This is a genomic window from Pseudomonas sp. B7(2017), assembly GCF_002112745.1.
GTDB lineage: Bacteria > Pseudomonadota > Gammaproteobacteria > Pseudomonadales > Pseudomonadaceae > Aquipseudomonas > Aquipseudomonas ekonensis.
In genome coordinates this window covers 1-57671 of record NZ_NEIP01000024.1, presented here as the reverse complement: position 1 = coordinate 57671, position 57671 = coordinate 1, and the positions used below count along the sequence as shown (strand labels likewise).

Genomic DNA, 57671 nt, shown 5'->3' with positions numbered 1-57671 from the left:
CTGATGGCCGCGCCCGAGGTGTTGCCCAGCGCGCCGCTGCTCAGGGTCGAGACACTGCCGGCGAGGATGTTCAGCGCACCGGTGAAGGTGTTGCTGCCCATCAGCGTCAGGTCGTCGAGGCCGCTCTTGATGAGGTCGCCGGCGCCGCTGACCACGCCGCTGAGCACCAGGCTGTTGTTGCCGGCCACGGTCAGCCCGGCGTTGAGGGTGATGTCGTTGCCCAGCACCAGGGCCGAGCTGTTGTCCAGCGTCGCCGCCCCGCCGACGGTGAGCGCTCCGCTGCCCAGCGCCGCCGGGGTGCCGAGGGTCAGCGTGCCGGCATTGAGGGTGGTGCCGCCCTGGTAGGTGTTGATGCCGTTGAGCGTCAGGTTGGCCGTGCCGTTCTTCACCAGCGAGCCCGTGCCGCTGATCACGCCGCCCAGGGCCAGGTTCTGCGAACCGGCCACGGTCAGGGCGGCGTTGAGGGTGACGGCGTTGTTCAGGTTGACCAGCGCCGAACTGTTGTCCAGGGTCGCGGCCCCGGCGACAGTCAACGCGCCGCTGCCCAGCGCCGAGCTGTTGCCGACGGTGAGCGTGCCGGCGTTCAGCGTGGTGCCGCCCGCGTAGGCGTTGGTGCCGTTGAGGGTCAGGTTGGCCGTGCCGTTCTTCACCAGGCTGCCGACGCCGTTCACCGCACCGCCCAGGGTCAGATCCGCGGTGCCGCCGATGTTCAGGGCGCCGGCCACGTTCACGGCGTTACCCAGACTGACGGCGGTGTTGGTGTCCAGCGTGGTGTTGGCCGCCGCGTTCAGCGTGCCGCTGCCCAGCGCGGTGCTGTTGCCGACGATCAGTTTGCCGGCGTTGAGCGCGGTGTTGCCGAAGTAGGTGTTGGCGCCGTTGAGGGTCAGGTCGGCGGCGCCGTTCTTGATCAGCCCGCCGACGCCGGACACCGTGCCGGTGAGGGTCAGCGCATTGCTGCCGGCGACGGTCAGGTTGCCGCCCAGGTTGACGTTGTTGGCCAGGCTCGTGGCCGTGCTGGCGTCCAGCGTGGTGCCGGCCGCCGCGTTCAGGTTGCCGACGCCCAGCGCCGTGGCGGAGCCGACGATCAGCGTGCCGGCGTTGAGCGAGGTGGAGCCGGTGTAGGTGTTGTTGCCGGTCAGGGTCAGGCTGGAAGTGCCGGTCTTGATCAGCCCGCCGGCACCGTCGATGACGCCGCCCAGGGTGAGCGCGTTGCTGCCTCCGGCCGAGAGGTTGGCGTTGAGGGTGATGGCGTTGCCCAGAGTGACCGCACCGCTGCTGTTGAGGGTGCTCGCCCCGCCCACGGTCAGGGCGCCGCTGCCCAGCGCCGCCCCGTTGCCGACGGTCAGGCTGCCGGCGTTGAGGGTGGTGCCGCCGCCGTAGGTGTTGCTGCCGTTGAGGGTCAGGTTGGCCGTGCCGTTCTTGATCAGCCGGTTGGCGCCGCTGACCACGCCGTCCAGGGTCAGCCCGTTGCTGCCGCCGATGCTCAGGTCGGCGTTGAGCACCACGTTGTTGGCCAGTGCCACGCTGGTGCTGCTGTCCAGGGTCGCGGCGCCGGTGACCGTCAGATCGCCGCTGCCCAGCGCGCCGGCGTTGCCGACGGTCAGGGTGCCGGCGCTCAGGGTGGTGCCGGCCAGGAAGGTGTTGGCGCCGTTGAGGATCAGGTTGGCGGCGCCGTTCTTGGTCAGCCCGCCGCTGCCGCCGACCACCCCGCCGAGGGTCAGGTTGGCGCTGCCGCCGACGTTCAGGTTGCCGCCCAGGGTGACCGCGTTGCCCAGCGACACCGTCGTGTTGGCATCGAGCGTGGTGCCCGCCGCCGTGCTCAGGCCGCCGCTGCCCAGCGCCGTGTTGGCGCCGACGATCAGCGTGCCGGCGTTGAGCGAGGTGCCGCCGGCGAACCCGTTGCTGCCGCCCAGGGTCAGGGCGGCGGTGCCGTTCTTGACCAGCCCGCCGGCACCGTTGACCACGCCGTTGAGGGCCAGGGCCTGGGTGCCGCCGATGACCAGATTCGCCGCCAGGTTGACAGCGTTGGCCAGGCTCACGGCGGTGGTTGCGTCCAGTGTGGTGCCGGCCGCCGTGTTCAGTGCGCCGGTGCCCAGGGCGGTGTTGCTGCCCACGAACAGCGTGCCGGCGTTGAGGGCGGTCGCGCCGCTCTGGGTGTTGTTGCCGGTCAGGGTCAGGCTGGCCGCGCCGCTCTTGGTGAGGCCGCCCGTGCCGGAGAGCACGCCGCCCAGCGTCAGGTTGTTGCTGCCCAGCACGGTGAGGCCGCCGGTCAGGCCGACGTTGTTGTTCAGGGTGACGTTGGCGGTGCTGTCCAGGCTGGTGCCGGCGGCCGCGTTCAGGGTGCCGCTGCCCAAGGCGTTGTTGTTGCCGACCCGCAACGTGCCGGCGCTCAGGGTGGTGGTGCCGCTGTAGCCGGTGTTGACGCCGCTGAGGGTGAGGCTGCCGCTGCCGGTCTTGGTCAGGCCGCTGGCGCCGGTGAGCGCGCCGCTCAGGGTCAGCGCCCCGGCGCCGCTGGCGGTCAGGGTGCTGTTGAGGGTGATGGCGTTGGCCAGGTTGACGGTGCCGGGCGCTGTCAGGGTCGCTGCGCCGCCGATGGTGACGGTGCCGCTGCTGAACGCCTGATCGTTGCCCACCTGCACGCTGCCGGCGTTGATCGTGGTGTTGCCGGTGAAGGTGTTCGCCGCCCCCAGGCTCAATTGGCCGGCGCCGGACTTGGTCAGGCCGCCGGCGCCGGACAGCACGCTGGTCAGGCTCAGGTCGTTGGCGCCCTGCACCGTCAGGCCGCCGGCGCCCAGGGTGATCAGGTTGCCCAGGCTCAGGCCGGCGCTGCTGGCCTGGAGGATCCCGCCGTTCGAGGTCAATACGCCGCTGCCGAACGCCGCGTTGTTGTTGAACTGCACCACCCCGCCGTTGAGGGTCGAACTGCCGCTGACCACCGGCCCCTGCAAGGTCCAGGTGCCGCTGTTGACGGTGAGGTTGTTGAAGTTGACGTAGGTGGCGCTGGACACCGTGCCGCTGCCGCTGGTGCCGCCGCCTACGCCGAGGGTGTTCTGCAGCACCAAGGCGTTGGTGCCGCCGGCGCCGCCGTCGATCTGCCCGGTCGGGGCGAACGTCAGGTTGACCCCGATCAGCCCGCCGAGGCCGACGGTGACCTGCACGCCGTCGCCGACGTTGACGCTGGAACCGGTCACCGCGGTGAAGGTGTTGGTGCTGTTCGCCCCCATCGACACGCTGCCGGTGATGCTGCCGGTGTTGGTGAACGTGTTGCCGGCGGCGGACGTCTCGAACGCCACCCGGCCCTGCACGCTGCCGTTGTTGGTCATGCTCACCGTCGAGCCGCCGTACACGCCCACCACCGGGGTGTCGGCCAGGCTGATGCCGCCCACCGACAGGCCGGTGGAGGTGATGGTGCCGTTGTTGGTGATGCTGGTGGTGCCGGCGGCGGCGTTGTTCACGCCGATGCCCAGGCCGTCGATGCTGGTCAGGTTCAGGCCCAGCAACATGCCGGTGCCGCGGATGATGCCGCTGGCGTTGTTGAGGACGTTGACCGTGCTCGCCGCGCCGGTGCCGATGAACGCGCCGCCGCTGAGCACCGACACCAGCCCCAGCAGCGCCGGGTCCAGGGTGCCGGAGTTGTTCAGGGTGATGTTGACCCCGGTCAGGTCCAGCACCCGGCCGCCGAGGGTGGCGTTCATTTGCGCGCCGGCGTTGACGTTGACCGTCAGGCCGTTGGCCGCGCTGGCGTAGTTGTTGAGGAACAGCGGCAGGCTCGGCACGCCGGTGCAGGTCACGGTGGAGCCGGCCACCGAACAGGTGGCGAGCGCCGGTTGGCTGACGCCGCCGAACAGCAATCCGGCGACGCTCAGGTGCACGGCAAGGGACAGTGGGGAAAAACGCGAAACGAGGGCGATAGCGGACCTTGCGTGCACGGGCTACTCCTTGTCGTGGCCAAAATCTTCCTTGAGGGGCGTGCTGGCGCATCGCTTATTCCGCACGCGAATCAAGACTGCGACGGTCATCACAAAACCGTGACATTCCCGACACACGCTAGTTGATGCCCCGCGATGGGGCATTCTTCAAATGGTGTTAATACTTTGGCGCTAGATGCTTTTGAAATATGGATCCAGATCCACGGCCTGCGCGGGGTTCGGGCCTTTTTTGGGGAGCCTGCCTGGTGGCGATGGCGGTATGTCAGGCAACAGAGATGTCGGCCGTCCCGGCCTCATCGCTGGCAAGCCGGCTCCCACAGGTTTTTTGTGGTGGGCACAGACCCTGCCAGCACCCCGGAGACCTGTGGGAGCCAGCCTGCTGGCGATGGCAGCGTGTCAGGCAACAGAGATGTCGGCCGTCCCGGCCCTATCGCTGGCAAGCCAGCTCCCACAAGGTTTGTGGTGAACGTAGATCCTGCAAACACCCAGGATACCTGTGGGAGCTGGCTTGCCAGCGATGGCGGTGGATCAGGCACCGGCGATGCCGGGTTGGGATGCCAGATCTGCGGGCTCTTTGAAAACTGGTACGGCTTGTGCAAACGTTTGCGGGACGTTTATCCCGGCCATTTCGACCCAGAACCGTACAAGCCCGGAATTCCGGGCCTGGATCCGCAAAAAAGGACTTTGAATGCACGTTCCCTCCTGCCGCCCTGCCCGCGGCGCGCGCACGTTTGCCGTTTCCCTGCTACTGGCCGGCGTTACCGGACTTCTCAGCGACAGCCTTCTGGCGCAGCCTGCGCAGGGCGAAGAGTCGGCCCAGGGCGAAACCCTCAGCCCCGAAGCCAGCCCGCCGAAAAAAGGCGCCTACCTGTCGGACTGGTACAACCAGAACCTGACCCTGATCGGCAGCAAGGACATCAGCTTCGGCCCTCGTCCGGCCGACGACATCTACCTGGAATACGAGTACTTCGGCCGCAAGGGCCCGTTCGAGCTGTACGGCTACATCGACATCCCGAAGATCTTCAACATCGGCAACAGCCACGACAAAGGCGTGTGGGACCACGGCTCGCCGGTGTTCATGGAGCACGAACCGCGCATCTCCATCGACTATCTGGCCGGCCGCAGCCTGGCCATCGGCCCGTTCAAGGAGTGGTACGTGGCCTTCGACTGGATCTACGACCACGGCAGCAACAGCGCCAACCGCGCCAACACGCTCTACAGCGGCCTGGGCACCGACATCGACACCCATTCGCGGGTCAACCTGTCGGCCAACCTGTACGGCCGCTACCAGTGGGAGAACTACGGCGCCAGCAACGAGTACTCGTGGGACGGCTACCGTGCGCAGCTCAAGTACATCGTGCCCATCGACCGCTTCAGCAACGGCGCGTCGCTGACCTACATCGGCTTCACCAACTTCGACTTCGGCTCGGACCTGCACAAGGACAACCCCGCCCGCACCGCCAACGCCACAGTGGCGACCAACGTGCTGCTGTACTCGTTCACACACCTGCGCTTCACCCTGGTGGGCCGTTACTTCCACAACGGCGGCAACTGGGAGGACGGCAGCGAGCTGAACTTCGGCGACGGCGACTTCCGTGCACGCTCAAACGGCTGGGGCTACTACGCCGGCATCGGTTACCAGTTCTGATCACAGGAGGTTTTCATGAAGGCAATGACGCGTGTTTCCCTGGCCGCTGCGGCCCTGCTCTCTTCCACCGCCTGGGCGGCGACTGCGCCTGCCCAGCCCGAGCCGCTGCGGCCCAAGGTGGTGCTGATCACCATGTTCGCTCCCGAGGCGCAGCACTGGATCGACCGCCTGCACCTGACCCAGCAAGTCCGCGTGCCGGGGCTGTCGGCCGAGTACCCGACGGTGCGCTGCAATGCCCGGCAGGTGTGCCTGATGGTCACCGGCATGGGCCAGACCAACGCCGCCGCCTCGACCCTGGCCTTGGCGCTGTCGCCGCAGTTCGACCTGCGCAAGAGCTACTTCCTGATCGCCGGGATCGCCGGCATCAGCCCCAAGCACGGCACCCTCGGCACCGCCGCGTGGGCGCACTACCTGGTGGAGTTCGGCACCCAGTGGGAGCTGGACGCCCGTGACGCGCCCAAGGACTGGCCGACCGGCTACCTGGGCATCAACACCCGCGGCCCGAACGAAAAGCCGCCGCTGGACTACAAGACCGAAGTGTTCGAGCTCAACCCGAGGCTCCAGGCCAAGGCCTTTGCCCTGAGCCGCCACGTCGCGCTCAGCGAAAGCAAAGAGTCGGCGGCCTGGCGCCTGAAGTACCCGCAGGCCCCGGCCAACCAGCCGCCGACGGTGACGCAATGCGACACGCTGGCGGGCAACACATGGTTCTCCGGCACTCGCCTGAGCGAGCGGGCCGAGGTCTGGACGCGGTTGCTGACCGACGGCAAGGGCGAATACTGCACCACCCAGCAGGAGGACAACTCCACCTACGAGGCCCTGGTGCGCGCCAGCCGCGAAGGCCGGGTGGACGTGCAGCGCCTGGCGGTGGTGCGGGCCGGCTCGGACTTCGACCGCCCCGCCCCGGGCGGCAGCGAAGTGGACAACCTGCTCAAGTACGCCGATCAGGGCGGTTTCGCGCCGGCCCTGGAAAACCTCTACCGCACGGGCAATCCGTTGGTGCAGGACATCCTCGAACACTGGCCGGTGTGGGAAAAGGGCGTGCCGGACGCTTGATCGCCGGGCAAGAAAAAACCCGCACCTTTGGCAAGGTGCGGGTTCGTTCGTTTCAGCGTCGGATCAACGCTCCAGCAGGATCCGCAGCATGCGGCGCAGCGGCTCGGCCGCGCCCCACAGCAGTTGGTCGCCGACGGTGAACGCGCCGACGAACTGCGAACCCATGTTCAGCTTGCGCAGACGGCCGACCGGGATGTTCAGGGTGCCGGTGACCTTGGTCGGGCTCAGCTCCTGCATGCTGATGTCGCGGTTGTTCGGCACCAGCTTGACCCAAGGGTTGTGCTGGCTGATCAGCCCTTCGATGTCGGCGATCGGCACGTCCTTGTTCAGCTTGATGGTCAGCGCCTGGCTGTGGCAGCGCATGGCGCCGATGCGCACGCAGATGCCGTCGACCGGGATCGGGCTCTTGAAGCGGCCCAGGATCTTGTTGGTCTCGGCCTGGGCCTTCCACTCTTCGCGGCTCTGGCCGTTCGGCAGTTCCTTGTCGATCCAAGGGATCAGGCTGCCGGCCAGCGGCACGCCGAAGTTCTCGGTCGGGTAGGCTTCGCTGCGCATGGTTTCGGCCACGCGGCGGTCGATGTCCAGAATCGCGCTGGCCGGGTCGGCCAGTTGGTCGGCCACGGCGGCGTGGGTCGCGCCCATCTGCTTGATCAGCTCACGCATGTTCTGCGCGCCGGCGCCGGACGCCGCCTGATAGGTCATGGCGCTCATCCACTCCACCAGGCCGGCCTCGAACAGGCCGCCCAGGCCCATCAGCATCAGGCTGACGGTGCAGTTGCCGCCGATGTAGTTCTTGGTGCCCGCGTCGAGCTGCTGGTCGATGACCTTGCGGTTGACCGGGTCGAGGATGATCACCGCGTCGTCGTTCATCCGCAGGCTGGACGCCGCGTCGATCCAGTAGCCCTGCCAGCCGGCTTCGCGCAGCTTGGGGAAGACTTCGTTGGTGTAGTCGCCGCCCTGGCAGGTCAGGATCACGTCGAGGGTCTTGAGCTCTTCAATGCTGTAAGCGTCCTTGAGCGGAGCAATGTCCTTGCCCACGGACGGGCCTTGGCCACCGACATTGGAAGTGGTGAAAAACACCGGCTCGATAAGATCGAAATCCTGCTCTTCCAGCATCCGCTGCATGAGCACGGAACCGACCATGCCGCGCCAACCGATCAGACCTACACGTTTCATCGCAACTACACCTTCTTGAAAAGTGGGCCGCTGCTTCGCATTGAATTTCGCAGCGGGCCCGAGAGATTACAGATTCCGCAGCGCGGCGACTACTGCGTCACCCATTTCCTGCGTACCGACTTTAGTGCAACCGGTCGAAAAGATGTCGCCGGTGCGCAGGCCCTGGTCCAGGACCACGCTGACGGCCTTCTCGATCGCATCGGCCGCGTCCTGCAGATTGAAGCTGTAACGCAGCATCATCGACACCGACAGGATGGTCGCCAGCGGGTTGGCGATGCCCTTGCCCGCGATGTCCGGCGCCGAACCGTGGCAAGGCTCGTACATGCCCTTGTTGTTGGCGTCCAGCGAGGCCGACGGCAGCATGCCGATGGAGCCGGTGAGCATCGACGCTTCGTCGGACAGGATGTCGCCGAACATGTTGTCGGTGACGATCACGTCGAACTGCTTCGGTGCGCGCACCAGCTGCATGGCGGCGTTGTCGACGTACATGTGGCTCAGCTCGACGTCCGGGTAGTCCTTGGCCACCTGCTCGACCACTTCGCGCCACAGCTGGCTGGAGGCCAGGACGTTGGCCTTGTCCACCGAGCACAGTTTCTTGCCGCGCACGCGGGCCATGTCGAAGCCGACGCGGGCGATGCGGCGGATCTCGCTTTCGCTGTACGGCAGGGTGTCGTAGGACTGACGCTCGCCGTTCTCCAGTTCACGGGTGCCACGCGGAGCGCCGAAGTAGATGCCGCCGGTCAGCTCGCGGACGATCAGGATGTCCAGGCCGGCGACGATCTCAGGCTTCAGGCTCGACGCGTCGGCCAGTTGCGGGTAGAGGATCGCCGGGCGCAGGTTGCCGAACAGGCCCAGTTGCGCACGGATCTTCAGCAGGCCGCGCTCAGGGCGGATGTCACGCTCGATGGTGTCCCACTTCGGGCCGCCCACGGCGCCCAGCAGCACCGCGTCGGCGGCACGGGCGCGCTCCAGGGTCTCGTCGGCCAGCGGCACGCCGTGCTTGTCGATGGCGGCGCCGCCGATCACGTCGTGGCTCAGCTCGAAGCCCAGGCCGTACTTGTCGTTGGCCAGTTCCAGCACCTTGACCGCCTCGGCCATGATTTCCGGACCGATGCCGTCACCCGGGAGAATCAGAATCTGCTTGCTCATGCTTTCCTCATGTCTTCAGTCGGTGCGCCGCTGACCGGCGCGCCCGGAAAAATGTATTCAGCGTTCGGCCATCAGCACCAGTACATCTGTACTGAACGAACCGTCGGCCTCAATCTCAAAATATTCGCGCACTTCGTCGCCCATCGAGCGCTGCAGCTCGCGGATCGCGGCGCGCATCACCTCAGGGGTGCGCATGCGCTCGACCCAGCTGTTGTATTCCAGACGCAGGCGCTGACGCGCGGTGCTACGGGTGTGCAGACCGGCCTCGCTGACCTGGCGCAGCCACTCGCCGGCCGAATAGTCGCGCACATGGCTGGTGTCGCGCAGCACTTCGACGCTTTGCAGGTACGTGTCGAACAGCGGACTGCCGGGCGACAGCACATCGATGAACGCCGCCACGCCACCGGGCTTGAGCACTCGCCGGACTTCGCGCAGGGCCAGCCCGAGGTCGCTCCAATGGTGCGCCGAATAGCGGCTGAACACGAAATCGAATTCGCCGTCGGCGAACGGCAGGCGCTCGGCGGCGCCGTTCACCGTGACGATGTTGCCCAGGCCCCGGTCGACGGCGGCGGCCGCGACCACGTCGAGCATCTGCTGCGACAGGTCGTAGGCCACCACTTCTTTGGCCAGGGCGGCGACATGAAAGCTCACATGGCCCGCGCCGCAGCCCAGATCCAGCACCCGCGCCCCGCCCTGCCCGACCAGTTCGGCCTGCAGCAGCGCGAACTCGGCGCCTTGGGCGTGAACGGCGCTGCTCAGGTAAGCGGCGGCCTGTTCACCGAACTGCTTCTGTACGACCTGGGTGTGCTGGGCGGTGGTGCTCATGGTGGACTTCCTTTTTGGGTGAGCCTTGTGTTGTCTTCTGGGCCCCATCGCGAGCAGGCTCGCTCCTACAGGGGAACGCGGTTCAATGTAGGAGCGAGCCTGCTCGCGATGGCGTCATCCGCCCTGTTCGAAATCAGGCGTCGCGGAACAACCACGGCTGGCTCTTGCGATGCGCCGCTTCGAACGAGGCGATGGCGTCGCCGTCCTGCAGGGTCAGGCCGATGTCGTCCAGACCGTTGAGCAGGCAATGCTTGCGGAACGCGTCGATCTCGAAGCGGTGCACCTTGCCGTCCGGACGGGTCACGGTCTGCGCCTGCAGGTCGATCTTCAGCTGGTAGCCCGGTTCGGCCTCGACTTGCTTGAACAGCTCATCGACCTCTTCCTCGCTCAGGATGATCGGCAGCAAGCCGTTCTTGAAGCTGTTGTTGAAGAAGATGTCGGCGTAGCTCGGCGCGATGATGCTGCGGAAACCGTACTCGTCCAGCGCCCATGGCGCGTGCTCGCGGCTGGAGCCGCAGCCGAAGTTCTCCCGGGCCAACAGCACGCTGGCGCCCTGGTAGCGCTCGGCGTTGAGCACGAAGTCCTTGTTCAGCGGCCGCTTGGAGTTGTCCTGGTACGGCTGGCCCACGTCGAGGTAGCGCCATTCGTCGAACAGGTTCGGGCCGAAGCCGGTGCGCTTGATCGACTTGAGGAATTGCTTGGGGATGATCTGGTCGGTGTCGACGTTGGCACGGTCCAGCGGCGCGACGAGTCCCTGGTGTTGAGTGAAAGCCTTCATGGTTACTGTGCTCCCTGGATCAATTCACGAACGTCGATGAAACGACCGTTCACCGCCGCCGCAGCGGCCATGGCCGGGCTGACGAGGTGGGTGCGGCCACCGGCGCCCTGACGGCCTTCGAAGTTGCGGTTGGAGGTCGAAGCGCAGTGCTCGCCGGACTCCAGCCGGTCCGGGTTCATCGCCAGGCACATCGAGCAGCCCGGCTCGCGCCATTCGAAACCGGCCTCCAGGAAGATCTTGTCCAGGCCTTCGGCTTCGGCCTGGGCCTTCACCAGGCCCGAGCCCGGCACCACGATGGCCTGCTTGATGGTCGAGGCCACCTTGCGGCCCTTGGCGATCTCGGCCGCCGCGCGCAGGTCTTCGATCCGCGAGTTGGTGCAGGAACCGATGAACACGCGGTCGAGCTGGATGTCGGTGATCGCCTGGTTGGCGGTCAAGCCCATGTATTTCAAGGCGCGGACGATGGAGTCGCGCTTGACAGGATCCGCTTCCTTGGCCGGGTCCGGCACGTTCTGGTCAACGGCCAGCACCATTTCCGGCGATGTGCCCCAGCTGACCTGCGGCTTGATCTGCGCGGCGTCGAGCTCGACCACGGTGTCGAAACGGGCGTCGGCGTCGGACACCAGGTCCTTCCACGCCTCGACCGCCTGCTCCCATTGCGCGCCCTTGGGCGCGAACGGGCGGCCCTTGACGTATTCGACGGTCTTTTCGTCCGCCGCCACCAGGCCCACGCGGGCGCCGGCCTCGATGGACATGTTGCAGATGGTCATGCGGCCTTCGATGGACAGGTCGCGGATGGCGCTGCCGGCGAACTCGATGGCGTGGCCGTTGCCGCCGGCGGTGCCGATCTTGCCGATCACGGCCAGGACGATGTCCTTGGCGGTCACGCCGAACGGCAATCGGCCGTCGACGCGCACCAGCATGTTCTTCATTTTCTTGGCGACCAGGCACTGGGTGGCGAGCACGTGCTCGACCTCGGAGGTGCCGATGCCGTGGGCCAGCGCGCCGAACGCGCCGTGGGTGGAGGTGTGGGAGTCGCCGCAGACCACGGTCATGCCCGGCAAGGTCGCGCCCTGCTCGGGGCTGATCACATGCACGATGCCCTGACGCACGTCATTCATCTTGAATTCGACGATGCCATATTCGTCGCAGTTGTCGTCGAGGGTCTGGACCTGCAGGCGCGAGACCTGGTCGGCGATGGCGGCGATGCCGCCCTTGCGCTCCGGCGTGGTCGGTACGTTGTGGTCCGGGGTCGCGATGTTGGCATCGATGCGCCACGGCTTGCGCCCGGCCAGACGCAGGCCTTCGAAGGCTTGCGGCGAGGTCACTTCATGGATGATGTGACGGTCGATGTAGATCAGCGCCGAACCATCGTCGCGCTGCTTGACCAAATGCGAATCCCAGAGCTTGTCGTAGAGCGTTTTGCCGGCCATCAGACGGTTTCCTCATCAGCTTGTTTCTATGCCCTGGGCTTATCGATAACCCTTTGGCTTGTGAGGCCGATCCTATGGCGTTAGATTGAATAACTCAAATTCATATTTTTTATGCTTTGAATAACCAACTGGAATACGAAAATGGACCTGGCCAACCTCAACGCCTTTATCGCGATCGCCGAGACCGGCAGCTTCTCCGGCGCCGGGGAACGCCTGCACCTGACGCAACCGGCGGTCAGCAAACGCATCGCCGGCCTTGAACAGCAATTGAAGGTGCGCCTGTTCGACCGGCTGGGCCGCGAAGTCGGCCTGACCGAGGCCGGCCGGGCCCTGCTGCCGCGGGCCTACCAGATCCTCAATGTGCTGGACGACACCCGCCGGGCCCTGACCAACCTGACCGGCGAGGTCGGCGGCCGCCTGACCCTGGCCACCAGTCACCACATCGGCCTGCACCGCCTGCCGCCGCTGCTGCGCGAATTCACCCGCCGCTACCCGCAGGTCGCGTTGGACATTCAGTTCCTGGATTCAGAAGTGGCCTACGAGGAAATCCTCCACGGCCGGGCGGAACTGGCGGTCATCACCCTGGCGCCGGAGCCCCACGCGCTGGTCAAGGCCACGCCGGTGTGGGACGACCCCCTGGATTTCGTGGTCGCCCCGGAGCATTCGTTGCTCGGCAACGGCGCCGTCAATCTGGCGGACATCGCCGGCCACCCGGCGGTGTTCCCCGGCGGCAACACCTTCACCCACCACATCGTGCAGAAGCTGTTCGAGGCCCAGGGCCTGACGCCGAACATCGCCATGAGCACCAACTACCTGGAAACCATCAAGATGATGGTCTCCATCGGCCTGGCCTGGAGCGTGCTGCCGCGCACCATGCTCGACGATCAGGTGGCGCGCATACCTTTGCCGGGCATACAGCTCAGTCGCCAGCTAGGCTATATCCTGCACACCGAACGGACGCTGTCGAACGCCGCGCGGGCCTTCATGGCCCTGCTGGATGCACAAATCGATCTGCCAGGGACTCACGGCTAACTTGTGCTACTCCTATAGAGCCGCCTTTCCCTGTGCCTAACGCCCAAATCAGCTCAAGGCCCGTCAACAATGCCGAAATCTGTCGACCGTATTCCGCCGATGCCACGCATTCAGGCCATTGACCCGCGGCGTTCCGAGCAGAGCTGGGAAAGCGCGCCGCAGCTGCTGGCGGCGCTCAACGGCGCGCGGCTGGGCGCCTGGTACTGGGACATCGAGCGCGGCAAGATCAGCTGGTCGCGCGGCACCCAGGCGCTGTTCGGCTTCGATCCGCGGCAACCGCTGCCCGAAGACCTGGAATACCTCGACCTGCTGCCGCCGGAGGACCGGGCCAAGACCGTCCGCGCCTTCCACGCCGTGATCGCCGGCGCGCCGCTGGAACAGGCCATGCACCACCGCATCCGCTGGCCCGACGGCAGCCTGCACTGGCTGGAGATCAACGGCAGCCTGCTGCCGGACAAGCACGGCCGGCCCCGAATGATCGGGGTGATCCGCGAAATCACCCACCAGCGCCAGCGGGAACAGGCCCTCACCAGTTCCGAGAAACGTTTCGCCACACTGTTTCACCTGTGCCCCAACATGGTGCTGCTGACCCGCCAGGAAGACGGCCTGATCAGCGAGGCCAACCAGTATTTCGAAAGCCTGTTCGGCTGGCCGGTGCAGGACGCCATCGGCCGCACCACCCTGGAACTGGGCCTGTGGGTGCACCCGGAGCAGCGGGCGGAGCTGGTCAAGGCCACCAAGGCCAAGGGCGAGCTGGTCAGCCGCGAGGTGCAGTTCCGCGCCAGCAACGGCCAGATCCACGACGGCATCCTCAGCGCGCAGAAGGTCGAGCTCGAAGGCCAGCCGTACCTGCTCAGCACCTTCCTCGACACCACCGAACGCAAAGCCGCCGAGCACGCCCTCAAGGACAGCCAGGAACGCCTGGACCTGGCCCTGGACTCCGCGCAGCTGGGCACCTGGGACTGGGACATCCCCACCGGCATGCTCTACGGCTCCGCCCGGGCGGCGCAACTGCACGGCCTGGAGCCCAAGCCTTTCCACGAATCGTTCGAGGAATTCTTCGAAGGCGTGCCCGGCGAAGAGCGCGACAGCATGCGCGACGCCTACCGCAGCCTGCGCGAAGGCCCGGCCGGCAATTACCAGCTGACCTACCGCGTGCAGTTGCCCGACGGCAGCTCCCGCTACCTGGAAAGCCGCGCCCGCCTCTACCGCGACGAGAACGGCGTGCCCCTGCGCATGGCCGGCACCCTGCTGGACATCACCGACCAGGTCGAACGGGAACAGCGCCTGGTGGCGTCCGAGGAGAAATTCGCCACGCTGTTCCAGGTCAGCCCCGACCCGATCTGCGTGACCCGCCAGGAAACCGGGGAATTCATCGAGATCAACTCCAGCTTCAGCCAGACCTTCGGCTGGAGCGCCGCCGACGTGATCGGCCGCACCGCCGAGGACATCGGCCTGTGGGACGCCTCGGCGAAAAGCCTGCAACGCATCGAGCGGGTGATCCGCGAGCAGGGCCTGAGCAACGTGGCGATCATCGTCCAGCACAAGGACGGCCAGTCCCTGACCTGCGTGATCTCCAGCCGCCAGATCAGCGTCGGCAACCAGCCCTGCATCGTCACCACCCTGCGCGACATCACCCAGCAGCAGCGCTCTGAAGCGGCGCTCAAGGCCAGCGAAGAGAAATTCGCCAAGGCGTTCCACTCCAGCCCCGACGCCATCACCATCAGCGAGCGCGACACCGGGCGCTACCTGGAGGTCAACGACGGCTTCTGCCGCCTCACCGGCTACCGCGCCGACGAAGTGATCGGCAAGACCATGTACCAGGTGGGCATCTGGGCCGAAGAGAAACAGCGCTCGGCCCTGTTGGCCGAACTGCAGATCAAGGGCCGCGTGCACCACCAGGAAATGCTCGGGCGCAACAAGCGCGGCGAACTGCTGACGGTGGAGGTCTCGGTGGAGCCGATCACCCTCAACGAAACCGCCTGCCTGCTGCTGACCGCCCGGGACGTCAGCCTGCTCAAGAACGCCGAGGCGCAGATCCGCCACCTGGCCTACCACGACCCGCTGACCAACCTGCCCAACCGCGCGCTGCTGATGGATCGCCTGAGCCAGCAGATCGCCCTGCTCAAGCGCCACAACCTGCGCGGCGCGCTGCTGTTCCTGGACCTTGACCACTTCAAGCACATCAACGATTCCCTCGGGCACCCGGTCGGCGACACGGTGCTCAAGATCATCACAGCACGCCTGGAGGCCAGCGTGCGCATGGAAGACACTGTCGCGCGCCTGGGCGGCGACGAGTTCGTGGTGCTGCTCAGCGGCCTGGAAGGCACGCGCAACGAAGTCAGCAGCCAGGTGCGGGAGCTGTCCGACACCATCCGCGAGCTGCTGTCGGAGCCCATGTTCCTCGACGGCCAGCGCCTGCAAGTGACGCCGAGCATCGGCGTGGCGCTGATCCCCGACCACGGCTCGACCCCGACCGACCTGCTCAAGCGTGCCGACATCGCGCTGTACCGGGCCAAGGACTCCGGCCGCAACACCACGCAGATGTACCACAACACCATGCAGAAGGCGGCCAGCGAGCGCCAGCGCATGGAAACCGACCTGCGCCTGGCGCTGTCGCGCAACGAATTCACCATGCACTACCAGCCGCAGATCGACGCCAAGGACAACCGCATCATCGGCGCCGAGGCCCTGGTGCGCTGGAACCACCCGGAGCTCGGCGCGCAGTCCCCCGCCGAATTCATCAAGGTGCTGGAGGACAGCGGGCTGATCCTTGAGGTCGGCACCTGGATCCTCGACGAGGCCTGCGACGCCTTCAAGCAACTGATCGCCGAAAACCTGATCGACCCGCTCAATTTCACCCTGTGCGTGAACATCAGCCCGCGCCAGTTCCGCCAGAACGACTTCGTCGAACGCATCGAACAGAGCATGACCGGCCACGGCCTGCCCTGCTCGCTGCTGAAGCTGGAGATCACCGAAGGCATCGTGATCCAAAACCTGGAAGACACCATCAGCAAGATGCGCCGCCTCAAGAAGCTCGGCGTGACCTTCGCCATGGACGACTTCGGCACCGGCTATTCGTCCCTGACCTACCTCAAGCGCCTGCCGGTGGACACGCTGAAGATCGACCAGTCGTTCATCCGCGACGCCACCAGCGACCCCAACGACGCCGAGATCATCCGCGCCATCGTCGCCATGGCCCGCAGCCTGGCGCTGGAGATCATCGCCGAGGGCGTCGAGACCCCGGAACAGCTGGAGTTCCTGCAAGGCTTGGGTTGCCACCTGTATCAGGGTTACCTGTACAGCCGGCCGTTGCCGCTGGAGGCGCTGAAGACGTTGCTCAAGTGAGGTTGGGGGGCGTTTTGTAACCGCCTGCGTCTGCGCCGGGCCGGCATTTGCCAGTGCCTGCCGCAACCTGTAGGGTCGCGGTCTTTCACCCGGCTCCAACGAGATCGATCATGCAGGATGCAACCCTCCCCCGCCCGGCCATGCTGGGCATTGACCTTGGCACCACCAACAGCCTCATCGCCGTCTGGCAGGACGGCCAGGCCCGGCTGATCCCCAATGCCCTGGGCGATGTGCTGACCCCGTCGGTGGTCAGCCTCGACGAGGACGACAGCGTCCTGGTGGGCAAGGCCGCCCGCGCCCGCCTGACCACCCATCCGCAGCGCACGGCGGCGGCCTTCAAGCGCTTCATGGGCAGCGAAAAGCGCCTCGAATTGGGCGACCGCTCGTTCAGCCCCGAGGAGCTCTCGGCCCTGGTGATCGGCGCGCTCAAGCAGGACGCCGAAGCCTGGCTCGGCCATCCCGTTGACGAAGCGGTGATTTCGGTGCCGGCGTACTTCAGCGACGAACAACGCAAACGCACGCTGTTCGCCGCCGAACTGGCCGGCCTGAAAGTGTCGCGGTTGATCAACGAACCCACCGCCGCCGCCATGGCCTACGGCCTGCATGAGCAGGCGTTCGAGCGCACGCTGATCTTCGACCTGGGCGGCGGCACGTTCGACGTGACGGTGCTGGAATACGCGCTGCCGCTGATCGAAGTCCACGCCTCCACCGGCGACAACTTCCTGGGCGGCGAAGACTTCACCGAAGCGTTGCGGCAGGCCTGCCTCAAGGACTGGCAGCTCACGCCGGCGCAGATCGACGCCCAGGCCATGGCCAGCCTCGGCGACGCCCTGGAACAGCTCAAGCGCAAACTCGCCGACGGCCCGCAGTCACTGAGCTGGCGCCACGGCGACACACCGTACGAATGGACGCTGGACGAAGCCGGCGCGCTGAAAATCTGGGAGCCGCTGCTGGCCCGCTTGCGCGCCCCCATCGAACAGGCCCTGCGCGACGCCCGCCTCAAGCCCCGCGACCTCGACAGCCTGGTGCTGGTGGGCGGCGCGACGCGCATGCCGGCGGTGCAGCAGATGGTGGCGACGCTGTTCGGCCGCCTGCCCCACCGCCACCTGGACCCGGACACCATCGTCGCCCTGGGCGCCGCCACGCAGGCGGCCTGCAAGGCCCGCGACGGCGCCATCGAAGAGCTGATCCTGACCGACGTCTGCCCTTACACCCTGGGCATCTCCACCCGCCGCAGCGACGAAATCACCGGCGCCTTCGCGCCGATCATCGAGCGCAACACGGTGATCCCGACGTCCCGGGTGCAGAGGTTCCACACCACCCATGCGTATCAGAGCGCGATCCGCATCGAGGTGTACCAAGGGGAACGGCCATGGGTGCGCGACAACATTTTCATCGACACCTTCGATGTGGAACTGGCACCCAGCGAACAGAGCCAGGAACTGGATGTGCGCTTCAGCTACGACATCAACGGCCTGCTGGAAGTGGACGTGACCCTGCTCGCCACCGGCGAGCGCCACAGCCACAGCATCGACCGCAGCCCCACCGGGCTCGACGAACAGGCCAGGCAGGCCAGCCATGAACGGTTGACCGCCCTCAAGACTCACCCCCGCGACACGCTGCCCAACCGGACGCTGCTGGCCCGCCTGGAGCGGGCCTGGGCGCAAAGCCTGGGGGACGAGCGCCAACGGATCGCCGATTGGCTGGACGCCTTCACCACCGTGCTCGCCGGCCAGCGACCGTCAGAGATCGCCAGCCAGCGCAACCGGCTCAACCAAGCGCTGGATCAGTTGTGCCTCTGACCGCCCAGCTGCCGTAACGCGGCTTGCAGACCGCCGGCCAGTGCGTCGTCACCCGCGCTGTCCGGCGCAACGCCGTAACGGTTGGGCAACTTGTCGCCGGGGAAGGCAAACAGGATCAGCGGCAGGAACGGAAAGAACGGCGACAGGCACGCGAGCACCAGCAATGTCGGAATGCCACGCCCGATGTCGTGCAGGCGCCGGAGCACGGCGCCGACCAGAAAGGCCAGGCCCAGCAGCGACACGGCGATCCCGGTCAGCGCCACACCGCTGAACAGCGCGGCCAACGGCGTGACCAGCAGCGTACCGATCACCTGCCCGATGAACGCCCCACGCCCCAACCGGGTACCCAACCGCCAGAAGGCGCCGGCGGGCACCGGACGGCTGTCGCCCTTGGCCAGCAGCAGGCATTCGCACCGGGACAGCAACGCACTGAAGGCAAACCGCAGGCCGAGCCCGAGCGCCGGGTTGTCCTTGGCCTGTTGCAGGCGCAGCAGGGTTTTCTGGCGCGGCACGCCCGCGCCGCCGTATCGCACCAATCCCTTGAGCGCATCGAGCGCCAGATAGAACGCGTCGCTGGCGACCCCTTCGTCTTCCAGCGCCTGACGTGGCGGACGCGGCGGCTCGCCCTTGATCAGGCCGTGGCGGAATTCGTCGAACCAGTCCTGGGGGTTCACCACTTCGGTGATCCTGTCGAGCAGGAACCGGCGCTGCTGCGCATCGAACAACGGGTCGTGGTACAGCACGGCGGTGAGCAGCATGCGCCCGAGCAAGTCATCGTCGAAAGCATGGATGTCACTGCGCAGGCATTCGAGCAAACGGTCGTTGCCCAGCAACCGGGGGCTGCCCAGCGCCTGCCGGACACCCAGCAACCGCCGGGCGAGCGCGGCGTGCACCGGATCCGACGGCTGCAGCCAGCCGAACAGCGCGCTCAGGTCGACGTGCTCGCGCTTCAGGCGGCTCAGCAACGGCTGCACCCGGCTGACCGGGTGGGCGGGGTCGAACGCCAGGCGGTCCAGGCACGGCGCATCGACCATGCCCAGCCAACGCTCCGGCTGCTCCAGCAGCGCCAACAGGAACGCCGTTTGGGCGTGCCACTGCCACACGGCCTCGCCCTGCCCCGACGCCGGCAACAGGACATCGCTCTCGCTCAGTTCCAGCAACAGGCTCAAGGTCGACAGATCGCTGTCGGCCTTCGGGTCATTGAACTTGAACGCCTGGGCGATGCGCTCCAGGCCGACGCGGCTGTACGGACGCCAACGCCGCAGCCACACCCGGCAGATCTTGTGCGCTTCGCCTTTTTCGAGCGCGGCCGGCAGCGGGCCGGGCGCCCCGTTCCCATCGACGAAGCGTTCCATCGCCAACGGCACGGGCGCCCGGGTCAGCCAGCGCACGTGCTGTTCGGCCTGATGCTGCAACCCGTTCAGCACCAGCCCTTCAAGGGCATCGATGGGTTCCGGTTCATCCAGCACCTGGCGCAGCAACGCAACGTCACCCCGGTGCAGCGCCCAGGCGTGCCGGTACAGGCGTTGCAGCCGGGCGTCGTCTTGATGGCCGAGCAACAGCGCCAGCAGCGGCCACTCATCGCCGCCCGTGCGCCAGTCGACGAAGCACTGGGCCAACCCTTGCAGCGGCAGCCGACCCGCGCCCATCCAGCGCGCCAGGGTTTCGGGGCGTTGGGACGGGCTGCCGTATTCCTGGCTGACGTGACCGAGGTCGGCCGACCATGCGCTGAAATCCCCCAGCCGGTCAAAGCCCTGGATCAACAGCGGCAAGACATCCGGCTGGCGCTTGGCGCACAGCGCCAGCAACTGGCTCTCCGCCTTGGGATGACGATGTTCCCGCCACAGCCGCACCCAATGGGGCAGCGCCTGATCGTCCTGCCCCAGCAGGGTGTGCTGGCAGGCGAGCAGATACAGCCCGTCCACGTCATCCGGCGCTGCGCGCCAGTGTTCGAGGCACATCTGCAGCAAATCCGCGCCGCCGATGCCCGCCTGGGTGAACTGCACCAGCAGGCGCCGGATGAACCCAGGGTCGTTGGGCAGCGGCAGGCAGGTGTGCTGACGGGCGAAATACTCGAACTCATGGAGCGGACGCTGGTTGAAAATGAAGTCGAGGGTGCGCGCGTACCAGAGGCTTTCGATCTGCGCGGGCGCCGACCAGGTGTCCATGACTGTGGTATCGAACGGCGCGGGATCGTCGAGCCGCACCAGGTAATCCTCGACGTCCCGGGCATGATCGAAGCCCAGCTCCAGCAAATGCCGATCCCAGGCCATGCGCCGGGCCAACAGCCCTGCGCCGGAGGCGGAGAACGGACCGTTTTCCCTCAGCTTGCGGAACAGGCCCCAACGCAGGTCGTCCAGTTCGCCCAGCGGCAACCGGTCCAGGCTTTGGACAAAGGCTTGCCAGGCATCGGCGTTGAAGCGTCGCGCCGGATCCTTGAGCAACCCGTCGAAGTCGATGAACACCTGCCGTACGAGTGACGAATCCGGCGTCGTGTCCGGTGTCGTGTCCTCGACATCTTCCGGCTCATCATCGCGGGCCAGCCGGATCGCGCTTTCGTAGGCCTGGCGCAGGGCCTGGAAACCCTCCGGATCGGTTTCCGGATGATGGGCCGGCAGGCGTGCCCGGTACGCATTGCGAATCAGCGTTTCATCGGTGGTGGGATCGATGCCCAAACGTATCCAGCAACTCATGACCAGTCGAATGCCTCAAGCGATGCCGGGCGTGGCGGCAAGTCCAGATCCAGGTGCCAGGGCAAATCCGCGAGGAAGACCGGCATGTTTTGCCCCAGGCCCTTGGCGATCAATGCGGTATTGGCGTTCTGCCCCTGCCGGTCCAGCTCGTGGGCCAGTTCATCGTCAGGGTTGTCGAGGCAGCCCCAGAACGAGCGCCCGACCATGAAACCGTTGAAATAGGCCAACCAGCTGCCGTAGTGAAACTGCGCCCGCACCGCCAGCCGACTGTGCAGCCAGAGGCTCTCGGCCTCGTCGATCCAGAGGTTGCGCACGCCGCAGCGCAGCAGGAAGCCCATGCGCCCGTAATCCCAGGACAGGATCCCGCCCGGCCCGCAACTGCCGAACGTGCGGCTGGCGAACTCGTGAAGAATACGTTCACGGGGCTCAAGGGTGTCGAGCAGCGCCTGCCATTCGCTCGGCAGGCAACGTTGCCAGGCACGGTAGGCCGGGGCGAGATGCCGCGCATGGCCGCCGTCGGTCATGCCGTCGAGCATGTCCAGCAATTGTGCGCGGTCGTTGATCCTCCAACTGCGTTGCAGATCGATGTATTGATCGTCGCAGAACGCGGGATCCGCGTACCCGGCACCGGGGTTGAGCGCCGCCATCGGCGCTGAAAGGGCGAACAGCCAGCGCTGTTGAATCTCGTCCATGAAAAGAGGCTCCAGACCGACCGTAAGGAATGGGGTCGGCAAAACTGCGCGGATTGTAGAGAAACCGCCGGGAGGCGGCAAAGCATGCGCAGATCTTTCGTGCGCATGCAAAAAGGCCCCGACAGTGTCGGGGCCTTCATCGCACGGCTTATCGTCCGTCTGGACGAATGTGTGTCAGCACATGAATCAGTGCTGCAGGGCCGGCTTCTGCGCGCCGTTGATCGGGATGCGCTTGGCTTTCGCCTCTTCCGGGATCACGCGCAGCAGGTCGATGCTCAGCAGACCGTTGCTCAGGCCGGCGGCCTTGATCTCGATGTGGTCGGCCAACCGGAACGACAGCTTGAACGCACGCTGGGCGATGCCCTGGTGCAGGAAGGTGACGCCTTCGTTGGCGTCACGCTTGCCGCCGCTGATGGTCAGCACGCCCTTCTCGACCTGCAGATCCAGGTCTTCTTCCTGGAAGCCGGCGGCGGCCACGACGATGCGGTATTGGTCGTCACCGTGCTTTTCGACGTTGTAGGGCGGGTAGGTGCTGCCGGGCTCGTTGCGCAGGGCGGTTTCGAACAGGTCGTTGAAACGGTCGAAACCCACCGAGGAACGGAACAGCGGGGCAAGGGAAAATGCAGTACTCATGGTTCAAATCTCCTGAAAACAATCAGCAAGTTTTTTGACTCCGCGACCCGAATTCGGCATCGCGTAACCCTTAGATAGGGACCGCCGTTTGCATTTCAAGAGAACTTGCGAAGATTTTTTCAGGCCGCCTCGGCCACCGGCACACCCAGCAGGCGCGAGACCTGGTCCACGTCGGTCTCGCGGCGCAGGACGGAAAACAGCTCCACCGCCTCGGGGTAATTGCGCGTGAGCATGGCCAGCCACTGCTTGAGCCGGCCCGGCGACTGGCGGGGCGTCATCTGCGCCTTGGCCTGCAGCCAGAAGTCCCGGATCAGCGGCATCAGCTCGGCCCAGGTCATCTCGACCACTTCTTCACCGGCCCGGGCGGCGGCGATCTGCTTGGCCAGGTCCGGGCGCGAGACCAGGCCGCGGCCGAGCATGATGTCTTCCACGCCGCTGATTTCGCGGCAACGGCGCCAGTCCTCGACGCTCCAGATGTCGCCGTTGGCGAACACCGGCACCTTGACCACGTCCTGCACGCGGGGGATCCACTCCCAGTGGGCCGGCGGCTTGTAGCCGTCGGTCTTGGTGCGGGCGTGGACGACGATGTGTTCGGCGCCGCCTTCGGCCAGCGCCGTGGCGCACACCAGCGAACCGTCCGGGCTGTCGAAGCCCAGGCGCATCTTGGCGGTGACCGGAATGTGCGCCGGCACCGCGCGGCGGACATGCTCGACGATCTGGTTGAGCAGTTCCGGCTCCTTGAGCAGCACCGCCCCGCCCCGGGACTTGTTGACGGTCTTGGCCGGGCAGCCGAAGTTGAGGTCGATCACCTCCGAGCCCAGCTCACAGGCCAGCGCGGCGTTTTCCGCCAGGCACACCGGGTCGGAACCCAGCAGTTGGACGCGCAGCGGCACACCGGCCGCGGTGCGCGCGCCGTTGAGCAGTTCAGGGCCGAACTTGTGGAAATAGGCCGGTGTGAGCAGTTGGTCGTTGACCCGGATGAACTCGGTCACGCACCAGTCGATACCGCCGACACGGGTCAACACATCGCGCAGGATGTCGTCGACCAACCCTTCCATCGGCGCCAGGGCAATTTGCATGGAAAAACACACTCAAGGAAAAACGTGCGGCAGTTTACTGGATTATCGAAGGGTTCTGCAGGTGCGGGAGCACGCTCGCTCCCGCAAAGCATCAGCTTTGCAGGCTTTCCGACGCCTGGATCGCCGGGCCGTAGCCTTCGATGAACTCCGCCGGCATGCGCTTGGGCCGACCGGTGGACAGTTCGATGCAGGCGAACGTGGTGCGGGCCCGCAGCAGCGTGGTGTTGTCGCTGGGGCGGATCAACTGGAACTGCCGGGTCATCCTCAGGCGCTGGTCCCAATCGACGATCCAGGTCGCCAATTGCAGTTCGTCGCCTTCGTAGGCGGCGGCCAGGTAGTCGATCTCATGCCGCACCACCGCCATCGCCCGATCCAGGCGCCGGTACTCGACCAGATCCAGCCCCAGCCGCTGCGAGTGGCGCCAGGCGCAACGTTCGAGCCAGGTCACGTACACCGCGTTGTTTGCGTGCCCCAGCCCGTCGATGTCCTCGGCGCCCACTTGCAGATCAATCGTAAACGGCGTTGCCCGATCCCAGCCCATGCCCCTCTCCCGGTCAGATGTGTTCGACCGGGGCAGTGTAACGGATGCCTAGGCCGATTGCCGCGCCTGAAGGCTGCGCCCGGCCAGCAGTGATAGCACCCCATCAATCACCCGGGGGTCGGCCAGCACGCGCTGATGGCCGCCGTCCGTGAGGCGCAACAGGCGGCTGTCGAACCAGGCTTCGTGGATCAGCTGCGATTCCTTGACCGGGACAAACGTGTCGTCCTCGGCATGGACGATCAGGCCCGGCATGTCCAGTTGATAGTGGGCGACATCGAGGGTGGCGGCGCGCATGCCGACGTCCCGCTCGACCTGACGGATGAACGCCGAGCGGGCCCTGGGCGGCATGCCGACGTAACGGGCGAAGCCGCGCAGCACCCCCAGGATCCGCGCCGGGGCGGCGATGCTCACCAGCGTCTCGGTGCGCAAGCCCAGCTGCACCGCGAGCATGGCGCTGGCGCCGCCCATCGAGTGGCCGATGACGGCCTGCAGCGGCGGCAGTTCGGCGGCGGCTTCGAGCATGGCCCGGGCGAACAGCACGACGTTGGCTTCACGTCCCGGCGAACGGCCGTGGGCCGGGCCGTCCAGCGCGACCACCGTGTAGCCGGCATCGACCAGCGCGTTGATCAATGACGCGAACTGAGTCGGCCGCCCTTCCCAACCGTGCATCAGCAGCACGGTCGGGCCTTGGCCCCAGCGCAAGGCCGACAGGCCGAAGCGCAGCGTGATCCGTTCGGACTTCGCCAGCAGCGGCAATTCCCAGTCCCGCGGCGGATGTTCCCGTGGCGTCATGAACGCCAGACGCATTTTGTTCGCCACCAGTTTCGGTGCGAACCAGCCCAAGGTGCCGTTAACGCCGCGAACCCACTTCAACGCGTTCATCGCTCTCTCCTCAGGCCTGTCGCCTTCAGGTCAACGCACCGCCGACTTGGCGGCGCGCAGCAATCGATCGGATAAGTCCCCCGGCCCCAAGGCCCTCGCCAGCGCGAGGCCGCCGACCATCAGGGCCATGTCGGCCAAGGCCTTGTCGGTGTCTTCAGGGCTTGAGGCCAACTGAGCCACCATCAACTCCATGTGTTCGTTCAGTGCGATCCGGAAAGCCTCCGGCAACCGTCCCAACTCGCCGATGGAGGCCGGGATCGGGCACGCTGCCTCGCTGGAATCGCGGTGCTTGCGCGACAGATAGAAGGCGGCGACCAGGGCGCGGCGTTCTTCGCCGGTCAACTCGGCGTCCATGTCGTCGATCAGGTCACGGCGCCGCCCCAGCAGTTGCTTGAACGCTTCGAGCATCATGGCGTCCTTGCTTTCGAAGTGGGCGTAGAAGCCACCGACGGTCAGGCCGGCCGCGCCCATCACTTCACCCACGCTCGGTTCCGCCGGGCCGCGCTGGATCAGTGCGGCGCTGGCAGCCTTGAGGATGCGTTCGCGGGTTTGAGCTTTCTTGTCGTTCATCGTCGCCTCCGAATATTACGATTAGAATATTATTCTCATAATAATATTCTGCAAGTCACAGATATGACCGCTGGTCTGAAGCACAGTGTAAGGAAAAAGGAGAAATGGCCAAACGCCAGACAAACAAAAGGGCCATTCAATGATTGAATGACCCTTAAAAATCCCGCAAGGCGGGTAATCGTGGCGTCCCCTAGGGGACTCGAACCCCTGTTACCGCCGTGAAAGGGCGGTGTCCTAGGCCACTAGACGAAGGGGACGCAAACCCTTCTACAACTGATCAGTGCTGAGTGCTGATCGCTTCAAGGCCGGAGTGGCCAGACCTTGAAGTGTAAATTGGTGGAGCTAGACGGGATCGAACCGTCGACCTCTTGCATGCCATGCAAGCGCTCTCCCAGCTGAGCTATAGCCCCAGATTTTTCGCCTCGCGGCGGAGCGGCATCTTGCGACATCGCTTCTGTGAAACTGGCGTCCCCTAGGGGACTCGAACCCCTGTTACCGCCGTGAAAGGGCGGTGTCCTAGGCCACTAGACGAAGGGGACGCAAACCCTTCTGTACATCTGATCAACGCTGAGTGTTGATCGCTTCAAGGCCCAATTGGCCAGACCTTGAAGTGTAAATTTGGTGGAGCTAGACGGGATCGAACCGTCGACCTCTTGCATGCCATGCAAGCGCTCTCCCAGCTGAGCTATAGCCCCTCAATGTCGCTTCGTTGTTGCTTCGTCGTTGAGGACGGGGCGAATCTTAAGGGCGTATCGGAAGCCTGTCAAACTTATTTTTCAAAAATTTTAAAATTTTTTGTCGGCATAACAATCACTTACCGCCCTCCCCCCGAAAATACGGGGGGAAACCGCCGCAGGGCAGGATCAAAAGATCGCAACCCCCGGCGGCTCCACCGAACGCCAACCGCGATTAAGCGATGGCGCCCAGCAGTTTTTCCCACTCTTTGTTTTCTTTCTTCGAGACACCGCCCAGCAAATCAATGGCTTGGCGCAACCGGAAGCGGGTCAGGTCCGGCCCGAGGATTTCCATCGCATCGAGCACCGACACCGAACTGGCCTGGCCGGTGATCGCCGCGAACATCAGCGGCATCGCGTCACGCAGCTTCAGCTCAAGGGATTCGACCACCGCCTGGATCGTCGCGGTGATGGTGTCCTTCTCCCACTGACGCAGGCTTTCCAGCTTCCACAGGATCAGTTGCATCAGTTGCCGGACCTGGTCGCCCGACAGCTTCTTGGATTCGAACAGCTTGGCATCCGGACTCACGCCGCCGGCAAAGAAGAACCCGGCCAGCGGTGCGACCTGGCTGAAGGTTTCGACGCGGCCCTGGACGTGCGGCGCGATCTTCATCATGTAGTCGGCATTGAATGCCCATTTCTGAATGCGCGCGGCGAACTCTTCCACCGGCAGGTCGCGCAGCCATTGGCCGTTGAGCCACGACAGCTTCTCGATGTCGAAGATCGGCCCGCCCAGCGATACGCGCGACAGGTCGAAGTTGTCGACCATCTCCTGCAGCGAGAACTTCTCGCGCTCGTCCGGCATCGACCAGCCCATGCGGCCCAAGTAGTTGAGCATCGCCTCAGGCATGAAGCCCATGCGCTCGTAGAAGGTCACCGAGGTCGGGTTCTTGCGCTTGGACAGCTTGCTCTTGTCCGGGTTGCGCAGCAGCGGCATGTAGCACAGGGTCGGCTTTTCCCAACCGAAGTATTCGTACAGCAGGATCAGTTTCGGCGCCGACGGCAGCCACTCTTCGCCGCGCAGCACGTGGGTGATGCCCATCAGGTGATCGTCGACCACGTTGGCCAGGAAGTACGTCGGCAGGCCGTCGGTCTTCATCAGCACTTGCATGTCCATGCGGTCCCACGGGATCTCGACATCGCCGCGCAGCATGTCCGGCACCACGCAGACGCCTTCGGTCGGCACCTTCATGCGGATCACGTGAGGCTCGCCGGCGGCCAGGCGACGCGCGACCTCTTCCTTGGACAGCAGCAGCGCACGGCCGTCGTAGCGCGGGGTTTCGCCGCGGGCCATCTGCTCGGCGCGCATCTGGTCCAGCTCCTCGGCGGTGCAGAAGCACGGGAACGCGTGGCCCATGTCGACCAGTTGCTGGCAGTACTGCTTATAGATGTCGCCGCGCTCGCTCTGCCGGTACGGGCCGTGCGGGCCGCCGACGTCCGGGCCTTCGCTCCAGTCGATGCCGAGCCAGCGCAGGGCGTCGAAGATCTGCTGTTCGGACTCGCGGGTCGAACGCAACTGGTCGGTGTCTTCGATCCGCAGGATGAACTCACCGCCGTGCTGCTTGGCGAAGCAGTAGTTGAACAGTGCGATGTAGGCAGTGCCGACGTGGGGATCCCCGGTAGGCGATGGCGCGATGCGAGTGCGGACGGTGGTCATGGCATGTCTCGAAAAGAATGAAAAGCAAAGAACAATCAAGCGGCGAATGGTAACAGGCGACACCCGCCCCGCTCCAGCAGGCAGGGCATTTAAGCCAAGGTTGCGCCTATAACGCCTTTTGCCCCGCCTGAATGACCGCCTATCAGCCGATGGCATTTACCGCTTGTCGGCTATCTGCCAGATTCGACCCCTGATAATTTTCCTTACAATTCCTCGACTACAGTTTGCCCCATGCCTGCCCAACTCAAGCGTCGCCTGTCCCTGTTCCTGCTGCTGGTCCTGCTGATCGCCGGCGGACTGTTCGCCCACTGGTTCTTCAAGGGGCGCTTCTACGAGAGCACCGACAACGCCTACGTGCAGGGCGAAATCACGCGCATCTCCAGCCAGTTGAGCGCGCGTGTCGACGAAGTCCTGGTGCAGGACAACCAGCACGTCGAAAAGGGCCAACTGCTGGTGCGCCTCGAAGGCGACGATTTCCGTCTGGCGGTGGACCGCGCCAATGCCGCCCTCGCCACCCGCGAAGCCGAACGCCAGCAGGCCCAGAGCAAGCTGACCCAGCAATCCAGCCTGATCGCCGCCAGCGAAGCGCAAGTCGCCACCACCGAAGCCACCTTGGGCCGCTCGCAGATCGACCTGAACCGCGCCCAGGCCCTGCGCAAGCCAGGCTTCATTTCCGAGGAACGGGTGACCACCCTCTCCGCCGACGCCCATATCGCCCGTTCGCAAGTGGCCAAGGCCCAGGCAGATGCCCAGAGCCAGCGCCAGCAGGTCAACGCGCTGACGGCGGAGGTCAAGCGTCTCGACGCCCAGATCGCCAACGCCCGGGCCGACCTGGCCCAGGCCCAGCTGAACCTCACCCGCAGCGAAATCCACGCCCCGATCAGCGGGCTGATCGGCCAGCGCGCCGCACGCAACGGCCAGGTCGTCCAGGCCGGCGCCTACCTGCTGTCGATCGTGCCGGACGAGGACATCTGGGTGCAGGCCAACTTCAAGGAAACCCAGATCGGCCGCATGCAGCCGGGCCAAAAGGCCGAGCTGACGTTCGACGCCTACAGCGACACGCCCATCGAGGCACGGGTCGACAGCCTGTTCGCCGCCTCCGGCGCGCAGTTCAGCCTGCTGCCGCCGGACAACGCCACCGGCAACTTCACCAAGGTCGTGCAGCGGATTCCGGTGAAGCTGACGTTCAAGGCCGACAATCCGCTGCGCGGCAAGATCCGGCCGGGCATGTCGGTCACCGCCACCGTGAACATCAAAGACGCCCCGGACAATGGCCGGTGACCCGCTGATCCGCCCGGTCGGCGAACCGACCCGGCGGGACTGGATCGCGGTGATGAGCGTGATGCTGGGCGCGTTCATGGCCGTGCTCGACATCCAGATCACCAACTCTTCGCTCAAGGACATCCAGGGCGCGCTGTCGGCGACCCTGGAGGAAGGCTCGTGGATCTCCACCTCCTATCTGGTGGCGGAAATCATCATGATTCCGCTGACCGCCTGGCTGGTGCAACTGCTCTCGGCGCGGCGGCTGGCGGTGTGGGTGTCGCTGGGCTTTCTGGTCTCGTCGCTGCTGTGCTCGATGGCCTGGAGCCTGGAGAGCATGATCGTGTTCCGTGCCATGCAAGGGTTCACCGGCGGCGCACTGATCCCACTGGCGTTCACCCTCACCCTGATCAAGCTCCCCGAGCACCACCGCGCCAAGGGCATGGCGATGTTCGCCATGACGGCCACGTTCGCCCCGTCCATCGGGCCGAGCCTGGGCGGCTGGCTCACGGAGAACTGGGGGTGGGAGTACATCTTCTACATCAACATCCCGCCGGGGCTGATCATGATCGCCGGGCTGATGTACGGGCTGGAGAAGAAGGAAGCGCATTGGGAGCTGCTCAAAAGCACCGACTACGCCGGCATCCTCACCCTCGGCGTCGGCCTCGGCTGCCTGCAGGTGTTCCTGGAGGAAGGCCACCGCAAGGACTGGCTGGAATCGAGCCTGATCGTCACCCTCGGCAGCATCGCCCTGCTGAGCCTGATCACCTTCGTGATCGTGCAGGTCTCCAAGCCCCAGCCGCTGATCAACCTGGGCATCCTGCGCAACCGCAACTTCGGCCTGTCGAGCATTTCCAGCCTCGGCATGGGCGTCGGGCTGTACGGTTCGATCTACCTGCTGCCGCTGTACCTGGCGCAGATCCAGAACTACAACGCCCTGCAGATCGGCAATGTGATCATGTGGATGGGCGTGCCGCAGCTGTTCCTGATTCCGCTGGTGCCGAAGCTGATGAAGTTCGTCTCGCCGAAATGGCTGTGCACCCTCGGCTTCGGCCTGTTCGGGTTCGCGAGCTTTTCGTCCGGCGTGCTCAACCCGGATTTCGCCGGGCCGCAGTTCAACCAGATCCAGATCATCCGCGCCCTCGGCCAGCCGTTGATCATGGTCACCATCTCGCTGATCGCCACGGCCTACATCCTGCCGCAGGATGCGGGGTCGGCGTCGAGCCTGTTCAACATCCTGCGCAACCTCGGCGGCGCCATCGGCATCGCCCTGCTCGCCACCCTGCTCGATGCGCGCACCAAGACCTATTTCGATTACCTGCGCGAATCCATCGTGCCCACCAACCCGCAGGTGGCCGAGCGGCTGGCGTCGATGGCCGACCGGTTCGGCAGCGATACGGCGGCGCTTGGCAAACTGAATGAGATCGCCCACCAACAGGCCTTGATCATGGCCTACAACGATGCGTTCCATTTTGTCGGGATTGCGTTGGGGATCAGCATGCTGGCGATCCTGCTGACCAAGAAACTGCCGGCGGGGCTGAAGGCCGGAGAGGCGCACTAGCCGAAATCTACATGGTCTGTGCCGGCCCCATCGCTGGCAAGCCAGCTCCCACAGGTTTTTGTGGTGAACAAAGATACAGCGGATACCCGCAATCCCCTGTGGGAGCCAGCCTGCTGGCGATGGCGGTGGGTCAGGCAACAGAGGTGCCAGCAGTGCCGGCCCCATCGCTGGCAAGCCAGCTCCCACAAGTTTTGTGGTGTGCAAGGATTCTGCGGACACCGGTGATTCCTGTGGGAGCCAGCCTGCTGGCGATGACGGTGGATCAGGCAAAAGGGATGCCGGCAGTGCCGGCCCCATCGCTGGCAAGCCAGCTCCCACAGGTTTTTGTGGTGAACAAAGATTCAGCGGATACCCGCAATCCCCTGTGGGAGCCAGCCTGCTGGCGATGGCGGTGGGTCAGGCAACAGAGATGCCAGCAGTGCCGGCCCCATCGCTTGCAGGCAAGCTCCCACAGGTTTTTGTGGTGAACAAAGATTCAGCGGATACCCGCAATCCCCTGTGGGAGCCAGCCTGCTGGCGATGGCGGTGGATCAGGCAACAGAGATGCCGGCAGTGCCGGCCTCATCGCCGGCAAGCCAGTAGCCCACAATGGACTGATGCATGCCGTGCCACTGTAGGATCAGACGTTCAGCAAGCGCTCGCGCAGTTTGGCGATTTCGTCGCGCATCTGCGCCGCCGCTTCGAACTCCAGGTCCCGGGCCAACTGGTACATCTTCTCTTCCAGCGCACGGATGCGCTTGGTGATCTCGCTCGGCGAGCGCAGTTCGGCCTCGTACTTGGCGTTTTCCTCGGCGGCCTTGGCCATGCCCTTGCGCTTCTTGCTGCGCGAGCCGGGCACGTTGGCGCCTTCCATGATGTCGGTGATGTCCTTGACGACGCCTTTGGGCACGATGCCGTTGGCCGCGTTGAACGCGATCTGCTTGTCGCGGCGCCGCTCGGTCTCGCCGATGGCGCGCTCCATCGAACCGGTAATCTGATCCGCGTACAGGATCGCCCGGCCGTTGAGGTTGCGCGCCGCCCGGCCGATGGTCTGGATCAGCGAGCGCTCGGAGCGCAGGAAACCTTCCTTGTCGGCATCGAGAATCGCCACCAGCGACACTTCCGGCATGTCCAGCCCTTCGCGCAGCAGGTTGATCCCCACCAGCACATCGAACGTCCCCAGGCGCAGGTCGCGGATGATCTCGACCCGCTCCACGGTGTCGATGTCCGAGTGCAGGTAGCGCACGCGGATGCCATGGTCGGCCAGGTAATCGGTGAGGTCTTCGGCCATGCGCTTGGTCAGGGTGGTGACCAGCACGCGTTCCTCCAACGCCACCCGCTTGGTGATTTCCGAGAGGAGGTCATCGACCTGGGTCAGCGCCGGCCGCACCTCGACCTGTGGATCCACCAGGCCGGTGGGCCGCACCACCTGTTCGATCACCCGTCCGGCGTGCTCGGCCTCGTAGTTGCCGGGTGTCGCGGAGACGAAGATCGTCTGCGGGCTCACCCCTTCCCACTCGTCGAAGCGCATCGGCCTGTTGTCCAGCGCCGACGGCAGGCGGAAGCCGTACTCCACCAGGGTTTCCTTGCGCGAGCGGTCGCCCTTATACATCGCCCCGACCTGCGGCACGCTGACGTGGGATTCGTCGATCACCAGCAAGGCGTCGGCCGGCAGGTAATCGTAGAGGGTCGGCGGCGGCGCCCCGGCGGGCCGGCCGGACAGGTAGCGCGAGTAGTTTTCGATGCCGTTGCAGTAGCCCAGCTCCAGGATCATTTCCAGGTCGAAGCGGGTGCGCTGCTCCAGGCGCTGGGCCTCGACCAGTTTGTTGCTGTTGCGCAGGTATTCCAGACGCTCCTGCAGCTCGACCTTGATGCCCTCGACGGCATCGAGCAGGGTCTCGCGCGGCGTCACATAGTGGCTCTTGGGATAGAACGTGAAGCGCGGCAGCTTGCGGATGACTTCGCCGGTCAGCGGGTCGAACGCGCTGATGCTCTCCACCTCGTCGTCGAACAGCTCGATGCGGATCGCCTCAAGGTCCGATTCCGCCGGGTAGATGTCGATCACGTCGCCGCGCACCCGGAAGGTCGCCCGGGCGAAGTCCATGTCGTTGCGGGTGTACTGCAGGTCCGCCAGGCGCCGCACCAGCGCGCGCTGGTCGAGCTTGTCGCCGCGGTCCACGTGCAGCACCATCTTCAGGTAGGTTTCCGGGCTGCCCAGGCCGTAGATGCACGACACCGTGGTGACGATGATCGCGTCCTTGCGCTCCAGCAGCGCCTTGGTGGCGGACAGGCGCATCTGCTCGATGTGGTCGTTGATCGAGGCGTCCTTCTCGATGAAGGTGTCGGACGACGGCACATAGGCTTCGGGCTGGTAGTAGTCGTAGTAGGAAACGAAATACTCCACGGCGTTGTTCGGGAAGAACGACTTGAACTCCCCGTACAGCTGCGCGGCCAGGGTCTTGTTCGGCGCCAGCACCAGCGTCGGGCGCTGCACCTGGGCGATCACGTTGGCGATGCTGAACGTCTTGCCCGAACCGGTCACACCGAGCAGCGTCTGGTGCGCGAGCCCGGCTTCGATGCCTTCGACCATCTGGCGGATGGCCTCCGGCTGGTCGCCGGCCGGCGCGAAACGGGTGACAAGCTGGAATTCGGACATACACACCTCTGGCAGCGCGGCGTTCCGGGCAAACCGGAGCCTCACGGGGAAGACCGTCAACGACCGGTGTCGTTCAAGGAAAAACGGAGAATGTACCCAATGTGAAGGCTAATTCTTCACGTTTCAAGGCAAACGTCCTACATCCCGCGCAGACCCGGCCATGACCGTTCGACTGCCGGTCGAGAAATAATCGGAAAAACTTAAGCGAAATGCCGATTCGCCTGTCGCCACGGGTCGCCGATGGCCTCTATACTAGCTCCCCGTTTGTGCACCGCTCTAGTGCATTCGGCTGGAGCGTGACACGTCCCTCCATACTCCATTCAGAGCCGCCGTAATAATGAGCCTGTTCTCCGCTGTCGAAATGGCACCCCGCGATCCAATCCTGGGCCTCAACGAAGCATTCAACGCCGATACCCGCACCGACAAGGTCAACCTGGGTGTAGGTGTCTACTGCAACGAAGAGGGGCGAATTCCACTCCTGCGCGCCGTCATCGAAGCCGAAACCATTCGCGCCGCTCAGCACGCTTCCCGTGGCTACCTGCCGATCGACGGCATCGCCGCCTACGACCAGGCCGTGCAGAAGCTGCTGTTCGGCAACGACTCGCCGCTGCTGGCGGCCGGCCGTGTGGTCACCACCCAGGCCGTCGGCGGCACCGGCGCCCTGAAGATCGGCGCCGACTTCCTCAAGCAACTGCTGCCGAACGCCGTCGTGGCGATCAGCGACCCGAGCTGGGAAAACCACCGCGCGCTGTTCGAGACCGCCGGCTTCCCGGTGCAGAACTACCGTTACTACGACGCCGCCACCCACGACGTGAACCGTGCCGGCATGCTCGAAGACCTCAACGCCCTGCCGAACGGCTCGATCATTGTGCTGCACGCCTGCTGCCACAACCCGACCGGCGTTGACCTGAACCCGCAAGACTGGAAGAACGTCCTGGAAGCCGTCCGCGCCAAGGGCCACATTCCGTTCCTCGACATGGCCTACCAGGGCTTCGGCGACGGCATCGCCGAAGACGCCGCCGCGGTGCGTCTGTTCGCCGAGTCCGGCCTGACCTTCTTCGTGTCGAGCTCGTTCTCCAAGTCGTTCTCGCTGTACGGCGAGCGCGTCGGTGCCCTGTCGATCGTCAGCGAGTCCAAGGAAGAAAGCGCGCGCGTGCTGTCGCAGGTCAAGCGCGTGATCCGCACCAACTACTCCAACCCGCCGACCCACGGCGCAAGCATCGTGGCCGCCGTGCTGAACAGCCCGGAACTGCGCGCCCAATGGGAAGCCGAACTGGCGGAAATGCGTCTGCGCATCCGCGGCATGCGCGACCAGATGGTCGACCTGCTGGCGCAGAAGGCGCCGCAGCACGACTTCAGCTTCGTCGGCCGCCAGCGCGGCATGTTCTCCTACTCGGGCCTGAGCGTCGAACAGGTTCACCGCCTGCGCAACGAGTTCGGCATCTACGCCCTGGACACCGGCCGCATCTGCGTGGCCGCGCTGAACCAGAACAACATCAAGGTCGTGACGGACGCCATTGTCCAGGTCATCTGATCCGGCCTTGCGCTGAAGAACGGGAAGCCTTCGGGCTTCCCGTTTTTTGTTGGCGCGGAATAATCCTCCACACCCTCTAGACTGCACATATCGCCCGCTCCCTCGGAGCCCTGCGCATTTCTTGAATCCCAGCGAGAACCGACATGAAAAACGACGACCTGCGCGCCGACCGCGACGAGCTCGACTACTATCCTCCACGTGCTTCCGGCAAGCGCGAGCGCAGCCTGGTGCTGCAAGTGGCGGCCGGGGTGTTTCTCGGCGGCCTGGCCCTGTGGCTGGTGCAGTTGGGGGCCACGGCGTTGTACGCCAAACTGCTGATGGGCACCCTGACCTTCGGCGGCTGATGCGCCTTGGCCAAAAAGTTTCATGCGGATGCTTGACTAGTCCAATTAAATCAGTAAGATACGCACCAATTCCGCAATAGCTCAGTTGGTAGAGCAAGTGACTGTTAATCACTGGGTCCCTGGTTCGAGTCCAGGTTGTGGAGCCAAATAGCAAAGCCCCTGAATCGAAAGGTTCAGGGGCTTTTTTGTGGCCGACGGAAAAGCTCCGCCAAGCAAAACGCCGCGCTGTCCTGTCGACAGTGCGGCGTTGTTCATTTCAGGCGCCGGTCAGACGTGCTCGCCGCTCTTGCTGTGCGCCTTCGGGGCACCGTGCCCATGGTCATGATCCGCTTCGACCACCGGCACTTCATTGCCGTCGCAGTCATGCAGCTTGCCGTCGCTGAAGTAGTCCCCTTCACGCAGCGCCGCCAGGTCCTGATAGCGCAGCACCCGCTCGGCCGCCGCCGCGAACACCGACTGCTGATCCGAGTTGCCGACCGTGAAGTGGTTGAAGGTCAGGTTCAGCACGATCGCCATGATCGCCGAGGAACTGATGCCGGAATGGAAAATGGTCGCGAACCAGCTCGGGAAGTGATCGTAGAAGTTCGGCGCAGCGATCGGGATCATGCCGAAGCCGATCGAGGTGGCGACGATGATCAGGTTGACGTTGTTGCGGTAATCGACCTTGGACAAGGTACGGATGCCGCTGGCCGCCACGGTGCCGAACAGCACGATGCCGGCGCCGCCCAGCACCGAGGTCGGCACCGCTGCGATCACCCGGCCCATGAACGGCAGCAGGCCCAGGATCACCAGGAACAGGCCGCCAGTGGCCACCACGTAGCGGCTCTTGATGCCGGTGACCGCCACCAGCCCGACGTTCTGGGCGAACGCGCTCTGGGTGAAGGAGCCGAAGATCGGCGCGAGCACGCTCGACAGCATGTCCGCCCGCAGGCCGTTGCCCAGACGCTTGGAGTCGACCTTGGTGTCGATGATCTCACCGACCGCCAGAATGTCCGCCGAGGTCTCCACCAGCGTCACCATGACCACGATGCACATCGACAGGATCGCGGCGAAATGGAACGTCGGCATGCCGAAATGGAACGGCGTCGGGAAGCCGAACATCGGCCCCTGGCTGACGCCGGAAAAGTCCGCCATGCCGAGGAACACCGCCAGCACCGTGCCGATCACCATCGCCAGCAGGATCGACAGGCGCGAAATGGTCGCACTGCCGATCTTGCTCAACAGCAGCACCAGCACCAGCGTCACCGCCGCCAGGCCGATGTTCTCCATGCTGCCGAAGTTCTCCGCATGGCTGTTGCCGCCCATCGCCCAGCGCGCCGCCACCGGCATCAGCGTCAGGCCGATGGTGGTGATGACGATGCCGGTGACCAGTGGCGGAAAGAACTTGGTGATGCGTGAGAACACCGGGGTGATCAGCAAGCCGATCAGCGACGCCGCGATCACGGCGCCGAGCACCGACTGAAAGCCGCCCTCCCCGCCGCTGCTGACGATTGCCACCATGGTCGCGACGCCGGAGAACGACACGCCCTGCACCAACGGCAACTGGCAGCCGAAGAACGGCAGCCCCAGGGTTTGCAGCAACGTGGCCAATCCCCCCGCAAACAACGACGCAGCAATCAACAAACCGATGTCCGCCGGCGAGAGCCCGGCCGCCTGGCCGATGATCAGAGGCACCGCGACGATACCGCCATACATGGTCAAAACATGTTGCAGGCCGTAAGCCATATTCGCGCCGACCCCGAGATTTTCGTCCTCGGGCCGTGGGTGTGAGACATGGGGCGTTTTCATGGTGGGGGGATTCCCTGGTTTTTGTTGTGCGCACACTGTATTCAAGAGTCGGGACAAATGTCCATAGACTTGTATACAACTTGCCGATCACAAAATGGTTCGGCAGCCACCCGACCTTGTGGCCCGGTGCTTTCACCCCCCACAAATCCGGCAATACATCCGCGCCGGGCTCCTCTCGTTATCACTCTAGGCTGAAGTGTTCAGGGCGACCGGCGGTAGCGCCGTTCACTTCTATATACATATAAAGTATGCATAATGAGTTCATTCGAGATTCAATACGACAAAGCCAAGAACGCCGCCAACAAACTCAAGCACAAGGGCATCAGCCTTGCCGAGACGGAACCGGTGTTTCACGACGAACGCGCACTGACGCTGGAAGACAACGACCATGACGAACCGCGCTGGATCACCCTCGGCCTCGATGGCAAGGGCCGGCTGCTGGCGGTCGCGTACAGCTACCGGGAACCGAATGTCGTTCGAATCATTTCTGCGCGCACCGCAACGCCGAGCGAGCGGCGCCAGTACTTTTGGGAGACTTGAACCATGAAAGACGAATACGACTTCAGCGAGGCCAAACGGGGATCCGTCGCCGCCTCCAAAGGCAAGACGCGCATCACCATCATGCTCGACGACGCCGTCATCGACGCCGCCCGCACGGTGGCCGAGCGCGAGGGCTACGGCTACCAGACGGTGATCAACAACACCCTGCGCCACAGCTTGCTCGACGGCAGCGGCACATCCGCCCAGGCCGGTGACGGCGGGCGCCTGAAGCCAGGCATCAGTGCCGCCGACCTCAAGGCCCTGGAAAAGAAACTGGCGGCGGCCGCAGGCGAGATCCGCCGGGTGCTGGAGGCGGACGCCAAGCCCTAGGGCTCACGACGGCCGGATCAGCCTTTCGAGCGCCGGGCGCAGTTGCTCGTGCATGGGCACCCGCAGGCCGAACTCGCGCTCCAGCAGCCCGATCAACTCATCGACGTCCGTCACCTCGCGGCGCTCGCTTTCGGCACCGATGCGGTGGATGGCGAAGCTGCCGTTGTTCAACGTGCGCCGCCAGCCGTCCCCGGTGCGCGCAACCATCAGCCGCTGGGCGAACGGCGAGTCGGGGTGGGTCGAGACGTACCAGTTGCCGAGGGTGTAATCGATGTCTTCCTGGCGCTGCAGGTCGAACAAGTACATCGGCCGCCACTCGCCGGCGACATTGGCTTGCAGCATGTAGCCGTCGGCCTGCACCTCGATGCGGTAGGGTTCGTGGGGCGTGCGCTGCTGCGCTTCGGTGTCGAGCGCCAACGGCGCGGTGGGCACCATGCCGCCGAAGCCGACGTCCGTGATGTAGCGCACGCCGTCGAGGGTCACCAGGCTCAGGCGGTGGGTCCGCGCCGTCCAACTGCCCTCGGGTTGGTTCATCACCACCCGGCCGCTGATGCCGCGGGCGTCGAAGCCCAGCTCCAGCAGCAAGGCCAGGAACAGGTTGTTGAGTTCATAGCAGTAGCCGCCGCGCCCTTCATGCAGGACCTTGCGCTCCACCGACGCCAGGTCGATCGGCACCGGTCGGCCGGCGATCGTCGACAGGTTCTCGAAGGGAAAGGCGCCGGTATGGCGCAACTGCAACTGGCGCAGGGTCTCGAGGGTCGGCGCCGGGGGCGCCTCGAAGCCCAGGCGCCGCAGATACAGGGTCGAATCGCTCAGGCGTGGCTCGGTCATTGCTGGGTCCTTATGCATGGGGCCGCGGATCATTCCGCCGATGGCCGACATGTATACGGGGTCCCGACCGGGAATCGACAATTGATTTCGCCAATCGCTTGGGGCGCTCTTTCCTTGTTCGATCCACCTCCCCCGCTTGCGTGGGGCCTGCCCGGTGCGGCGTAATGGTCGCCCGCCCGAACCGCCGAGAGCCACCCGCCATGCAAACCACCCTGGAAGGCCGGGGCATCGTCCTGCGCCCTCTCCAATACGCCGACGCCGACGCCCTGCTCCAGGCCGCCGCCGACGGCGAACTGTGGAACCTGACCGTCACCGTGGTGCCTTCGGCGCTCACCGTCGACGGCTACCTGAAGAAGGCCCTGGACGGGCGCGACGCCGGCACCGTGATGCCCTTTGCGATCGTGCTCAAGGCCACCGGCCAGGTGATCGGCTCGACCCGCTTCTGGAAGATCGACCCGCTCAACCGCAAGCTGGAGATCGGCAGCAGCTGGATCGCCGCAACCTGGCAGAAGACCTTCGTCAACACCGAAGCCAAATACCTGATGCTGCGCCACGCCTTCGACGTGCTCGGCTGCGTGCGGGTGCAGTTCACCACCGACGAGACCAACCAAAAGTCGCGCAACGCCATTCTGCGCCTCGGCGCACAGCAAGAAGGCATCGTGCGCCACGAGCGGATCATGCCCGATGGCCGAAAGCGCAACTCGGTTCGCTTCAGCATCATCGACGACGAATGGCCGCAGGTGCGCCTGAACCTTGAAAAGAGACTGTCCGGCTACGCCGTCGGCGACTGAACCGGCCCCTGCACGCGATCAGCGGTCCGAGCGCATCAGCTCGCCGATGCCGCCGTCGTAGGAGAACACCGCCGCACGGTTGCGCCCGGCGTTCTTGGCCTGGTAGAGAGCGGCATCGGCGCGCTGGATGAACGTTTCGATGCTGTCCCGGCCATTGGGGATGAAGGCGTAGCAGCCCAGGCTCACCGTCAGGTAGCCGGTGGGCGAACCGCTGTGGGAAATGTTCCGGTCCATGACGGCGCGCCGGATCTGTCCGGCAATCGCCAACGCCCCGTTGATGTCGGTGTCCGGCAACAGCACCGCGAATTCCTCGCCGCCGTAGCGCACCGCCAGATCAGATTTGCGCTGGCAGCAGCCCTTCACCGCCTGGGCGACCTGCGCCAGGCAATGATCGCCCGCCACATGGCCATAGGCATCGTTGTAGCGCTTGAAGAAGTCGATATCGAGCATGATCAGGCTGACCGGGCTCGACTGCCGCGCGCCCCGGGCGAACTCCACCGCCAACGATTGCTCGAACAGGCGCCGGTTGGCCAGCCCGGTCAGGCTGTCATGGGTGGCGATCTGCTCCAGCGCACGCTGTGCCTTGCGCAGGTTCTTCTCGATCCGCTCGCCGTCGCGCACCTGATGGATGAACACCCAGCCGAACAGGCCGACGCCGAGTATCACCAGCGCGACGATCACGCTGGACTGAAAGGCCCGGGCGTGCCAGCCCTCCAGGATCGTGTCCCGCGAGGACGACGCCGCGACCACCAGCGGAAAGGCCTGCAACTGCCGATAGCCGTAGAGCCGCGTCACGCCGTCGATCACCGAATCGATCATCGCGGTGCCCGCCGGCGCGTTGGGCAGCAGCCGCTGATAGATTTCGCCCTGGGCCAGCGACGTGCCGATCAAGGCGTCATCGAACGGCCGGCGGGCGAGCAAGGTGCCGTCGGTCAGGCCGAGGAACATGGTGCCGTTGTCGTCGAGGCTGAAGCTTTTGAAAAAGCGGTCGAAGTACGACATCTTGATCCCGGCCAGCAGCACGCCCTGGAAGTTGCCGAGCCGGTCGTTCACCCGCTTGGAGATCGGGATGATCCACTCGCCGTTCTCCCGGCTGCGGATCGCCGGGCCGATGTGCGCCACCGTCGACTCGTTCTGCTGGTGAAACTTGAAGTACTCGCGGTCCGCCACGCCATTGCCCCGGGGCAAGTCGGGGAACGAGGTGATGACCCACTGCCCCTGGCGGTCGAACAGAAACAGCCCGTGCAGTTGCTCCAGTTGCTGCACCCGCCGGGCGAGGGTCTTCTGCAGTCTCGGCCGCTGGGCCGCGCCATAGCCGTCATCCTGGATCCAGTCCACCAGGCTGGTCAGCACCAGGTCCGCCGCCTGGAAGGTGTCTTCGGCCTGCTGGGCCATCGCCCGCGTCAGGTTGGCCGAGGCCATCTGCGCGATCGCCAGGTCCTGGCGCCGCGACTGCTCCAGTTGCAGGTACAGCAGGCCGAACAGGCACAGGCACACCGCGACGATGAACAGCACCGCCGCTTTGCGCAGCGGCAGGCGTTTCAACGTGCCGCCGGGCGGCTGGTGCGGGTCGTGGATTGGGATTGGCAAAAACGTGTCCTGGGCAGGTACTGCAAGGGCGCGGGCCCGAAACCCTTGGTTTCCGTGAGCGTAGTCCACCCGATTGTAAGGGGCAACCGGGTGCTACCGGCACAATCCCGGCCCGATGGATATCGGCACATAACGGTTTTGGATAACCGTTGCGCGTCGATTTATTTTTCTTGAGCGGCGATGCGAAGGGAACTCTAGGAACCGGCCTGCCGGCGGTGGTGGAATGTCTGACGCATCTAGGCTGGATGGGCTGACGCCATCGCTGGCAAGTCGAGTCGTCGCACCGCAGCTCCCACAGGTATCGTGGATCACCGAAAACCACTGTTGGAGCGAGCTTGCCCGCGATGAGGCCGACACTGCCGACATCTCTGCTGCCTGACACTCCGCCATCGCCAGCAGGCTGGCTCCCACATGGCGTTGCGGTGGCCGCAGATTCTGCATTCACCCAAATTCTCTGTAGGAGCCAGCCTGCTGGCGATGGCGGTCTGTCTGGCGCCCGGATCAGCGCGACGGCGGCACGCGGATGTCACCGGAGCGGCACTGGGTCTTCACGCCCTTGCCGCAGGCGCCGAACTGCAGGTCCTTGCCCATGCACACCCGTACTTCCGACAGCTCCGGGCCGCTGCAGATCACGGCGATGCCGTTCGCCGGGATGCCCGGGTTGCTCTTGCGGAACAGGTCGGCGATCTCCTGCGCCTCGAAGTAATACGACTTGCTGAACGGCTGCAGCTCTTCAGGAATCTTCACCGCGGCCACAGCCTTGTCCGCCGCATCCAGATAGCCCATCGCGCCGAGGCCGCTGCAGGTGCCGTGCTTGGCCCATTCGTGGTTGAGCAGCTTGGGCGTCGGGAACAGGGTCATGCCCTTGGCGGTTTCCGCCGCCGACAGTGTCGTCACCGGCGGGCATGACTCCGGCCAGCCACCCCCGGCGTACTGCGGCCACAAGCCATGCAGGACGAAGCCGTAGCCCTTGCCGGAGCATTGCGCATCGTCCTTGTGGGTCAGGCAGAAGGTCGGCGACCACGACAGCGTCAGCAGGTAGTAGTCGAACACCCCCGCCACCGACTCCGTGGCCGCCTGCTTGCTGGCATGGCTCTGGCGCGCCGAAGCCGTCTGCAGGCCACCGGCCGTCAGCGCGATCAGCGCCAGAATTGTAAAAAGCTTTTTCATGTTCCCGCTCCTTGGGACGTCTGCGTCCGTGGTTTTGGTGAGCTGACCCGGTTCGGGCCAGGAGTCGATTGGGGCACGCTTGTGTTGCAAGCGCATGACGCAGGGCAAAACGTGCATTACTTTGAAAGGACTACGATTGAGCTGTCATCACCACAGGGAACCGACATGAGTAAAGCAGACGAACTGGCCGCGAAACTCAAACAGACCCGGCACACCCATGCAGACGAAATCACCTGCGCCGAACTGGAGATCGACTGCTGGCCCGCGCAAGTCTATGCCCTTTACCACCGCATCGAAGGCTGGCTGCAACCGGTGGCGGAAGTCGGCCTGAAGATCCGGCGCAACCCCACCCATGTCTGCGAAACCTCGCCCGACGGCGAAACCCACGACTACGCCATCGACCAACTGGTGATCGAAGCCAACCAGCACAGCCTGACGTTCGACCCGATTGCGCGGTTCACCGAAGACGGCGCCGGGAGAGTGGAAATACATTCCACGGGCGAGGAACTTGCACTGCTGCGCACCGTTGATGAACACGGGATCACCCACTGGTGGCTTCAAACCATCGAACCGTCCGGCCCACATCCTGATGCGGTGGCACTGACGGAGAGTGGCCTGCTCGCCATGGTGCAAACAGGGTTGTCGATCTGAGGGCGGTTCAAGCTTCGGGCTTCCTACCGAACAGAACTGGAAGTGAGATGACGCGCGGGCCGAAATCACCGGCTCGCGCCTGTCGTCAGCGATATTTCGGTTGACTTACACGAGTAGTGGCACCGTAGTATCGTCGATCGATACCCCTTCAGGCCTGTGATATGGATATACACCTAGCACGCGATCCCGTGGCGTTTGCCCGCGACGCCATGGAAGCGATCAACCCGGACATCGTCGAGCATTACGCTTGCCTCATCCAGTACCTGCTCATCAACCCCACAGATGGCGCTCAACGCAAAGGCTCTTCATTTCCTGTTGAATCGCCCCAATACATCGAATGGCTGGCAAAGAAGTTCGCTGCCGGTAGGACGGCAAGACACCCCAAACGTCCTCAAACCATACCGGATCCCATGGTATCGGTGATCCTTAACCAGTACTTCGACTGCCCGGAGGCCAATCTGGAGACGCTCAAGGAGGGGCACCTGCTGTCGATGGGGGCAGAAAACATTGTGGGGGATCTGCTGGAGCGCTACCTGGCATCCGTCCTTGAACCGAACGGTTGGGTCTGGTGTTCGGGATCGACGGTGACCGCCATTGACTTCATCAAACCGCCCTCACTTTACGAGGGGAACTGGACCGCTGTGCAGGTCAAAAACCGCAACAACACGGAAAACTCTTCGTCGACCACTGTGCGCAAAGGTAAACCCATTAAGCTTTGGCACCGAACGCATGCTCGCAAGACGGAAACCTACTGGCGGACTTTTCCGGATCCAGAGCTGACGCAGCTAATGTCGGAGGAAGGGTTCAAACACTTTGTCGGGCATTACCTGAACGCCCTGAAAGACCCGAACGCCTCACAGCCGCTGTTCAGGGCAGGCCATTCCAATCCAACAGCCGACCGTCGATCCTGATTTGAAACGCAACCCCGGGGAAGAAACGCCAGACCATACGCACGTCGATGACCGACCCACCGCGTTGCGCCGACAACCTGTCAAAACTGTAATCCGCCCCTCAGCCAACTGAAAGCTGCCGGCCGCTAGCCTCCCCGTCATTGCCGAACCAGACGGCTCGACGGGGATTTCCGCGCATGCATTCCAACACCTCCAGACGCACTTTCGTAAAGGGACTGGCCGCCGGCGGGCTGCTCGGCGGCCTCGGGCTGTGGCGCACGCCGGTCTGGGCCCAGGGCGACGCGGGCCTGCCCAACGCCTTGAGCGGCAGCGAATTCGATTTGTTCATCGGCGAGACCCCGGTCAATTTCACCGGTTCTCCCCGCACCGCCATGACCATCAACGGCGGCCTGCCCGGCCCGCTGCTGCGCTGGCGCGAGGGCGACACCGTGACGCTGCGCGTGCGCAACCGGCTCAAGGACAGCACCTCGATCCACTGGCACGGCATCCTGCTGCCGGCCGACATGGACGGTGTGCCGGGGCTGAGCTTTCACGGCATCGAGCCCGGCGGCGTGTACGTCTACCGGTTCAAGGTGCGGCAGAACGGCACCTACTGGTATCACAGCCATTCCGGGTTCCAGGAACAGTCCGGCGTCTACGGCCCGCTGATCATCGACGCCAAGGAACCGGAGCCGTTCCGCTACGACCGCGACTTCGTGGTGATGCTCAGCGACTGGACCGACGAAGACCCGGACAGCCTGATGAAGACCCTGAAGAAGCAGTCCGACTACTACAACTTCCACAAACGCACCGTCACCGACTTCATCCACGACGTCAGCGACAAGGGCTGGGGCGCCACCGTCGCCGACCGCACGATGTGGGCGCAGATGAACATGAACCCCACCGACATCGCCGACGTCAGCGGCGCCACCTACACCTTCCTGATGAACGGCCAGGCGCCCGACGCCAACTGGACCGGCCTGTTCCGCCCCGGCGAAAAGCTGCGCCTGCGCCTGATCAACGGCTCGGCCATGACTTACTTCGACGTGCGCATTCCGGGGCTGAAGATGACCGTGGTCGCCGCCGACGGGCTGCACGTCAAACCGGTCACGGTGGATGAGCTGCGCATCGCCGTGGCGGAAACCTACGACGTCATCGTCGAGCCCGCCGCCGAGGCCTACACCCTGTTCGCCCAGGCCATGGACCGCACCGGCTACGCCCGCGGCACCCTCGCCGCCCGCGCCGGCCTGTCGGCGGCGGTGCCGGCGCTGGATCCGCGGCCGCTGGTGACCATGGACGACATGGGCATGGGCGGCATGGACCACGGCAGCATGAACATGGACGACATGGCCGGCATGGATCATTCGGCCATGGGCATGGGCCCGATGCAGGCCCACCCCGCCAGCGAAAAGGACAACCCGCTGGTGGACATGCAAGCCATGACCACCGCCCCGAAACTCGACGACCCGGGCCTGGGCCTGCGCAACAACGGGCGCAAGGTGCTGACCTACGCCGACCTGCGCAGCGCCTTCGAAGACCCCGACGGCCGCGACCCCGGCCGCACCATCGAGCTGCACCTGACCGGGCACATGGAGAAGTTCGTCTGGTCGTTCAACGGCGTGAAGTTCTCCGACGCCGAGCCCCTGCGCCTGAAGTACGGCGAGCGCATCCGCCTGGTGCTGGTCAACGACACCATGATGACTCACCCCATCCACCTGCACGGTCTGTGGAGCGACCTGGAGGACGAGAACGGCGACTTCCAGGTGCGCAAGCACACCATCGACATGCCCCCCGGCACCCGCCGCAGCTACCGGGTGACCGCCGACGCGCTCGGCCGTTGGGCCTACCACTGCCATCTCCTGTACCACATGGAAATGGGCATGTTCCGTGAAGTCCGCGTGGAAGAATGAGGGGCCGACCATGATCCGATTCGCAGCGTTACCCGTTTTGCTCACCGGCACCCTGTCCACGGCCATGGCCGCCAGCGACATGGCCGGCATGGACCACAGCCAGATGCCCGGCATGGACGCATCCGCCCTGCAGGCGATGGATGACGGCGGCATGCAGCCCGCCGCGCCGACCGAAAGCCGCACGCCGATCCCGGCCCTGACCGACGCCGACCGCGCCGCCGTGTTCAACAGCCCCGGCGGCCACAAGGTGCATGACAGCGCCGTCCACACCTACTTCCTCGCCGACAAGCTCGAATGGCAGGACGCCGACGACGCCAGCGTGCTGGCCTGGGACGTATCGGGCTGGATCGGCGGCGACACCGATCGGCTGTGGCTGCGTTCCGAGGGCGAGCGCAGCAACGGCCGCACCGAAGACGCCGAGCTCCAGGCCCTCTGGGGCCACGCGATCTCGCCGTGGTGGGACGTGGTCAGCGGCGTGCGCCAGGACTTCAAGCCCGGCGCCCCGCAGACCTGGGCCGCGTTCGGCCTGCAAGGCATGGCGCTGTACAACTTCGAGGCCGAAGCCACGGCGTTCCTCGGCGAGGGCGGCCAGAGCGCCATCCGGCTGGAGGGCGACTACGACATCTTGCTGACCAACCGCCTGATCCTGCAGCCGACCGCCGAACTCAACGTCTACGGGCAGAACGACCCGCAGCGCGGCATCGGCGCCGGGCTCGCCAACACCGAGGCAGGCCTGCGCCTGCGCTACGAGATCCGCCGCGAATTCGCGCCGTACATCGGCGTCACCTGGAACCGCACCTACGGCAACACCGCCGATTTCGCACGGGAGGAAGGCGAAGACCGCAGCGAAACGCGCCTGGTGCTCGGCGTGCGGCTGTGGTTCTGACCCCTTCACCCATCCCAAAAAAACACCGCCCCCGAGCGGAAAGAGGCCTTGCATGCGCACCATCAAAACCGCCGTCGTACTCGCCACCGGACTGCTGCTGAGCGCCCAGGTCCTGGCCCACCCGAAACTGCTGTCGTCCACCCCCGCCGAAGGCGCGGACGGCGCCGCCCCCGAGAAGATCGAACTGCGCTTCTCCGAGCCGCTGACGACCCAGTTCTCTGGCGCCAAACTGGTGATGACCGAAATGCCCGGCATGGCCCACTCGCCCATGCCGATGAAGGCCCGGATCAGCGCCGGCAGCGACCCCAAGACCATGCTGGTCACCCCGCTGGCGCCGTTGCCGGCCGGCACCTATCAGGTGCAGTGGCGCGCGGTGTCGTCGGACACCCACCCGATCACCGGCAACGTCACGTTCAAGGTGAAGTGACCGATGGATGCGCTGATCAACGGCCTGCTGCGCCTGGCGTTGTATGGGGATCTGCTGCTGGTGTTCGGCGTGGCGTCGTTCGGCGTGTACAGCCTTAGCGGCGAACAGCGGCGCTCCGGCGCGGTGCTGGCGCTGCGCCCGATGCTGGCCTTATTGGCCGCACTGGGCGCGCTGCTGTCGGTGGCCGGCCTGGTGATGATGACTCGCAGCATGAGTGGCGAAACCGACCTCGCCGCCCTGTGGCCGCACCTGCAAATGATGTTGGGCGAAACCGATGTGGGAATGGCCTGGGCGGTGCGGGTCGGCGCGCTAGCGCTGGTGGGGCTGGCATTGACGATCCATCCGCGCAGGCCCGGCCTGAGCCTGTGGATCGCCTCGCTGGCCGGCGCCGTCGCCCTCGCCTCGCTGGCCTGGAGCGGCCACGGCGCGATGGACGAAGGGTCGCGCCGCGTGTGGCACCTGCTCAGCGACATCCTGCACCTGCTCGCCGTCGGCGCATGGCTGGGCGCCCTGCTCGCCTTGGTGCTGATGGCGCGAACCGACGCCAAGTTCGACGAAGCGCGGCTTAGGCTTTTGGCCTTTGCCGTCAAACGCTTCGAATGGGTGGGCGCGATGATTGTGGTGACGCTCACGGTCACCGGCGTGGCGAACTACCTGTTCATCGTCGGCCCGACGCTGGGCGAGATCCTGCTCGGCGCCTACGGCATCCTGCTGGCGGTCAAGGTGTTCCTGTTTGCGGGGATGCTGGTGCTGGCGGCGCTGAACCGCTTTCACCTCGGGCCGTTGCTGGAGCGGTCGTTGCGCGACGGTCAGCACCGGGTGGCGGCGAACGTGCTGCGCCGCAGCGTGGCGGTGGAGTTGGGGATTGCGCTGGTGATCGTGGGGTTGGTGGCGTGGTTGGGGACGTTGAGTCCCGAGATGGAGGGACAGTGATTGGATCCAGGTGTTGTACAAAACAACATCAAAGTGATATCAACCTCGCACCTCCACGATGTATGGACACCGCATGCCGTTCCCAGCCAATGCCCAAGCCGCCGCCCGTGCGGCCATGGAAGACGTCAACCCGGACCTGGTCGACCCGTTCGCCACGGTCGTCGAGTTCCTCAGCGCCAACCCCGAGTTCGCCCCCAAGGCCACCAAAGCGGCGCCGCTGGGCAGCGAGGCCTACATCGGCCGGCTGGCGCAAAAGTTCTCCAACGGCCGCGCCGCCAAACAGCTGATACTGCCCAGAACCGTTCAAGACCCGATCATCCCGGTGATCATGGGCGCGCACGGCAACTTCGCGCCCGAAGAGCTGCAAAAGATGCAGACCGCCCATGCCATCGCCATGGCCGCCGAAAACCTCACCGGCGACCTGCTCGAAGACTACATCGCCAGCAAAGCCGAACCCACCGGCTGGGTGCAGTGCTCCGGCTACACCACCAAAAAGGCCGACTTCATCAAGCGCGCGGACGACGGCTCGGGCGACTGGAAAATCCTCCAGATCAAGAACCGCGACAACTCCGAGAACTCGTCCTCGCGCTCCGTGCGCGAAGGCACGAACATCCTCAAGTGGCACCGCACGTTCGCCCGCAAGGAAGGCTCCAACTGGCACAACTTCCCGGACGCGCAACTGGCGCCGCAGTTGTCCGAGCAGGATTTCCAGGCCTACGTCGTCCAGCAGATGACCTCGAACAACCCGACGTAATCCACCGGCCGCAAAACCAAAGGGCGATCCGCAAGATCGCCCTTTTTCATGGATGCCCGCCCCTTCCGAACCACCCGCGCACTACACTGCGTCCACCTCCACTCCCCACAGAAGCCCCTCACCCATGACCACCCCAACCACCCGGATGATCTTCTGCGGCCTGCTGACCCTGGCCGGCGTCGCCCAAGCAGAGCCCACCCCTTCGCACCTGGACAGCGTCCAGCAACAAGGCCGGCTGCGCGTCTGCACCACCGGCGACTACAAGCCCTACACCTTCAAACGCGAAGACGGCGACTACGAAGGCATCGACATCGCCATGGCCCGCACCCTGGCCGACAGCCTCGGGGTCAAGGCCGAATGGGTGCCGACCACCTGGAAAACCCTGATGCCGGATATGCTGGCGGGCAAATGCGACATCGCCATGGGCGGCATCTCGGTGACGTTGGAGCGGCAGAAAAAGGCCTTCTTCAGCAACACCCTCGACGTCGACGGCAAGATCCCGCTGGTGCGCTGCGCCGACCAGGCCAAGTACCAGACCGTCGAACAGATCAACCAGCCCGGCGTGCGCCTGGTGGAACCCGCCGGCGGCACCAACGAAGCCTTCGTCCACGCCTTCCTGCCCAAGGCGCAACTGGCGCTGCACGACAACGTGACGATCTTCCAGCAACTGCTCGACAACAAGGCCGACGTGATGATCACCGACGCGTCCGAAGCACGCTACCAGCAGAAACTCAAACCGGGCCTGTGCGCCGTCAACCCGGACAAGTACATGCAGTACGGCGAAAAGGCCTACCTGCTGCCCCGCGACGACATCAGCTGGAAACTCTACGTCGACCAGTGGCTGCACCTGAGCAAGGTGACCGGCAAGTACCAGAAAGTGCTGGGCGAATGGATCGCCGCGCCCACGGCGCCCTGACCTCAATCGTCGTGCAACAGGCCCGAGCTGTACTGGTTGAAGTTGTTGCCGATGTTGCTCCCGCCGAACTTCAGGGTGTTGGCGTTACGGCCGTCCAGCGACTGGCAGTCGGCGGAGAAGCACGTGGTGGTGGTCATGCCGCCGCCCGAACAGGCGCTCAGGGCTGAAACGGCGGCGACGATCAACAACGCGTGAATAAATCGGGCATGCATGGCTGGGCTCCCTTGGGATGCGGTCGTGTCGCTCCCATCCTAGGCGCCCGGGGCGGGCGACAACATGAAACTTCACGGCTCGACAGCCGGGGTTCAGCATTGCCGCCCTGTCCTGCCCTATCGGCGACAGGCCAATCGCCGGGCCGTGGCTTACGTCTTCGGCTCGACGTTATCCAGCGCCTGATTCACCGCCACCTCGCTCAACATCACCAACTGCGCAATGCCCAACGCCATCCGCCGCTGCCCGGCGCCCAGCACGGCGGCGAAGTTATTGAGCATCTCCGACGCCGAACCGAGGTTCTCGCTGGCGTTGGCCAGCAGGGATTCGGTGTCGTACACCGGGTTGGCCAGGTACATGGGTTCGGATTCATGGGGAGTGCCCATGATCTGCGCGGTAGGGTTGAGGTAATGGTCGAGGGCGCGTTCGGCGGCTTCGTTGAGCTTTCGGGAATCGATGGATTCGTAGGGGGATGCGGGGTCGGTGAGGGGTGGGTTGGGTGTTGGTTTGATCATAGGTAACGCTCCATATGGGACTTAAGGAGCCGTCACCCTCGCTACCAAACGAAGGGTGGCGGCCATACGAAGGTTGGTAGACCGGCCCACATGGAAAATCCGGCGCGCCCGAAGACGCCCTGCGCATGGCCACCATCAAACAGATGCCGAAAAGGCACCTGCACAAGGTGACGCTTATGCGTCGTGTGGGAAGTCGGGCTACCAAACCCGATCACTGGTTTTCAGTGACCCTGGAACGATAAAACCCGTGCCCTAGACGCACAAGTCGGCGGATTCTGGCTTAGGTGTAGGGGGTGGTGCAAGGCTACGTGGGCAGTAGCCGACAACACAAACCAATGCTTAAACATGCACCGACCATTGCTGTTTAATTTTGCATTCAGCAATCTTGCGCCGCTCTAACGAAACAACAAAACCATCGCCCCAATCATCACCACGACAAGCATCACGGCGACCACAACCGCCAGTGCAGTGATTTTCTTGCTCAGGGTCGTATTGCTTTCTACTAGCTGTTTGATATGCAACGTATTGTCTATCACCGTTCTTTCAATCACGGTCCTTTCTGGTGCCAGACTCGACACCAAGGCCTGTTCGTTGTCGCTGGAGGTTTTATCGGCATAGGCAGCAATGATGCTACCGCCGGCCCCCGCACAGGCCAGCGAAATGACCTGTCCAAAAATCTCAAAATGGTCTACGGCATCAGAGGGCATGATCGACTTGTCGACAAAGATATAGAAAAACTTTGGATAGACCACTTGATAAAGCACACCTGCGCCTATCAGAAACACCCCTTTCAACACGCGGTCTTGCCTCATTTCAAGAAGCATCAGGAACAATACAAAGCAACTTAAAAATGCTGCATAGGTCGCAATTCTTGGGTGGCTGTAGACGCCAGCAACAGGCACTCCGAAAAACAGTATGCAAAACGCGACAATCGTCAGTACGCAAATCGAAACGTTAAATCCCTTTCTCATTTCTAGCAGTCCAAGGTAATGGCATGTGAAGCCAGGCACGGTAACACCGCGCTTTAAAACAGAAAGAAAAAACCGCAAAAGCAGGACTTCTCGATAGAAAAAATCCTCTCACCAGCTACCTGTCCGTCTGGCCAAAGCCCTTGAGCCCTTCGCGCTTCCAATCCTGATAAACTCCCCCACCTCCCAGCCCCACCCACTCCAGAACCGCCCATGTCCCCGATTACCGCCGCACCCGCCCCGCTCTCCCGTCGTTTTTCCGTCGCGCCGATGATGGACTGGACCGACCGTCATTGCCGGTTCTTCCTACGCCTGCTGTCGAAGAATGCCCTGCTCTACACCGAAATGGTCACCACCGGGGCGTTGCTCAACGGCGATCACGAGCGGTTCCTGCGGCACAACGAGGCGGAGCATCCGTTGGCGTTGCAGTTGGGCGGCAGTGTGCCGCTGGATCTGGCGGCGTGTGCGCGCATGGCGCAGGCGCATGGGTATGACGAGGTGAACCTGAACGTCGGTTGCCCGAGCGACCGGGTGCAGAACAACATGATCGGCGCGTGCCTGATGGGGCATCCGCAGTTGGTGGCCGATTGCGTGAAGGCGATGCGTGATGCAGTGTCGATTCCGGTGACGGTGAAGCACCGGATCGGGATCAACGGGCGGGACAGTTATGAAGAGCTGTGCGAGTTCGTCGGCACGGTGCGCGATGCCGGCTGCACCAGTTTCACGGTGCATGCGCGGATCGCGATTCTGGAGGGGCTGTCTCCGAAGGAGAACCGGGACATTCCCCCGCTGCGCTATGACGTGGCGGCGCGGTTGAAGGCGGATTTTCCGGAGCTGGAGATCATCCTCAACGGCGGGATCAAGACGATGGAGGCCTGCCGCGAGCATCTGCAGACCTTCGACGGCGTGATGCTGGGCCGCGAGGCGTACCACAACCCTTACCTGCTGGCCGAGGTGGACCAACAACTGTTCGGCAGCCAGGCGCCGGTGATCAGCCGGGCCGAGGCGCTGGCGCAGCTGCGGCCGTACATCGCCGAGCATCTGCTGGCCGGCGGCGCGATGCACCACATCACCCGCCATGTGTTGGGGCTGGGCACCGGGTTTCCGGGGGCGCGCAAGTTTCGTCAGTTGCTGTCGGTGGACATCCACAAGGCCAAGGATCCGCTGGCGCTGCTGGATCAGGCCGCCGGGCTGCTCGAAGGACGTTGAAAACTGTTTGGCCAGGCGGATCGCTCCGCCTGGCCGAATAGACGTCAGGCCGCCGCAGCGGTCCAGTTCACCCAGCCGAACAGCCAGGTCGCCAGGATCAGCAGACCGAAGGCGATCCGATACCAGGCGAACGCCGCGTAGCTGTGGTTCGCAATGAACTTCAGCAGCCCGCGCACGGCGATCATCGCGAAGATGAAGGCGATCACAAAGCCCAGGGCAAACACCGGCAGGTCGCCGGCCTGGAACAGTTCCCGGTACTTGTAGCCCGAGTACACCGCCGCACCGACCATGGTGGGCATCGCCAGAAAGAACGAGAACTCCGTGGCAGCCTTGCGCGACAGGCCGAACAGCAAGCCACCGATGATGGTCGACCCGGAGCGGGAAGTGCCCGGAATCATCGCCAGGCACTGTACGAAACCCACCTTCAGCGCGTCAGACCAACGCATGTCGTCGACATGGTCGACGCTCACCACGTGTTCCCGCCGTTCCGCCCACAGCATCACCACCCCGCCCACCACCAACGCGACGGCGACGGTGATCGGGTTAAACAAGTAGTGATGGATTTGGTCAGCAAACAGCACGCCCAACACCACGGCAGGCAGAAAGGCGATCAGCAGGTTCGCGGTGAAACGCTGGGCATTGCGCTGGGTCGGCAGGCCTTTGACGACTTCGAAGATCTTGGGCCGGAACGCCCAGACCACGGCCAGGATCGCCCCCAGTTGAATGATGATGTTGAACGCCATGGCGCGTTCGCCGCCGAACTCCAACAGATCCGCGACAATGATCTGGTGGCCTGTGCTGGAAATGGGCAAGAACTCGGTCAGACCTTCTACAGCCCCTAGTATCAACACCTGGAATAAGGTCCAGAAATCCATTAATCCTCCGTCAGATCGCTCTTGAAGAGCACTTCGTCCATTGCATTCAGAAATTGCGTCTATGATGTTAAACAGTTCGTGTATCCATACCCGACTGTTCTACTCGGCGACGGAGAATAGGCCTTATCAAAAGACGCACTCAAGCCATGTTATTAATCGTCCGAATACGAATTCATCGAAATAAATTTAGGGCCCGGGTGGAAAAATCGGCTTTGACCCAATAAAATGTGACCCGCCTCACATTATCCATTCACTTGAACAATGATCGATGCGCAGGCAGATAGTGGCAAAAGGGCATAAAAAACAAATCGCCACAGATACAAAATGATGGCACAATTCCACATCGCCATCATCTAACGCCTCCTCTTCCACTAGTTCACCCCTCCGAGAAAATCAACTAAAAGCTTGAAAAGCTTAGTTATTGTTAGAAAACTCGGGAGCCACGTCTAAAATCCGCGCAAATGTTACCAATTGTCAGTCACAGATGAGAAACTGTGCTTTAACATCCCGATGTCAGCACTTTTTCGAGTCAATGCATGATGCTTACAGGGAACTTGGCGACCACTAGAAGCCAACGCCGGACAAACGACGAGCCAGGTGTCCTCACCCTGGCCCGCACCCGTGGCGTGGCTGAACATTTCAGTGCGCTGGTCGCCAGGCACGTGCGGGCCGACATGGAGATCGAGGCCAACTCGTATGGCCGTTCATTTAAGCAACATGAACATTGCGGCTCGTATCGGGCCATCTTCATCGTGATCGACAGCCCCCAGGCGCTCGAAGAAAGCCTGGCGCTGGTGGAAGCGCTGCGCAGCGACAATCTCAAGCCGATCATTTGCGCCGTGCTCACAGGCCGCGGCGCCTTCAACAAGATCAAGTACTACCTGGCCGGCGCCGACTTCTGCATCAAGCTCAATACCCTCGCCGACGAAGGCGCAGAACTGCTGGCCGAGTTCTTCAACAGCGAAGAATGGCAACGGGATATCGACCTGGTGCTCGATCCCACGCGCATCTGCCTGTCCGACACCAGCAAGAAGCTGGACATCTCCTTCGCTGAAATGAAGATCCTGGAAGCGTTTGCGCAGACCGGCAATCACATACTCAGCCATGATGAAATCGCCAACATCATGGGGCTCAACACCAATTTCTACGACCCCCGGGCGCTGGAGAAGTCGATCAGCCGTCTACGTGGAAAAATCAAAGACATGTATGGTACAAACGCCATTCAGAGTATCCGTGGATACGGATACCGTCTGATGAGGGGGTTGATCTCAACCGCCTGAACCAAGGATAAGCCGTTTTTTTGCATGCATACGAAGGAGCGTCTGATGCAACCATATAAAGATCCTGGATCTCGTCGTTTCATTCATGTTTCAAATTCAATAATAAGTTGTCGATTGCATGAGCGCGGTGGCAACACCGAACCATAACAATAAAGCCCTGTTTCACGCAGCAGATCGAGTGAAGTCTATTCGAGGGCCACTTTCGAGCCCAGACCCTGCCTTATGGTTATTGCCAAGGTGGTTATTACTCGCCTGCCGAATATCTTTTAGCCAAATTTTGGCGTGCAGTTTTAGGAGAGAGACATGGAAACCAGTACCACCCTCCACCGAAAATATTTTGTCGTCGTGACACACAGCACTTCGTCGCAACGTGAACTTGAATCGATCCTGTCCAGTGAGCGGTTCAACTCGTTCGGCACGTCCCAGGCACAAATGTTCATCGAAGGTGTTGCGTCGCCCTCTTCCGCCCCCATGCTGATGGAGTTCACCTACCCGAGCGTCACAAGGAAGAATGTCGCGCGCAGTATCGAACACGACACGCAAAAGATATTGGCCACCCTCGAATCCGAGTGGCTGGCGGCCCAATCGGCCAACCCGTTCCACAGCCATCCGCCCGCGACGGCGGACACCGGCGGCATTGCCCGAACGATCGACGTCGACGCCGGCGGCTCCGAGGCCTGGCACCTGGACGACGATCATGGCGTATTGGTCAAGCAGGGTGTGGAGATCAGCCTCACCGGCCTTGAGACGGCGCTGGTACGCAAGATGCTGCACCATGAGGAGCGCGTCGTCAGCCGTGACGAATTGATCCTCAGCATCGGCCGGGAGCCTGAGCACTACCGCGGACTGGAGATGTGCCTGAGCCGCCTGCAGGACAAGTTCAAGAGCGCCAGCAACGGTGAGCGACTGTTTCGTGCCGTGCGCAACCGAGGCTACTGCCTGATTCAGGAAGTCGTCGCGTAACCACGGCTTTGAATATGTAAAACAAACGGAAACAGTGCAAAAACAAAAATAAAAAAGCACTCCTGTTTGACCTCCTCCCTTTTCCGAACGATCCCGCCTCCCACGCCTCCTACAGTATCAAACACAACATCATTTATTCACCCCTCCGCTTTTGACCTTTTCTAACGTCCGGAACTTCTTGCCACTCAATAGTTGGCACTGTGCCATCTTGTTAGAACTCGTCAGACACCATCCCCGGCAATAACTTAGTCTATTCAATGACGACAGTTCGGCATATCGACGCTGTTACCTCAGGACACTGGCTCCAACAAAAACAACAAGTCTATTTAACAACTCGGTTTTCAACTGTCGAAACCTGAATGGACGTCTTTTGGGGATATCGTATGGATCTTACTCTTCGTATCAACAGAAACACCGGCCTCAAGGGACTTACCTTCTGGGGCCAATGGGCATTGGCGCAGTGCTTTATTGTTTCACTGCTGTTCATATTGGCCGAGCAGCACACCGGCAAGGTCGAGTTCTATTACCGGATGTGCACCATGCTGGCGGTGCTGGCCTCGGTGCCGGCCTACACGTTCAGCGGCGCTTACCGAAAACGGGACAATTACCTGACCGGACTCGGCCGGCTGTTGGCAGGCTGGTCCATGACCATGGGCGCCCTGGCGTTCATCGCGTTCGTCTGCAAGGCCGATGAGCTGTTTTCGCCGCCGGTGATCCTGGACTGGGCCGTGTACGGCTTCCTCGGCCAGGCGTTGCTGTACGCGCCGCTGCATGCGTTCTCCAAGTACTACCAGCGCACCCGCAAGAGCGAGCACAAGACCCTGATCGTCGGCACCGGCGAACTGGCCCTGGGCCTGGCGAAGAAGCTGAACCAGAGCGAAAACCTGCCGCTGGTGGGGCTGGTGAGCAACGGCACCGCTCCTGCGCTTGAGGCGGGCGCACCGCGCGTCGTCGGCGCCCAGGAGGAATTGCTGGAGCTGATCCGCCGCCATGGCATCCGTCGCCTGTACATCACCCTGCCCCTGAGCGAAGCGGCGAAGATCGAAGCCATGTATGTCGATCTGCTGGACGCCAACGTCGACGTGGTGTGGGTGCCGGACCTGAACAGCCTGACGCTGCTCAACCACTCGGTGAAAGTCGTGGACGGCCTGCCGGCGATCTACCTGAACGAAAGCCCGCTGACCAGCCGACCGACCGCGGCGCTGAGCAAAAGCCTGGTGGAGAAAGCCGTGGCGCTGGTGGCCATCCTCCTGCTGAGCCCGGTGCTGCTGCTGATCGCGCTGGCCGTGAAGCTCAGCTCGCCGGGCCCGGTGTTCTTCAAGCAGGACCGCCACGGCTGGAACGGCAAGGTGATCCAGGTGTGGAAATTCCGCTCGATGCGCGTGCACGACGACCGTGAGGTCAAGCAGGCCAGCCGCAACGATTCGCGCATCACGGCGGTCGGCCGCTTCATTCGCCGCACCTCGCTGGATGAGTTGCCGCAGCTGTTCAACGTGCTGCAAGGGCACATGGCGCTGGTGGGCCCGCGTCCGCATGCCGTGGCGCACAACAACTACTACTCGGGCAAGATTCTCGCGTACATGGCACGCCACCGAATCAAACCGGGTATCACCGGCCTTGCCCAAATCAGCGGCTGCCGGGGCGAGACCGACACCCTCGACAAGATGCAGAAGCGCGTGGAGATCGACCTTCAGTACATCAACAACTGGTCGTTGTGGCTGGATGTGAAGATCCTGGTGAAGACGCCGTTCACGTTGTTGTCGAAGGACATCTATTGAGGGCCGGGCAGTAGAAGGCGCAAGGGGACGAAAGTCCCCTTTTTTGTGGGTGGTGTTTTTTGTGTGGAGGGTGCGTTTGCCTGCGGCGCCTGCAAGGGCGCCATCGCTGGCAAGTCGAATCGTCGCACCGAAGCTCCCACAGGGTTCTGTGGTGTGCTGGGATGTCGCGGACAGCCGAGATCCCTTGTAGGAGCCAGCCTGCTGGCGATGGCGGTGGGTCAGGCAACAGAGATGTCGGCAGTGCCGGCCTCATCGCTTGCAGGCAAGCTCCTACAGGTTTTGTGGTGCACATCGATTCTGCGGGCACCGGAGATACCTGTGGGAGCTGGCTTGCCAGCGATGGCGGTGGGTCAGGCAATAGAGATGTTGGCTGTGCCGGCCTCATCGCTGGCAAGCAAGCTCCCACAGGTTTTGTGGTGCGCATGGATTCTGCGGGCACCGGAGATACCTGTGGGAGCTGGCTTGCCAGCGATGGCGG

Annotated in this window: 47 protein-coding genes and 5 tRNA genes (1 of these 52 running past the window's edge); 25 read left to right on the top strand and 27 right to left on the bottom strand. The window is 64.0% G+C overall.

The features are described 5' to 3' along the window. Positions 1-3929 carry the 5' portion of an autotransporter-associated beta strand repeat-containing protein gene (locus tag CAG29_RS26695; protein WP_085695400.1) on the bottom strand. It extends 6589 nt beyond the left edge of the window, so 3929 of the gene's 10518 nt are visible here — the first part of the coding sequence; its start codon is at positions 3927-3929; the stop codon falls past the left edge of the window. A gap of 688 nt (positions 3930-4617) precedes the next feature. Here CAG29_RS26695 and CAG29_RS26690 point away from each other — a divergent pair. Both CAG29_RS26690 and CAG29_RS26685 read left to right on the top strand, forming a co-directional pair. Continuing rightward, complete coding sequence (locus CAG29_RS26690; RefSeq protein WP_085579561.1) at positions 4618-5577, top strand: nucleoside-specific channel-forming protein Tsx; 960 nt, start codon at positions 4618-4620, stop codon at positions 5575-5577. 15 nt (positions 5578-5592) lie between these two features. Next, positions 5593-6630, top strand: coding sequence for a purine nucleoside permease (locus CAG29_RS26685; RefSeq protein ID WP_085695399.1), 1038 nt, complete (start codon positions 5593-5595; stop codon positions 6628-6630). A gap of 63 nt (positions 6631-6693) precedes the next feature. Here the strand turns inward: CAG29_RS26685 and asd are convergent, their stop codons facing one another. The 5 genes from asd to leuC form a co-directional block, all read right to left on the bottom strand. Beyond that, on the bottom strand, positions 6694-7806 hold the full coding sequence (gene asd, locus CAG29_RS26680; RefSeq protein ID WP_085579557.1) for an aspartate-semialdehyde dehydrogenase: 1113 nt from the start codon (positions 7804-7806) through the stop codon (positions 6694-6696). Between the two features lie 66 nt (positions 7807-7872). Beyond that, complete coding sequence (leuB, locus tag CAG29_RS26675; protein WP_085579555.1) at positions 7873-8955, bottom strand: 3-isopropylmalate dehydrogenase; 1083 nt, start codon at positions 8953-8955, stop codon at positions 7873-7875. Positions 8956-9012: 57 nt separating this feature from the next. Further along, positions 9013-9780, bottom strand: a complete 768-nt coding sequence (locus CAG29_RS26670) for a class I SAM-dependent methyltransferase (RefSeq protein ID WP_085579553.1) — start codon at positions 9778-9780, stop codon at positions 9013-9015. A gap of 133 nt (positions 9781-9913) precedes the next feature. Further along, positions 9914-10558, bottom strand: coding sequence for a 3-isopropylmalate dehydratase small subunit (gene leuD / locus CAG29_RS26665; RefSeq protein WP_085579551.1), 645 nt, complete (start codon positions 10556-10558; stop codon positions 9914-9916). A 2-nt stretch (positions 10559-10560) separates the two neighbouring features. Further along, the gene (gene leuC / locus CAG29_RS26660) at positions 10561-11991 is read right to left on the bottom strand and encodes a 3-isopropylmalate dehydratase large subunit (RefSeq protein ID WP_085630661.1); all 1431 of its coding nucleotides are present in this window, start codon (positions 11989-11991) and stop codon (positions 10561-10563) included. Between the two features lie 141 nt (positions 11992-12132). Between leuC and CAG29_RS26655 the strand changes: the two genes are divergently transcribed. The 3 genes from CAG29_RS26655 (at position 12133) to CAG29_RS26645 (ending at position 18173) form a co-directional block, all read left to right on the top strand. After that, the gene (locus CAG29_RS26655; protein WP_085579547.1) at positions 12133-13023 is read left to right on the top strand and encodes a LysR family transcriptional regulator; all 891 of its coding nucleotides are present in this window, start codon (positions 12133-12135) and stop codon (positions 13021-13023) included. A gap of 69 nt (positions 13024-13092) precedes the next feature. Then, positions 13093-16371 (top strand): PAS domain S-box protein, encoded by a 3279-nt coding sequence (locus tag CAG29_RS26650; RefSeq protein ID WP_085637783.1) that lies wholly within the window; start codon positions 13093-13095, stop codon positions 16369-16371. Between the two features lie 110 nt (positions 16372-16481). Further along, entirely contained in the window at positions 16482-18173 is a 1692-nt protein-coding gene (locus CAG29_RS26645; RefSeq protein WP_085579543.1) for a molecular chaperone HscC, read from the top strand. Here CAG29_RS26645 and CAG29_RS26640 read toward each other — a convergent pair. From CAG29_RS26640 to gltX, 12 genes are all read right to left on the bottom strand, one after another. Beyond that, complete coding sequence (locus tag CAG29_RS26640) at positions 18158-20866, bottom strand: DUF805 domain-containing protein (protein WP_085695398.1); 2709 nt, start codon at positions 20864-20866, stop codon at positions 18158-18160. The two genes, CAG29_RS26645 and CAG29_RS26640, sit on opposite strands and share 16 nt — an antisense overlap. Then, entirely contained in the window at positions 20863-21558 is a 696-nt protein-coding gene (locus tag CAG29_RS26635; RefSeq protein WP_085579539.1) for a DUF1266 domain-containing protein, read from the bottom strand. Before CAG29_RS26635 ends, CAG29_RS26640 begins: the two co-directional genes overlap by 4 nt. Before the next feature lie 186 nt (positions 21559-21744). Continuing rightward, positions 21745-22191 carry an Hsp20 family protein gene (locus CAG29_RS26630; protein ID WP_085579537.1) on the bottom strand — a complete coding sequence of 149 codons (447 nt, stop codon included), beginning with the start codon at positions 22189-22191 and terminating at the stop codon, positions 21745-21747. A gap of 119 nt (positions 22192-22310) precedes the next feature. Next, entirely contained in the window at positions 22311-23270 is a 960-nt protein-coding gene (locus tag CAG29_RS26625) for a tRNA-dihydrouridine synthase (RefSeq protein WP_085695397.1), read from the bottom strand. Positions 23271-23361: 91 nt separating this feature from the next. Next, on the bottom strand, positions 23362-23811 hold the full coding sequence (locus tag CAG29_RS26620) for a thioesterase family protein (RefSeq protein WP_085579533.1): 450 nt from the start codon (positions 23809-23811) through the stop codon (positions 23362-23364). A 48-nt stretch (positions 23812-23859) separates the two neighbouring features. Beyond that, a complete protein-coding gene (locus tag CAG29_RS26615; RefSeq protein WP_085630671.1) occupies positions 23860-24693 on the bottom strand; it encodes an alpha/beta fold hydrolase in 834 nt (277 codons plus the stop codon). Positions 24694-24723: 30 nt separating this feature from the next. Next, positions 24724-25263, bottom strand: a complete 540-nt coding sequence (locus CAG29_RS26610; RefSeq protein WP_085579529.1) for a TetR/AcrR family transcriptional regulator — start codon at positions 25261-25263, stop codon at positions 24724-24726. Between the two features lie 181 nt (positions 25264-25444). After that, positions 25445-25520, bottom strand: a tRNA-Glu gene (locus tag CAG29_RS26605). Between the two features lie 77 nt (positions 25521-25597). After that, positions 25598-25673, bottom strand: a tRNA-Ala gene (locus CAG29_RS26600). Positions 25674-25726: 53 nt separating this feature from the next. Further along, positions 25727-25802, bottom strand: a tRNA-Glu gene (locus CAG29_RS26595). A gap of 80 nt (positions 25803-25882) precedes the next feature. Further along, positions 25883-25958, bottom strand: a tRNA-Ala gene (locus tag CAG29_RS26590). Between the two features lie 214 nt (positions 25959-26172). After that, positions 26173-27654 (bottom strand): glutamate--tRNA ligase, encoded by a 1482-nt coding sequence (gltX, locus tag CAG29_RS26585; RefSeq protein WP_085584319.1) that lies wholly within the window; start codon positions 27652-27654, stop codon positions 26173-26175. A 231-nt stretch (positions 27655-27885) separates the two neighbouring features. Here gltX and CAG29_RS26580 point away from each other — a divergent pair, with 231 nt between their 5' ends. Beyond that, positions 27886-28935 carry an HlyD family secretion protein gene (locus CAG29_RS26580; RefSeq protein WP_085584321.1) on the top strand — a complete coding sequence of 350 codons (1050 nt, stop codon included), beginning with the start codon at positions 27886-27888 and terminating at the stop codon, positions 28933-28935. Positions 28936-28984: 49 nt separating this feature from the next. Continuing rightward, positions 28985-30475 carry an MDR family MFS transporter gene (locus CAG29_RS26575; protein WP_170930406.1) on the top strand — a complete coding sequence of 497 codons (1491 nt, stop codon included), beginning with the start codon at positions 28985-28987 and terminating at the stop codon, positions 30473-30475. Positions 30476-31094: 619 nt separating this feature from the next. On the opposite strand, the gene uvrB is transcribed toward CAG29_RS26575, so the two are convergent. Then, on the bottom strand, positions 31095-33110 hold the full coding sequence (uvrB, locus tag CAG29_RS26570) for an excinuclease ABC subunit UvrB (protein ID WP_085584325.1): 2016 nt from the start codon (positions 33108-33110) through the stop codon (positions 31095-31097). A gap of 337 nt (positions 33111-33447) precedes the next feature. Here uvrB and CAG29_RS26565 point away from each other — a divergent pair, with 337 nt between their 5' ends. The 3 genes from CAG29_RS26565 to CAG29_RS26555 all read left to right on the top strand — a co-directional run bounded on the left by CAG29_RS26565 (position 33448) and on the right by CAG29_RS26555 (position 35134). Then, positions 33448-34644: an amino acid aminotransferase gene (locus CAG29_RS26565; protein ID WP_085584327.1), complete on the top strand. Its 1197-nt coding sequence runs from the start codon at positions 33448-33450 to the stop codon at positions 34642-34644. 143 nt (positions 34645-34787) lie between these two features. Then, entirely contained in the window at positions 34788-34988 is a 201-nt protein-coding gene (locus CAG29_RS26560) for a hypothetical protein (protein ID WP_085584329.1), read from the top strand. 70 nt (positions 34989-35058) lie between these two features. Beyond that, positions 35059-35134, top strand: a tRNA-Asn gene (locus CAG29_RS26555). 121 nt (positions 35135-35255) lie between these two features. On the opposite strand, the gene CAG29_RS26550 is transcribed toward CAG29_RS26555, so the two are convergent. Continuing rightward, positions 35256-36776, bottom strand: a complete 1521-nt coding sequence (locus CAG29_RS26550) for a nucleobase:cation symporter-2 family protein (RefSeq protein ID WP_085584331.1) — start codon at positions 36774-36776, stop codon at positions 35256-35258. 255 nt (positions 36777-37031) lie between these two features. On the opposite strand from CAG29_RS26550, the gene CAG29_RS26545 reads away from it, so the two are divergent. Both CAG29_RS26545 and CAG29_RS26540 read left to right on the top strand, forming a co-directional pair. Beyond that, the gene (locus CAG29_RS26545) at positions 37032-37316 is read left to right on the top strand and encodes a BrnT family toxin (RefSeq protein WP_085584333.1); all 285 of its coding nucleotides are present in this window, start codon (positions 37032-37034) and stop codon (positions 37314-37316) included. 3 nt (positions 37317-37319) lie between these two features. Next, positions 37320-37646: a BrnA antitoxin family protein gene (locus CAG29_RS26540; RefSeq protein WP_085695395.1), complete on the top strand. Its 327-nt coding sequence runs from the start codon at positions 37320-37322 to the stop codon at positions 37644-37646. Between the two features lie 3 nt (positions 37647-37649). On the opposite strand, the gene CAG29_RS26535 is transcribed toward CAG29_RS26540, so the two are convergent. Next, positions 37650-38477: an arylamine N-acetyltransferase gene (locus tag CAG29_RS26535; RefSeq protein WP_085657060.1), complete on the bottom strand. Its 828-nt coding sequence runs from the start codon at positions 38475-38477 to the stop codon at positions 37650-37652. Between the two features lie 200 nt (positions 38478-38677). On the opposite strand from CAG29_RS26535, the gene CAG29_RS26530 reads away from it, so the two are divergent. Next, on the top strand, positions 38678-39268 hold the full coding sequence (locus tag CAG29_RS26530; RefSeq protein WP_085695394.1) for a GNAT family N-acetyltransferase: 591 nt from the start codon (positions 38678-38680) through the stop codon (positions 39266-39268). Between the two features lie 18 nt (positions 39269-39286). Here the strand turns inward: CAG29_RS26530 and CAG29_RS26525 are convergent, their stop codons facing one another. Beyond that, positions 39287-40858 (bottom strand): sensor domain-containing diguanylate cyclase, encoded by a 1572-nt coding sequence (locus CAG29_RS26525; RefSeq protein ID WP_085584342.1) that lies wholly within the window; start codon positions 40856-40858, stop codon positions 39287-39289. A 501-nt stretch (positions 40859-41359) separates the two neighbouring features. Further along, positions 41360-42028, bottom strand: a complete 669-nt coding sequence (locus tag CAG29_RS26520; RefSeq protein ID WP_085584344.1) for a ribonuclease T2 — start codon at positions 42026-42028, stop codon at positions 41360-41362. 165 nt (positions 42029-42193) lie between these two features. Between CAG29_RS26520 and CAG29_RS26515 the strand changes: the two genes are divergently transcribed. The 8 genes from CAG29_RS26515 to CAG29_RS26480 all read left to right on the top strand — a co-directional run bounded on the left by CAG29_RS26515 (position 42194) and on the right by CAG29_RS26480 (position 49395). Further along, entirely contained in the window at positions 42194-42679 is a 486-nt protein-coding gene (locus CAG29_RS26515) for a hypothetical protein (protein WP_085695393.1), read from the top strand. A gap of 161 nt (positions 42680-42840) precedes the next feature. After that, positions 42841-43590: a SinI family restriction endonuclease gene (locus CAG29_RS26510; protein WP_085630682.1), complete on the top strand. Its 750-nt coding sequence runs from the start codon at positions 42841-42843 to the stop codon at positions 43588-43590. Between the two features lie 176 nt (positions 43591-43766). Next, entirely contained in the window at positions 43767-45479 is a 1713-nt protein-coding gene (locus CAG29_RS26505) for a copper resistance system multicopper oxidase (protein ID WP_085695392.1), read from the top strand. Positions 45480-45489: 10 nt separating this feature from the next. Beyond that, positions 45490-46365: a copper resistance protein B gene (locus CAG29_RS26500; RefSeq protein ID WP_085695391.1), complete on the top strand. Its 876-nt coding sequence runs from the start codon at positions 45490-45492 to the stop codon at positions 46363-46365. 52 nt (positions 46366-46417) lie between these two features. Continuing rightward, positions 46418-46792, top strand: coding sequence for a copper homeostasis periplasmic binding protein CopC (gene copC, locus CAG29_RS26495; RefSeq protein WP_085584356.1), 375 nt, complete (start codon positions 46418-46420; stop codon positions 46790-46792). Between the two features lie 3 nt (positions 46793-46795). After that, positions 46796-47725 carry a copper homeostasis membrane protein CopD gene (copD, locus tag CAG29_RS26490; protein ID WP_085695390.1) on the top strand — a complete coding sequence of 310 codons (930 nt, stop codon included), beginning with the start codon at positions 46796-46798 and terminating at the stop codon, positions 47723-47725. A 73-nt stretch (positions 47726-47798) separates the two neighbouring features. Continuing rightward, positions 47799-48479 (top strand): SinI family restriction endonuclease, encoded by a 681-nt coding sequence (locus CAG29_RS26485; protein ID WP_170929995.1) that lies wholly within the window; start codon positions 47799-47801, stop codon positions 48477-48479. 124 nt (positions 48480-48603) lie between these two features. After that, positions 48604-49395 carry a transporter substrate-binding domain-containing protein gene (locus CAG29_RS26480; protein WP_085630692.1) on the top strand — a complete coding sequence of 264 codons (792 nt, stop codon included), beginning with the start codon at positions 48604-48606 and terminating at the stop codon, positions 49393-49395. Between the two features lie 2 nt (positions 49396-49397). On the opposite strand, the gene CAG29_RS26475 is transcribed toward CAG29_RS26480, so the two are convergent. The 3 genes from CAG29_RS26475 to CAG29_RS26465 all read right to left on the bottom strand — a co-directional run bounded on the left by CAG29_RS26475 (position 49398) and on the right by CAG29_RS26465 (position 51091). Then, the gene (locus CAG29_RS26475; RefSeq protein ID WP_085695389.1) at positions 49398-49607 is read right to left on the bottom strand and encodes a hypothetical protein; all 210 of its coding nucleotides are present in this window, start codon (positions 49605-49607) and stop codon (positions 49398-49400) included. Between the two features lie 150 nt (positions 49608-49757). After that, positions 49758-50120, bottom strand: coding sequence for a DUF6124 family protein (locus CAG29_RS26470; protein ID WP_085695388.1), 363 nt, complete (start codon positions 50118-50120; stop codon positions 49758-49760). Positions 50121-50515: 395 nt separating this feature from the next. Continuing rightward, on the bottom strand, positions 50516-51091 hold the full coding sequence (locus tag CAG29_RS26465) for a hypothetical protein (RefSeq protein ID WP_139831534.1): 576 nt from the start codon (positions 51089-51091) through the stop codon (positions 50516-50518). Between the two features lie 210 nt (positions 51092-51301). On the opposite strand from CAG29_RS26465, the gene dusA reads away from it, so the two are divergent. Beyond that, positions 51302-52297 (top strand): tRNA dihydrouridine(20/20a) synthase DusA, encoded by a 996-nt coding sequence (gene dusA, locus CAG29_RS26460; protein WP_085695387.1) that lies wholly within the window; start codon positions 51302-51304, stop codon positions 52295-52297. Positions 52298-52341: 44 nt separating this feature from the next. On the opposite strand, the gene CAG29_RS26455 is transcribed toward dusA, so the two are convergent. Continuing rightward, entirely contained in the window at positions 52342-53172 is an 831-nt protein-coding gene (locus CAG29_RS26455) for an undecaprenyl-diphosphate phosphatase (RefSeq protein ID WP_085584461.1), read from the bottom strand. 536 nt (positions 53173-53708) lie between these two features. On the opposite strand from CAG29_RS26455, the gene CAG29_RS26450 reads away from it, so the two are divergent. The 3 genes from CAG29_RS26450 (at position 53709) to CAG29_RS26440 (ending at position 57193) form a co-directional block, all read left to right on the top strand. Beyond that, positions 53709-54452 (top strand): winged helix-turn-helix domain-containing protein, encoded by a 744-nt coding sequence (locus CAG29_RS26450; RefSeq protein ID WP_085584463.1) that lies wholly within the window; start codon positions 53709-53711, stop codon positions 54450-54452. Positions 54453-54755: 303 nt separating this feature from the next. Continuing rightward, a complete protein-coding gene (locus CAG29_RS26445; RefSeq protein WP_085584465.1) occupies positions 54756-55415 on the top strand; it encodes a helix-turn-helix domain-containing protein in 660 nt (219 codons plus the stop codon). Positions 55416-55798: 383 nt separating this feature from the next. After that, the gene (locus CAG29_RS26440; protein WP_085656916.1) at positions 55799-57193 is read left to right on the top strand and encodes an undecaprenyl-phosphate glucose phosphotransferase; all 1395 of its coding nucleotides are present in this window, start codon (positions 55799-55801) and stop codon (positions 57191-57193) included. The last annotated feature ends 478 nt before the right edge of the window (positions 57194-57671 follow it).

Bases quoted from the DNA above. Each gene is read 5' to 3' on its own strand.
- CAG29_RS26445 (WP_085584465.1), top strand. From the start codon at position 54,756: ATGGAAACCAGTACCACCCTCCACCGAAAATATTTTGTCGTCGTGACA.
- CAG29_RS26505 (WP_085695392.1), top strand. From the start codon at position 43,767: ATGCATTCCAACACCTCCAGACGCACTTTCGTAAAGGGACTGGCCGCC.
- CAG29_RS26545 (WP_085584333.1), top strand. From the start codon at position 37,032: ATGAGTTCATTCGAGATTCAATACGACAAAGCCAAGAACGCCGCCAAC.
- gltX (WP_085584319.1), bottom strand. From the start codon at position 27,654: ATGACCACCGTCCGCACTCGCATCGCGCCATCGCCTACCGGGGATCCC.
- copD (WP_085695390.1), top strand. From the start codon at position 46,796: ATGGATGCGCTGATCAACGGCCTGCTGCGCCTGGCGTTGTATGGGGAT.
- CAG29_RS26535 (WP_085657060.1), bottom strand. From the start codon at position 38,477: ATGACCGAGCCACGCCTGAGCGATTCGACCCTGTATCTGCGGCGCCTG.
- CAG29_RS26455 (WP_085584461.1), bottom strand. From the start codon at position 53,172: ATGGATTTCTGGACCTTATTCCAGGTGTTGATACTAGGGGCTGTAGAA.
- CAG29_RS26470 (WP_085695388.1), bottom strand. From the start codon at position 50,120: ATGATCAAACCAACACCCAACCCACCCCTCACCGACCCCGCATCCCCC.
- CAG29_RS26450 (WP_085584463.1), top strand. From the start codon at position 53,709: ATGATGCTTACAGGGAACTTGGCGACCACTAGAAGCCAACGCCGGACA.
- CAG29_RS26515 (WP_085695393.1), top strand. From the start codon at position 42,194: ATGAGTAAAGCAGACGAACTGGCCGCGAAACTCAAACAGACCCGGCAC.
- copC (WP_085584356.1), top strand. From the start codon at position 46,418: ATGCGCACCATCAAAACCGCCGTCGTACTCGCCACCGGACTGCTGCTG.
- leuB (WP_085579555.1), bottom strand. From the start codon at position 8,955: ATGAGCAAGCAGATTCTGATTCTCCCGGGTGACGGCATCGGTCCGGAA.
- CAG29_RS26670 (WP_085579553.1), bottom strand. From the start codon at position 9,780: ATGAGCACCACCGCCCAGCACACCCAGGTCGTACAGAAGCAGTTCGGT.
- CAG29_RS26475 (WP_085695389.1), bottom strand. From the start codon at position 49,607: ATGCATGCCCGATTTATTCACGCGTTGTTGATCGTCGCCGCCGTTTCA.
- CAG29_RS26565 (WP_085584327.1), top strand. From the start codon at position 33,448: ATGAGCCTGTTCTCCGCTGTCGAAATGGCACCCCGCGATCCAATCCTG.
- CAG29_RS26625 (WP_085695397.1), bottom strand. From the start codon at position 23,270: ATGCAAATTGCCCTGGCGCCGATGGAAGGGTTGGTCGACGACATCCTG.
- CAG29_RS26655 (WP_085579547.1), top strand. From the start codon at position 12,133: ATGGACCTGGCCAACCTCAACGCCTTTATCGCGATCGCCGAGACCGGC.
- CAG29_RS26690 (WP_085579561.1), top strand. From the start codon at position 4,618: ATGCACGTTCCCTCCTGCCGCCCTGCCCGCGGCGCGCGCACGTTTGCC.
- CAG29_RS26480 (WP_085630692.1), top strand. From the start codon at position 48,604: ATGACCACCCCAACCACCCGGATGATCTTCTGCGGCCTGCTGACCCTG.
- CAG29_RS26560 (WP_085584329.1), top strand. From the start codon at position 34,788: ATGAAAAACGACGACCTGCGCGCCGACCGCGACGAGCTCGACTACTAT.
- CAG29_RS26685 (WP_085695399.1), top strand. From the start codon at position 5,593: ATGAAGGCAATGACGCGTGTTTCCCTGGCCGCTGCGGCCCTGCTCTCT.
- leuD (WP_085579551.1), bottom strand. From the start codon at position 10,558: ATGAAGGCTTTCACTCAACACCAGGGACTCGTCGCGCCGCTGGACCGT.
- uvrB (WP_085584325.1), bottom strand. From the start codon at position 33,110: ATGTCCGAATTCCAGCTTGTCACCCGTTTCGCGCCGGCCGGCGACCAG.
- CAG29_RS26580 (WP_085584321.1), top strand. From the start codon at position 27,886: ATGCCTGCCCAACTCAAGCGTCGCCTGTCCCTGTTCCTGCTGCTGGTC.
- CAG29_RS26610 (WP_085579529.1), bottom strand. From the start codon at position 25,263: ATGAACGACAAGAAAGCTCAAACCCGCGAACGCATCCTCAAGGCTGCC.
- CAG29_RS26615 (WP_085630671.1), bottom strand. From the start codon at position 24,693: ATGAACGCGTTGAAGTGGGTTCGCGGCGTTAACGGCACCTTGGGCTGG.
- asd (WP_085579557.1), bottom strand. From the start codon at position 7,806: ATGAAACGTGTAGGTCTGATCGGTTGGCGCGGCATGGTCGGTTCCGTG.
- CAG29_RS26440 (WP_085656916.1), top strand. From the start codon at position 55,799: ATGGATCTTACTCTTCGTATCAACAGAAACACCGGCCTCAAGGGACTT.
- dusA (WP_085695387.1), top strand. From the start codon at position 51,302: ATGTCCCCGATTACCGCCGCACCCGCCCCGCTCTCCCGTCGTTTTTCC.
- CAG29_RS26630 (WP_085579537.1), bottom strand. From the start codon at position 22,191: ATGAGTACTGCATTTTCCCTTGCCCCGCTGTTCCGTTCCTCGGTGGGT.
- CAG29_RS26635 (WP_085579539.1), bottom strand. From the start codon at position 21,558: ATGGACGAGATTCAACAGCGCTGGCTGTTCGCCCTTTCAGCGCCGATG.
- CAG29_RS26645 (WP_085579543.1), top strand. From the start codon at position 16,482: ATGCAGGATGCAACCCTCCCCCGCCCGGCCATGCTGGGCATTGACCTT.
- CAG29_RS26640 (WP_085695398.1), bottom strand. From the start codon at position 20,866: ATGAGTTGCTGGATACGTTTGGGCATCGATCCCACCACCGATGAAACG.
- leuC (WP_085630661.1), bottom strand. From the start codon at position 11,991: ATGGCCGGCAAAACGCTCTACGACAAGCTCTGGGATTCGCATTTGGTC.
- CAG29_RS26485 (WP_170929995.1), top strand. From the start codon at position 47,799: ATGCCGTTCCCAGCCAATGCCCAAGCCGCCGCCCGTGCGGCCATGGAA.
- CAG29_RS26465 (WP_139831534.1), bottom strand. From the start codon at position 51,091: ATGAGAAAGGGATTTAACGTTTCGATTTGCGTACTGACGATTGTCGCG.
- CAG29_RS26650 (WP_085637783.1), top strand. From the start codon at position 13,093: ATGCCGAAATCTGTCGACCGTATTCCGCCGATGCCACGCATTCAGGCC.
- CAG29_RS26500 (WP_085695391.1), top strand. From the start codon at position 45,490: ATGATCCGATTCGCAGCGTTACCCGTTTTGCTCACCGGCACCCTGTCC.
- CAG29_RS26520 (WP_085584344.1), bottom strand. From the start codon at position 42,028: ATGAAAAAGCTTTTTACAATTCTGGCGCTGATCGCGCTGACGGCCGGT.
- CAG29_RS26510 (WP_085630682.1), top strand. From the start codon at position 42,841: ATGGATATACACCTAGCACGCGATCCCGTGGCGTTTGCCCGCGACGCC.
- CAG29_RS26540 (WP_085695395.1), top strand. From the start codon at position 37,320: ATGAAAGACGAATACGACTTCAGCGAGGCCAAACGGGGATCCGTCGCC.
- CAG29_RS26550 (WP_085584331.1), bottom strand. From the start codon at position 36,776: ATGAAAACGCCCCATGTCTCACACCCACGGCCCGAGGACGAAAATCTC.
- CAG29_RS26530 (WP_085695394.1), top strand. From the start codon at position 38,678: ATGCAAACCACCCTGGAAGGCCGGGGCATCGTCCTGCGCCCTCTCCAA.
- CAG29_RS26620 (WP_085579533.1), bottom strand. From the start codon at position 23,811: ATGGGCTGGGATCGGGCAACGCCGTTTACGATTGATCTGCAAGTGGGC.